Below are 54,906 nucleotides of genomic sequence, written 5' to 3'. Positions count from 1 at the left end.
AATGAACTTCTTTCTATAAATGACACAAATTTTTCGTTTTGGGGGCATTATAAAATTTAAACTTGATAGCGATGGGGTAGCACCACATCGCTATCAAGCTAACAAAATACACCTACCCCCAGAACGGAATTTTGTGCTAATTTGTAATAAAAAGCTCATTTTCTCGTTATGGGGTGGATTTGTTTTCTTAAGTTGGTGGGCATGCGGCAGAACCCCCAATAAATTTAATAGCGTATAATTTTCATGTTTTTTCGGCGAAACATATAATGTATTATTCGGTTCGTTGTAATATATTCTTTACTTTTTGTAAAAAAGATATTACTATTACGTTAATATAACTGTATAATAGAAGAGAGGAATGACATGCTTGAAAATAATATAGTAGTAGGAAGAGCTGAAAAAAGATGGACTCAACAACAATTAGCAGATGCAGTTGGTGTCAGTCGACAAACTATAGTAGCTTTAGAAAAAAATAAATATAACCCTTCTTTGATTTTAGCTTTCAAAATTTCTAATTCACTTGAGAAAGAGATAACCGATGTATTTAAATATAAGGAGGATGAATAATGGTTAATATTGCTACGATTGTAATTTGTGTGTTAGTAGTATTGGTGTTTATTGCAGAAATTTACAAAATTACATTTGAACGTCGGATGGAGTCACAAGATGAGAGAGGGCAAATGTTCATCTTTAAAATTAAGTCATTATCTTATACTGTTCTAACCGTTGGTATATTAATTGGAGTAGCATTAGTAGCAATATTTAAGTTAATAGATAAGGAATATTTTATTTATTATGTAATGCTTGTGTTTTTTATTCAAAGTATAGTATCATCCATTTATTTGGCTATTGTTCGGAAAGTATAAAACGGTTCACTAGATAGCGATGTGGTGCTACCTCTCATATATCATTACCCAATATTTTTCTTCTAGCTCACCTTCTTCAATAACTTTTTTCCAGCCCATATTCTCATAAAACTTTAATGCTTTTTGATTTTTAGAAACACACTTTAATCTTAATGGTATATTCATCTTTTCTATGGAAGCATGAAGTAACTGTCTTCCAACCCCCTTACCAAAGAACTCAGGATGTACAAATAAATTGTGTATAAAGTTTTCAGGTAAATATAAAGAAGCAAATCCGAGGATATGATTATCTTCCTCTGCTAGTAGTATATGTTCTCCTTCAGTATGTTTATCAAAATCTTCTACAGTCATTTCATTTCTATCTAGCCAATGAAAACTTTCACGCCGTGATTCTAAATATATCCTTCTTAAATTAGGGTAGTCTAATGCAGTTGCTACTCTAATATTCATTTTCTCACTCTCTCTTCCTTTTTTTAATTAAATAAATCTAACCGTTTCTAGAGTAAACGGTTAAATTTACGAGAGAAATTTATTCACTCGTATCTCTTTAAAACAATGGCTGCATTATGACCTCCGAAACCAAATGAGTTAGATAGACCTATATTTATTTTCACTTGGCGAGCAACAGATGGTACATAATCCAGATCACATAATGGATCAAGATTTTCTAAGTTAATTGTTGGAGGAACTGTCCCTTCCTTTAAGCTCATTGCTAGAGCAATTGCTTCAACTCCACCAGCTGCCCCTAACATATGACCAAGCATAGATTTATTAGCTGTTACCGGAATCTGATAAGCTTGTTTTCCAAACAGTTGCTTAATAGCCATCGTTTCAGAGATGTCCCCCACTTTTGTACTTGTTGCATGGGCACTAATAACATCAACTTCTTCAGGCGATATATTGGCATTTTTTAAAGCTGATCTCATTGCAAGATAAGCACCTTTACCTTCCGGATGTGTAGCTACGATATGGTATGCGTCTGAACTTGCACCATATCCAATGACTTCTGCATAAATCTTTGCCTCTCTATGTAAAGCATGAGATAAAGATTCTAAGATTAGAATTCCAGCTCCTTCTGACATGACAAATCCATCTCGATTTTCATCAAATGGACGACTAGCTTTAGTGGGATTATCGTTTCTTGTTGATAATGCTGTAGCGTTACCAAAACTGGCTATTGATAAGTCTGTTATAGCTGACTCTGTTCCACCCGCAAATATAACGTCAGCTTCCCCAGAACGAATTAGTCTAAAGGCTTCCCCGATAGATGTATTTCCAATTGCACAGGCAGAAACAGGTGACATAGAAGGTCCCATCGCATTCCACTTGATACTAATTTGTGCTGCAGCAGCATTAGACATTATGGCAGGTACTAGAGTTGGGCTGACTCTTCTTGGTCCCTTCTGCCTAAGTGCATCAACATTTTCAATCAAGGTTTCAATCCCTCCGATACCTGAACCTACGTATACGCCTAACCTTTCTACATCTATACGATCGAGGTCTAACTTAGAATCTGACCAAGCTTGTTCAGCTGCAGCCAAAGCAAATTGAGAGAAACGATCTAAACGTCTTGCTTCTTTCTTTCCTAAAACTTCATCTGCATCAAAATCTTGGACGATACCTGCAATTTTTGTTTTATGATTGGTAACATCAAAAGTATCGATATTGACTATACCAGATTCCCCTTTAATTAGATTGTTCCAAAATGTTTTGATGTCGTTTCCTATAGGAGAAACTACGCCCATACCAGTAATCACAACTCTTTCCACTTTGCAATCCCTCCAATCAATAATATACTTGTATTTTACAGTCAATTTATCCTATTACAAGGGGGGGATTTATCCTAGTATAACTACTACTAGGATAAATTGATAAGATAAGGAGTTTTAAAAATGAATAATAAAACAAGGCTTAAAGCTCTGTCGGCATTCTTAAAAGCTAAGCGTGCCCAAATTAGTCCAGAGTCTATTGGTTTGTCTGCCGGAAACCGGAGAAGAACACCAGGGTTACGAAGAGAAGAGGTTGCGCAGTTAGCAGGTGTAAGCACCACTTGGTATACATGGCTAGAGCAAGGAAGAGATATAAAGGTTTCTACAATCGTACTTGATTGTATTTCTAAAGCTTTGCAATTAAATAATGATGAAACAGACTACTTATATGACCTGGCATTCGAAACAAATTCAGAAAGTACAAGTCCAAAAAAGGATCAATCAAAGCTTAGCCCTTCTTTAATACGAATACTAGATGAATTAACATATTGTCCAACTATCATTACGGATCGACATTGCCATATTATGGGCTGGAATCCTGCAGCTGCTCATGTTTTTTTAGATTTTGAACAAATACCAAATAATCAAAGAAATTTGATTCGTTTAGTATTCACTAGAAAAGAGTTAAAAGCATTGGCCGTCAATTGGGAACATTTCGTGAAAGGTTTTCTTGCTATTTTCCGTACCTATTATGGACGCTATTTAGACGATGAATGGTACAGCCAGTTTATTGAAGAAATGAGTCGTTCCCATCCAGAATTCCAGAATTTATGGCAAGAAAGTCAAGTGAGTAAGGCTCCAGACATGATAATTGAATTCAGACATGCTAAAGCAGGCAAAATGTTGTTTAATTTAACTTCTTTTCAAGTTCAAGGTGATATGGATTTACGGTGTAGTATCTATACGCCAGTAGGGGAAACGGATACAGAAAATAAATTAAAGCGATTAATGAAGAGGGTATCCGTTGAAAATTAATAAAGTAAGTTCATTACATTAGCAAAATGATAATGATTACTGAACAAAGTCATTATTCCTTATGGGAAAAAGAGTTAACTTTACTTTTTCCTTTTTGTTCAATGGGTGGATGGCGTTAGTTGAAGGATCATAGAAATGAACAGACTTTTTTATAAAAGAATGAATCAATTAAATAAAGTAAGAGCGTGTTTCGAACAATTTCAGAACACATAGGTCATTTATCTCTTTGTTCTGTACCCATTAAAGATTTCCACAGTACTAGGTCAATCTATCTTGTTTCTCGTACAGAAAAGATAGGACGAGCTCTTTTTTAAACATTTATGACTTAGCCCCCATATCTATCACCCTAACAAAAAAGGTTACCCAAAAACTATAAAAATGAACTTCGGTGCTGTAAAAAACACAAAATTATCGTTTAGGGGCTTCTTTAAAGTCTTAGCTTGATAGCGATGGTGTACCGCCACATTGCTATCAAGCTAAGGCTAAGAAAGGGCAGTTTCAGAAGGGATTTTTTCTTATTCTAAAAACCAGTGCAAATCATTGGGGATTCTGCATATCAAATAAATCCTAACGGGTTTCATTTTTAAAATTAAGCGGCTTAATTATCAGACATGGTCCAATTGTAAACGACACCTAATATATTAAAGACTGTTTTCTCCCTGTATCGATGGGGATTTTCGTCCGTTTCGCTGTAAGAGTTTCAGCAGGCGAAGAAGAATATTTGAAAATCTAATATTTTTTAGAATCGTAACCTTTATAGGTGGAGTTGTATTAGTAAATTCATGATAGCTATAATAAAAATTTTTAAACAATACCAATTAATTTTGTATTTTAAAATTAATACTTGCAAATCTAATACACCTCTCGTTACATTTTGTATACGGATTGTATACAAAATGTAACGAGAGGTGAAAATGATGGCAGAAACATATCGTAAAGCTAAGGTATTAAAATTTCTAGACAAATTACGTGAAATGAAAGAGATGAATATAAAGTATTCACAAATGTATTTGATAAACTTAAAAGAATTAATTCCTCATATGGAGAATGATATATTTTTTCTGGAAAATGTAGAAGAAATAGAAGATATTTTAGAAAATCTACAGTTTAAGAAAGAGGAAGAAAATATTGTTTTATCAAGAGAGCAACTCATGTTTTTTAAGGAAGCAACTAATGCTATAACAACAATCAAAGATATCAATATTATTTTAGAAGAAGCTGGAGAGTTTTTTGAATTAGATATTCCTGAAAGAAAAGTGAAATCTGGAATGGTAAATTACAAAATTCAATCCATTGATCCAATGGATATGACTGGTATTAAAAAGCAATATTATATTATGTTAGGGGAAATTGGTGTATCATACCCTGATGGAACAGGCGATGAAGAATTTGTAGCGGCTGCAAATAAAGTATTTCTGGAGTATGTTACACATAATGATATTACAAAAGTAGATGATGGTTTTATTGTTTCGCTACCGGTATTTGCTTCTCATCAAGTGATAAAAGATTTAACGAATGCAGATTTAACAGTTCTTGCAATGATTCCTATAAAAGAAAAAGAATAAGAAGTCATAGAAAATAAGTAAATGGCTGAATTGAAAAAGCAAGTATTAGAGATTTTAGAGGAAATATGTGAAACCGATATAATAAAAGAAAGTCCATAAAAAGCTTTGAATTTCTTGAGCAAATAGTTATAATTCATCAAATACAGAAATAGACATACAAAAATACCATCCTTTCCTATGATTCTACAGAAAGAATAGCGTATTTTTTATTTTAGGGGGATTTTTGAAGAAGGAATTAATACAATATGTAAAAATACTCTGCTATCTAGTGAACCGTTTTATACTTTCCGAATAATAGTCAAATAAATGGATGATACTATACTTATATAATCATTATCAGGAGAATCTGCAGATTTGCAGATTCTTTTTTATTTTATCGAAAGTAAACTTTTAGCCAGCAGTTTATTTTCCTACTATTGATTTTTATACGTATTTGGTGAAAAATCAAGGAGCTGCAAAAAAATACTATACCGAAAGTTCGGTATAGTAATGTGCATATCAAAGATCCCACTTTGGTATATCTCCGAAAGAGTCATAAAAATCTATGTTTTTTTAATTCAGTTGCAAACTACAAAACTTTTTTTGAAAAAAATGTACATACAAATTATATTTTATTCCATAACTCTCTAACTTTTGTTCATGGTAGTCTGATATTGAAAAAATATAATATTTGGTACGACATCACTTTGTTTTTTTATAAAGTTTTGTAATTAAACTATAATATTGTATTTTTTTTGTATTATTGAAATTAGTAATAATAAAATGTATTATTGAAAAGCACAATTTATAATTCAAGTAATCAGGACTATGCGCCCATTATAATTTGAACATTCAGAAATTATAATATTGTCTAAAAATGAGGTGAGATTCATAGAAACAGTACATATTAAATGGTATGGAATGTATAGTATAAATGATTTTTATAATAGGGAAGAAGCTTCTAAGAAGGGGATATTTGCAATCTCTAGAGTATGTGCTAAGAGTGTAACATTGCTATATATAGGACAAACCAAAAGAAGCTTTATACAAAAGATAAGTGAACTTAATAAGGAGTGGCCTTTCGATGAGAGCGAATTAAAGATTACATTAGGAATAATAGAATTTCCTAGTGGTGAAATTTACTCTGAAAAGAAGGTAAAAGAGATAAAATCCCTTTTGATTTTACGACATACCCCATTAGAAAACGAAACATCTTTATTATACTATAGAGGGAAATTTAATTTAAAAATTATAAATAAGGGAAGAAGAGGTTTAATTGTTAAAAAGCTTTCTACAGGAGATCTAATATGGACATAATTGGAATCACCTTTGAATAAAATTGAAAGTTTCTTAAGTGCAGAAGCTTATCTATTTTTAATGTATTAAACTATTTTGAATAACATATGTCAGATACTTGAAAAAACACAAATTTTATTATGATATGAAATCCTGTATGGAAAGTGTAGTTTATTTCTATTGTTTAATAAAAATATTAAGAATTTTAGGGATAATACATAAAGAGTAGAGGAGAAAGTAAACACGGAGGTTTGAAGAATGGGACAAGTAAGCAGATTTCAAGAAAAACAACAGAATCGTCGTCAAAAGGCAATTTTTAATATTGCATTTACTTTGGTATTAGTGACAGTTGGTATAGTGACATACCAATTGTTTACCCCTTCTAATACATCAACGAAAGCAATTGCTCAAGAAAAGAAAGTAACAAAGATAGAAGAGAAGAAAACTGAAGATAAAGAAACAGCAAAGATAGAAGAGAAGAAAACTGAAGATAAAGAAACAGCAAAGATAGAAGAGAAGAAAGCTGAAGATAAAGAAGCAGCACAGCTAGAAGAGAAATCAAAAGCAGAAAAATCGGTAAAAACGAACGGAACTGAAAATAATGAGGAAGAAAAAACGGCATCTCAAGAAAAGGATTCTCAAACTAATCCTTCTTGGAAGCCAATTGGTACCGAGCAAGGAGCAAAACCTGAAATGAAATTTAAAGAAGGAACAGTAGATTGGAGTGAGATGAAAAAAGCAATTTCTTATGCTGTTGATGTTCCAGAGAGCCAATTGATTTTCGATTTTATTGGGAATAATGGTAATAATAAAGCCTACGGTAATGTACGAGATAAGCAAAATAATAAAAAATATAAGGTTAATATTGATTGGGTAGAAAATCAGGGGTGGAAACCAGTATCTGTACAAGTGGTAAGATAAATAATAGAAATGTAATGATGTAAATCAGCTGTCCATATGGACAGCTGATTATTTTTTTGCTTAGCGTATTTTTTTGAAAATGCTGGTGGTACCTCGTTGAGAAACATGAATTAAATCTATATTTTGTTTTATTTACCTCACTACTTTATCCATAACTTCTTTATATTTATAATAGTAATTAGTTTCAAATAAATAGTTGTACGGAAGAAAATGTTCCTTGTAAGTAGTAAGCATCCTTTACAATTTTAATTTATAATTATTTATAAAAAAGAAAAGACACCCTAAGGTGCCTTCCTTCGACTTGAACCATCTTAATTTTAATAATATATTGGACTCCCATCCAAATATTATTTTACCATGTTAAATTGTTTTATTCATTGAGAAATATAGTTTCATTTTATATTTAAAAGAATTCTATAGGCTAGAACCACCTATTAATTAGGGGGAACTGACATGTTAAGCTAATATTATAGTACTTCTAGAACGGAAATTTTTTTTAATATGTATACGAGCCACATACCAAAAAAAAGACACTCTCAAGAGTGCCTCTCCTTAGCAGCCGAATCCGCCGCCCCAACAGCTAGCGCCAACGATGATTAATAAGATGAAGAGCACAACAAGTAAGGCAAATCCGCCGCCGAAACCACAGCCTCCACCACAACTACCGCCATAGCCCATATTAACTCCTCCTTCCATAAAGACCATTTATTAATGGATTTAATTTAATTTATGTTTTTAAGGATGAATGGAGCAGGTCCTTAAAAAAATAAAAGGATTTTAGAAGTTAAAAAGAGTTGACGACCTTATTTTTGTCACCGGTATCCCGCCTTCTACATATTGTATTTTATTCTGTGTATTGGGGGAAGGAGGATCTTATGGCTAATTCTGAGATGATTTTACGTTTACTTACGGATTTAAAGATTGAACAACAATTGCTGAAAGAACAGTTAGAGAAAATGCAAACAGCTGTGACTATTCTTGAAGAAAAATCAGTGACGCTTAAAGAAAAACCAGCGACGCTTAAAGAAAAAACAATGACTCCTGAAGAAAAACCATCTGTTACAAAGCAAAGAGCTTTTTCTGGACGCCCAACATCTTTTCGTGATTGGAGAGCATCTAGTCAAAAAAATTAGGGAATGTTATGTGAAATGATAAATGAAAAAGTACAGTCTGCTGTAGAAAAGACTGTACTTTTTTATGTTAGTAGAGAATGTTAAGGGAGACGTATTTATTTTGCCTATTCCAATTCCACTTTTAATTGGAGCTCTTTATCTAACTTATCATTATTAAATTTTAAAGTTAATCCTCGCGTGTTTTTCGGTACATCGAATACAATGTTTCCGTCCGAATGTTCATCAGGGTTAACAATACCAAATTTAAATGTAGACGTATTTGCAGCTTTAAGTACGGATTGATATTCATTAGAAATGTGATATTCTCTTCCAAATCCATCAATTAATTTAAAGTTGTTAATATCTAGTGTAATGGGTTCTTCTTTACGATTATAAACTGCGATGTCTAATACTTTAAAGACACCTTGTGCTTTAACTTCTCCAGTCCCTATAACATCTAATGACTCGGCAGATCCCATTGACATGTATACATCAGAGGAATCTACATTGGTAGGAAGTTCTTTTTGCGAATCCTTGCTGCTAAGTTTGTCATTCTCTGTTTTTTTAGAAGTCGCCTGCTCATTTTTCGCAGGTGCATCATGTGAACCGCAAGCTGATACTCCAAACAAGAATGTGCTACATAATAATGGGGCTAATAACTTTTTGTTCATCGTTTCTTCCTTCCAAAATAGAAGCACTTTAATGAGTGCTATATATTTGTCTTTATATGTATTACATTTTATATCTTATTATATTAATTTTGGAAGGAAAAGGGAAAATATTGTGCATTTCTCTGATTCGAGTTATTTATCCGTCTAAAAGTTGAAATTAAAATGAGCCCCATAAATGATAAACCATTCCACTAACAAAAAATACTAATCCTAAAAATAAAACAATTAAAGCAAGTATTCCATTTTTATTATGTTCCATAAAATTATCTCCTTTTCATTTACTTATCTACAAAAAGCCTTTAGTCGTAATTATGTCTAAAGGCTGTGGTCATTATACTTTTGTGGTCAATATTACTTTATTTAGCTGTATCTGAGTAATATTCCTCAGCACGAAACTCTTTAATAAGTGATATTTCATTTGTATCTGGATTAAACTTAAATATTTTAATTTGATTTGATTCGTCTTTGTATGCAAATGTATTCTCACCAACTTGGGTCATATTGCTGGTGTTTAAGATAGGATCGCTACCGTGATCAGTAATTTCTACAGTTTTCTCCCGGTCCCAAAACGCAATGACAATAATCAAAATGATAAGACATACCTGTATAAAACGTAATTCTCTTGCAACAGGATGTTCCATCTGTTAGTCTCCTTTACTGTTTGATAGAGTCTGTTTATAAAAGAGATAATTCCTAGGAATATAAATAAAAAAGACACCGTAAAGTGTCTTTTTTATTTTAGTTATGCGCATTACTTAATAAGACGCTAGTTCCTCAGTCTGGCTATGAGTAACTATGTAGGGTAATTCCATTATAACATTTTAACCAGTAATGGGTCTATATGGAATTTTGTTGATTTTCTTTTTGATTATTCAGAATGACTTGCCAAGTATTTGGATGAGGAAAGCAGTGAGACAGAAGCGACTAAACATGTTTTAGAAGAGTGTCTTCTTTTTTGTATCATTGTGAGTAAAGTGTAGAGTTATATTTCCCTTTACACAAACATAACGGTATAATATAGTTAAGTTAAGTAAACTTAACTATTAAGTAAAACGAAATAAAAGCATGGAGGATGCTATGACTAGAACGTATAAAGAAGTAATTAATGAAATGAATCGAGCCTATACGGAACTCTATATTTTACTATTTCAAGATTTAAAGGATGAGTTCGGTCTTACTGGGCAGCAAGAGAGCATGTTATTTCATATTCATTTAAATGAAAACACGACAGCAAATAACATTGCGAGTACGTTTAATATAACGAAAAGTGCTGTGAGCCAAGTTTTATCGAAATTGGAAAAGCAACAGATGATTTCGAAACAAGTAAATCCTAACAATAAAAGGGAGTATTTCCTTACGATCGGTCCAAACGGTAGTAAATATATCGAAAGATTGTCTGAGTTAGATGATGTATTGATCGAGAAATATTTCTCGAAAATTGATATTGGAGCGTTGCAGCAAATGACTGATACGTTAAAGAAAATAAATAAAGTGATATTGGAAGAAAAGCAGAAGGATCTTGAGTCTAATGAGTAAGAATGAAGATGAAGCAATTAGTAGAAAGGAGGAGAAGCGTGTGATGAGTTACATACCAAATATGATTACGATAGCAAATTTTGTGTGTGGGCTTTTGGCTATTCACGCTGTTTTCGTTCACGATATGCATGGTGCAGTTATGTTCATTATTACAGGTATGGTATTTGATCTGTTTGATGGTATGGTCGCTCGGAAACTAGATGCTGCTTCGGAAATAGGCGGAGAGTTAGACTCATTTGCGGATTTAGTGACCTTCGGTGTGGCACCATCTATTCTTGCCTATAGTGCCGCTTTAAAAGATTTGCAGTTTATCGGGATGATATGTGCGCTCGCTTATAGTATTTGCGGAATGCTGCGGCTTGCTAGATTTAACACGCAACAAAGCAAACTCCCAACATTCATCGGAATGCCCATTCCATTTGCGGCAATGTGTCTCCTCATTTTATGCCTCCTAAATAACCCAGTTTCCGTGGCATTTGGCACATGCGTACTCGCTTATTTAATGGTGAGCAAAATCAAATTCCCTCATTTTAAAAAAGATATATCGGAAAGCTTGAAGTCCGAAAGATGGGATTAATAGGAAAGATAAGGAGCATAATATGATTCGTATGGCATTAAGATCATTCAACATACAAATATATTGTTTATTAGGCGTGATGTTATTGGGATGGTTGCTGACACCTTTTCCAGCCCAGTTTGTAGGGATAAGCATCGGCCTTTTAGTGAGTATGTACTGCGCCTGGATTTTAGGAAGGCGTATCGAAAAGTTCGGAAATAGCATCGTAAAAAAAGAAAAAGCACCAATGCTCGGCATGATGAATCGGTTTGCAGCCGCCATACTCGGTGCGATTATTATGTATGAAATTGAACACCGTGAGTACATGTGGACATTTGCAGCTGGAATTATGGGTGGGTATTTCCTGATTATTATTAATTTGGGCTATTACAGTATGAGGGATGAGAAGAAATAAAGTGCTGTGTAAATAACTAATTTGGATGATTTGAATGTAAAAGCCTCAAAACTTTCTTTTCTAGAGAGCTTTTTATTACAATGAAAAGACACCCATATAAGAGTGTCTTTTCCAATAGTTTTTTAGCAGAAGCAAGAAGCTCCAACAATGATTAATAAAATAAACAATACAACTAGTAAAGCAAAGCCGCCGCCACAACCACTACTACAACTACCACCAAATCCCATAATAGTTCCTCCTTTAATAAGAGGGGAAAACAAGGGGTCACTCATGTATTTTAATGGATTCAACTTACTTTATGTTTTTTACACAATAATTGAGCAGGTCCATTTGCAAATAAAGAAAAGACACCCTAAGGTGCCTTCCTCCGACTTGAACTATCTTAATTTTAATAATATTGGACTCCTGTCCGAATATTATTTTACCATGTTAAGTTGTTTTGTAAAATGTTCCATATCGATAATTGCAATAAACGTTTTAGTTTTGGAGTTATGTATCTGTCTAAACGTTGAAATTAATAAAAGTCCGATTTGTGAGGGCTGATTAAAGTTTCACTTTATCAAATTTGGAACTGAAAATGTACTAGCTTGATAATGAAGCCTGGCTATTAGAATTGAAAAATTTTAGTTTTATTATAATTAATAGAAATGAGAGTAGTGTGAATATAAAGCCGCTCCAAATAAGCTGGTGAATACCTAAGTTTGAAATGAACCAGCCTCCAATAGTGGTTCCTAAAGTAATTCCGAGATTTGAGAACGAAACGAATAGACTGTTACCAAATTCAGGTGCTTCTTTAGCTTCACTTATTAACCATGTTTGACCAACAATTAATCCACCAGCATGTACGATTCCCCAAATGAATACTATAAAAATCATTGGAACAAGGTAGGAACCTAAATAATAAACCAATATGTAAACAATAGAATATAGAATAGGGAATGATATTACAGTGTTTATTATGCTTTTTTGCAGGAGACCACCAAATAAATGATTACCTAAAATCATAACTATACCAAATATGAATAGCATGATACTGATGAGAGATCCATTCATGGAAGTTACTTTTGCAAGGTACTCGGCGAAGTAGCTGTATACGGAAAACATGGCTGCAAAAAGGAATGTGACGGTTAAAATATTTAACCATAATCCTGGTTTGCCGAGTATACGAATTTGTTTGCCGAAAGACATTTTTTCTTTAACAGGCATAGAAGGAAGTAGGAGTAGTATTCCAATGAATGCAAGAGTGTTAACGAATGCTCCGAATAAGAAAGCCATTTCGAGTGAAAATTGGTCTGCAAGGTAAGAGGTTAGTGGTATACCTAAAGCGAAACCAACAGTAATTCCCATGAAAACTTTTGTAACTGCTTGACCGCTCTTTTCTGGAGGGACAAGTTTAGCAGCTGTTACAAGAGCGATTGAAAAGAAGAGTGGATGAAGCGCTGCCGGTAAAATACGAAAAACAAGCATGACTTCAAATTGTGTTGTATAAGCGTAGATTAAATTTGAAATAACAAATGTGAAAATTGCTGTTAATAAAATTATTTTGCGATTAATACTAGAGACGAGCAGAATTAAAAACGGACCAGAAATAGCAACAACTAGTGCAAATATACTTACTAAAAATCCAGCTTGTGTAGTTGAAATTCCGAACTTTTCAGTGATTTGTGGTAATACGCCGACAATACCCATCTCGGTAGTAATAATTCCGAACACACCTATTGCGAGTGTCAGAATAAGTAAAGGATTTACTTTTTTCATTTATAAAACTCTCCATTCGTATCAGTATTTTGAAAGTAAATTCATTAACAAAGAAGCATTATTATAAGCATGATTGGATGCCAATATTATCAGGAGTATGTAATCTGAAATACAATAACAGATATCTAAATAACTAGATATGATATATTAAAAAAAATTCTCCTTTCGATGTTTCTTGCTTTTACAGGCAGTGCAATTTATAAGAAGTCATTGGATACCTGTAAAAAAGCAGAATGTGTGAAAGCTAATAATCAATTAGTATGCTGATTGATTATTAGCTTTCATTTTATAATTCGTTTTGGACGTATTCAGAAAACTCTCGTATTGTTTTTTCATTTCGACGATAGTAGGTCCATTTTCCAATTCGGTCAGACTCTAGTAAGCCTGCTTTTTTCATAGTTAATAAATAACTAGAAATAACCGATTGAGCTAAGCCAGTTTTAAGCTGGATATCTCCTACACATACTCCAACTTGAAAGTTAAGGTCTTGTTCTAGGTAAGGTTTTTCGTCGAAATGGTTTTCTGGATTTTTTAACCATGATAAAATTTGACATCTTGTTTCATTTGACAATGCTTTATAAATTAATAAAGGTTCCATAAGGATATTATATCTACTTTTATAGATTTGTAAATGGGTTTTAGTGATTTTAAGGGAAGAAGGTATAGTTGATCCCCTTGAATAGGAATAAGATGCTCTTGATTTGTACCCTTTGTAAAGGACATTATAAAAAAAATCGGTAACCTAAAAAAGATGATTTCTGTATGCAAACAGGAGTCATCTTCTGTACATTCTATTGATAGCAAGAGTGATTATAGTACGTCATATATTTCTTAATTTCATGTTTTAACTGAACAAACGATTCACATGATTTTATATATGCTTCATCGGTTAAAGTATTACGAGGATTACGTGCAAAAATGATAATATTGTTAAGTGTAAGCATACTGTTGCCTAGCTATCAATGGTGGATTCCTAAGAAGAGTAATAATAAAACCCAACTGAAGATTTAAGAAAAATTTTATGTTTACCCCACTTTTTATTTTAAAAGTTTCTCCTATCCTATAAACAACAAAGTCATAGATGAAATTGTAAAGTTAGGGGATTCTACATGGATACAGGAGTTTTGATGAGTTATTTGTATACTTATTTTTTTACTATTATGTTTTGTATTGTGTTTCAAATTGGATTTTATTTTAAAGCGAAAAGAACTATATCTATTCTGCATTTTTTGTGGGTATATGTTTTTCTATTCTACCTTTCGCTAGTGTATAGGGTGACGCAGATCGCGACTGTATGGGATATAAGTAGATATGAAACGTGGATTCGTGTAAGTCAAATCAACTTGACTCTATTTGATACGGCAGGTAGTACGACGTATCTTTTGAACATTGTACTGTTTATGCCATTAGGTTTTTTATTACCGACTATTTGGTCGCAGTTTAGAAAAATGAAAAACACCGTATGTGCGGGATTCTTTTTTTCATTGGCAATTGAGTTAAACCAATTATTAAATAATAGAATTACAGATATTGATGATGTATTTACGAATACCCTTGGGGCAATTGTGGGGTATGTAATATATAGAGTTTTATTTAAAATGTTTAAAATGATATGTAAAAGAGAGGAAAAAAGGCTTGATACGAACTCTTCTTTAGTTATAAAATACGAGGCTGTTTTTTGTTTAGTTTTTTCATTTGTAGGTGCGATGTTCATTTATTATCCTGGAGACATGTAAGCCGGCGATCTATTCTAGTTCTTCTCGCTTATACACGGTAAAATATGAATTGTTCATCCTTTTTTCTAACTTAATAGATACAGTTTATGTATGACATGATAGGCAGGTGTAAATGTGTTAAATGTTCAATTATCTCAATACTTACTAAAAGAGTCTAAACCAGCTCTTCATACAGATGAAAAACGAGTGTATATGTTAAAAGATGAAGGGCAATCACCGTATCCTATTTATTTAAATCACCCTATTATGATAGGAGTGGGAACGAATTTGAATCAGCATACAGGATTTGAAGAAATCATTAAAGGATTTATAGGCGCACATAACAAATTTCCTATGTATATGTTATTTGAAACTTATTTATGTAGAGACTTTATTGAAGGGTTTTTAGAAGAGAATAAACTTCATTTTGAGCTAGTTTTTACTAATAAGAAAAAGGATACGAACTTTTTTAAAGTGTGCATTACCAATAGTGATGATATAACCACACTTATGAAGTATTTCTTCCAATCAGCACAAGATTCTCTCTATACGCTATTAAGCTATTCAGCAGACTGTAAGATTATCAGTAATCGTACTGGTGGGATTGAAATAAAAGCGGACAGTTTCTATCCAAGCTTTTCATTTATGTATGATGCGCAAGAATTATTTATTATTGGTGGAGAAGAAAAATGGTCTGATATCCATTATATAAAAAGATTTTTCCATCTTGAGCAGATTACAGATGAGCTAATTATTGATTTAAGAAAATGAGAGACGAGAGAGAATAAATGAAAAAACCCTCAAGTATAGAACGACATACTTGAGGGTTTTTATGTATGAAGAAGGGCCTTGTATCATATATTTTATTCGTCGTTGCATGTAAGTCATTCGGTTTATAAAAACAATGTGCTAAAGAGAGTAAAGAAGGCTTTTCTATTTTTCCCGAGAATGAAAAGAAATATATAATCTAATTTTCGTGAATGTATTAAGGAGGCAGTAAAATTTGAACAGGAAAATTTGGTTTGTAGTTACTTGTTTTGCATTTTTAGTAGCTAGTTATATTGTTGTCCAATATTTTATTATGGATGGATTTCAAACAGGGCTTGTAAAAGTGAAGCTTATGTTTGGATCTAAATTAAGTGCGTTCTGGTATATGATGCTATTTATACATATTACAACTAGTATAGTAGCATTAGTAATTGGTCCTTTTACATTATCCACTAGATTTAGAGAAAGGAATATCAACTGTCATCGAATAGCTGGGAGAATCTATATGGTTGGTATATTATTAGGCGGCGTTTCTGGATTATATCTATCCTTTTATGCTACGGGAGGATTGGTAGCGAAGCTAGGTTTCGGTTTGTTATCTGTATTTTGGCTAACATCAGCATATCAAGCGTTACATGGAGTTAAGAATAAAAAAATTAAAGAGCATCGGAATTGGATGATTAGAAATTATTCTTTAACCTTTGGAGCAGTTACATTAAGAATTTGGCTACCGTTGTTTATCGTTCTATTTGGAATAGAGCGTTTTGAACTTAGTTACGCTATTATTGCTTGGTTAGCGTGGGTACCCAATTTAATTGTTGCAGAATTATTCATAAGAAAAAGACTTAATAAAGGAAAATACAAAGGAAATGAGGATTTACATTTTTAATGTAAATTTGCTGTAATATTGAGGGCAGAATTCTTCAGTAATTGAATCATTTAATAGCTGGATTTCGTTTGTAGATTCAAAAATTCGCTAATTTTATTGAATAAATAGAAAATACTTTCTTTTTTCGTCTGTTTAATTTAATATCAATAAGGGCACCAAAAAAAATAGATAGAGGTGCTAGAATGTACGGTATTATTAATTATGAAGTGTTTTTACTAACAGGAATTTTATTGAATTTAATTCCTGGTGCAGACACCATGTACATTGTGGGGAGAAGTATTTCACAAGGTAGAAAAGCAGGTGTGTATTCTGTGTTTGGTATTATTACTGGTTCTTTAGTTCATACGTTGTTGGTTGCTTTTGGTTTATCTATTATACTTACAAAATCCATTGTGCTATTTAACACTATTAAGGTTATAGGTGTTATCTATCTTGTATATTTAGGGATTAAAATGATACTTGATAAGACGAATGTAGCTTTCCAGGCCTCGTCCAATAAATTGAACATTAGAAAAATATATATACAAGGGCTTTTAACAAGTCTTACGAATCCAAAAGTCTCTTTATTCTTTATTGCGTTTCTTCCGCAATTTATAGATACAAAGGCTTCAGGTCCTATGCCTTTTATCATTTTAGGACTTACTTTTACAGTAACTGGACTATTATGGTGTTTATTTGTTGCTTATTTCTCTTCATATGTTACAAAAAAATTAAGAGGAAACCAAAAGGTAGGAATGATTCTAAATAAGATAACAGGACTGATTTTTATTGGTATGGGGTTAAAGTTGCTTCAAACAAAAGCTCCTCAATAAACCTGAATAACATAAAAATGCCCCCTTTCAAGAGAGGTAATCTTAGGTTTAGGCTAATTTCTACATACTAAAAAGTCCCTTTAACTTTGAAGGGACTTTTTGCTTGTTATTTTGAGTTATCTAAAAGTTTATTTCAAGGTGAGGATCGGTCTGCCCGTAAAAGCCCGATTGGTGAGGGCTGATTAAAGTTTCACTTTATTTGTATTACCAACTAGCAGTTTCCGTACTTTCTTTCAACCACTTCACCCAATCAGAATCCTCCACCTTAAGCAAACTGAGCGAAACACCTTTCATATCTAGAGAAGTTAGCAGCGTACCAACTTTTACAAATGTAATCTGTAATCCTTCCAGCTCACATAAACGGCGAATATCATTTGCGAAAATGTATTGTTCCATTAATGGAGTTGCGCCTAATCCGTTAATGAGAATGGCGAAGTTGTCGCCTTTTCTCCAGCGATAAATGCTTTTTAATTTGTTCATTAGTTCGATCGTTAATATTTCAGAAGAGGATAGTGCTTCTTTACGGTAACCTTTTTCTCCGTGAATGCCGACGCCATAAAAAACTTCATCTTCGTTTAATGTGAATGAAGCTTTTCCTTTCACTGGATCGTTTGCAGGTGAAAGTGCGACCCCTAATGTGTGTAAGTTTTTGATGACAGCTTGCCCAAGTGTTGTTAGTTCTTCTAAAGAGTGACCTGCAAGAGCGGCCGCACCAAGTATTTTTTGAACGAAAACAGTACCAGCGACGCCGCGTCTTCTTTTATTAAACGAAGCATCATCTTCAATTGAAACGTCATCATTTACGATGATGTGGTCAATTTGTCTTCCTTCTTCTTTGGCGATTTGTTCTGCAGCTAGAAAGTTTGCTACGTCATCTTTAAAGTTTTTAATGATGAATAAAATACTCTTATCTTTTGGCATGAGGCGAGTTGCCGCGACAATTTGTTCCACTGTAGGCGGAGTGAAAATACTTCCGTTTACTGCCGCCGTAAGCATACCTTTTCCTACATACCCAATGTCAGCAGGCTCATGTCCGCTACCACCGCCACTTATGATAACAACGTTTTGCTTCAGTTTCTCGATATCTTTTACATAAATGATGTTATTTGTTTCGTCGTAATTCACTTTGTCGTTATGTTCAAAATAAAAGCCATGCATCATATCTTGAACGATATGTTGTACATCATTCATAATCTTTTTCATTGCCTTTGCCACCCTTTAATTACTTTGCTGATTGCTCCAGTAATAGTAGTAATTGATTGTTTATCATATTTTTCATGAGAGAAGACATAATGGATGGATCTACTTCGCACTTGCTTTCAATCCAATCTTTTATCGTGCCAACGAAGCCGTGACTATAAAAGGAGGCAATCGTATTTTTTGTCTCATCAGAAAGGCTGAATCCACAGCTCACAGATAATTCATCAATAATCTTCATATATAAGTTTTTCGTATGCTCAAATAAATAGTGATTAAACGAGTTTTGTTCAATGACTTTGAAAGCATTTCGGTAAAATTTTTGATTTTCATAAAAGTAATCAAATAATAAATCGAAAATATTTTCCCACGTTTCATAGTCAAGAAAGTCGATAATGTTTTCTTTCGTTTCTTCTCTATAAATCCAGCTTAATAGTTCAAATTTATCTTTAAAATGATAATAAAAAGTTTGCCTACGCATTTGACAGTGTAACATAATATCGCTCACTGATATTTTATGAAACGACTCTGTTTCCATTAAATACTTCAATGAATTCGCGATTATCTTTTTAGAAATTATAGAAGAGGTCATCTGAATCATCCCTAGAATGTTAGTAATATGAAAATCCTACCTACAAATGAGAGCGGTGTCTTTAGACAGATTGTCCATTTTGTCCGTTTACTATAAAACGCTTTCATTTTAACATGGATAGTAAGAAGAAGATTTCAAATATATCACAATATATTAAAGGAATTGAGGGAGAATCACAATGAAAAAGATTATAAACAAACCAGAAACATTAGTAATGGAAATGTGCAACGGAATGGTTATGGCTCACCCAGAGCTTGAGCTTTTGAGAAAATATAAAGTCATCAAGAAGAAAGAAATGAACGAAAATAAAGTAACGTTAATTAGTGGCGGCGGTAGTGGCCATGAGCCGGCACATGCAGGATTAGTCGGAAAAGGAATGTTAGATGCGGCGGTGTGCGGAGATGTTTTTGCTTCTCCTTCACAAATTCAGGTATATCAAGCAATTAAAGAAACAGCTAGTAAAAAAGGTACGTTATTAATTATTAAAAATTATAGCGGCGATATTATGAATTTCAAAAACGGTGCGCATTTAGCGACGGAAGATGGAATTGAAGTCGACTACGTCAAAGTGGACGATGATATTGCGGTAGAAGATAGTCTGTATACAGTAGGACGCCGCGGCGTTGCAGGAGTTATTTTAGTTCATAAAATTGCCGGCGCAGCAGCGGAAGCAGGTATGGATTTAGGAGCGGTGAAAGCTGTCGCAGAAAAAGCAGCGGCTAACGTGCGCACAATTGGTTTAGCGTTAACGTCTTGTACAGTTCCAGCGAGCGGATCACCTACTTTCACACTTGCGGAAGATGAAATGGAATACGGCGTAGGTATTCACGGCGAGCCAGGAATTAAGCGTGAAAAAATGTTGTCAGCAGATGAACTAGCGAACCGTATGACAAATGACCTTGTAAAAGATTTAGGAGTAAAAGATGGCGAGGAAATCGCACTTCTAGTTAACGGTTTTGGCGGAACACCACTGCAGGAACTTTACTTATTTAACAATGCAGTGACGCGAGAATTAGCTGCTAGAAACATTAAAATTAATAGAGTATTCGTCGGCAACTATATGACGAGTATCGATATGGCTGGTATGTCTTTAACTGTAATGAAGTTAGATGATGAGTTAAAAACATTACTATCGAAAGAATGTAACACACCAGCGTTTAAAGTAGATGGACCAGTTGAAAGTGTAGAGTATGTAAATGTACTTGAAGAAACAGAAGAGAAGGAAGTTTCATTTGAACTAGAAACGGCGGAAGAACACGCTGTTATTAAAGATAATGTCATTACATTAAACAACATGATTTATCTCGTTGATAAAATGAGCGATATTATCATTAAAAATGAAGTACCGTTCTGTGAGCTAGATACGCATGCAGGTGATGGTGACTTCGGAATGAGTGTTGCAAAAGGATTTAAACAATTAAAACGTGAGTGGCATTCTATTGTAGAACAAGAAAATGTAACGATCGGATCATTCCTTGACGGTTGTTCTATGATTATTATGGAACATTGCGGCGGCGCTTCTGGTCCAATTTGGGGCGGTGCATTCCGCGCTGCTAGTAAAGCAGCAGGCGAGAAGCGCGAGTTAACAGTAAAAGAATTCGCTGAAATACTGCAAGCAGCACTGCAAGGCATCCAATCTATCGGTGAAAGATCATTCGGCAGAGGAGCAGTAGTTGGTGATAAAACACTTGTTGACGCACTTGCTCCATGTGTAGACTCTTGGTTAGATAGCGCCTCAAACGAAGTAGACGTAAAAACTGCCTTTGAAAAAGGTGCAGAAGCAGCGGTTAAAGGAGCAGAGTACACGAAAGAAATCGTAGCTCGCATGGGCCGCGCTGGTACAGTTGGCGAAAGAAGTTTAGGATACCCTGATGCAGGTGCACATGCGCTTGGAGTTATCTTTACGGAGATTGCGGGTAGTTTGAAATAGGAATGAGAAAGTCCCTCTGTCTTAAGACGGAGGGACTTTTATATAGTTGATATGTAGAAGACTTCTTTCGTTACTTTTTGCTTATTTGAGAGATTTCTTCAATCAAATTGTATTTTACACTTAGTTTGTTTGTGATTGCAGCTTATCAATTTTCCAGTATGTTTCTAGAGGGTCTAAAGAGCTTTCAATATAAAACATATATTCATCTGCGGTACGTGGTACTTCAAAAGCTATTTTCAATTCTACCGTTTCATTTGGTTTAACTTGTATATCAGAAGGGTTTTGATCAAGCACCTTTCCTTTATAGATCTTTCCGTCTTTTTCATCTTTTAAGTTATATTTTAATTCTGATAATCCAATCGTTTGACCTCGTACATTTTTTACAGAGACATTAACAATGACGGAATCGTTGCTAGCATCTAAATATGCACTTTGAACAGCGGTCAAGTAATAGCCTCCCTTAACACTCTCACCAACTAATAAAATACCTTGTTCCAAGCGGCTTATCTCTTCTTTTTCTTCAAAATTTATTAATTCTTCATTTTCATTTTTTGCGGTTGGTTCTTCTATTGGACCATTTTCAACGGCACTATCTGTTTTATCTTGTGTGCAAGCAGCCGTAATACTGACTAATACTAGAATGAAAGTAAGTAATATAGATAATTTTCTCATAAAATTTATCTGTCTCCTTCAGTTTCTCAATTTTGTGCAGCTATACATATAAGATTAACATAATGTCTCATTATTGGCTCAAAATAGGGGATCTTTTAGACATCTTATTCTTTTTACTTTTAATATACATTCGATTGGTTCTCGCGATATTTGTTAATCTTTTAAAACATTGGCTTAGTAATACCGAGGGTTATTATAAATATATTAATTACATAATTTGTCCATATCAAAATCAACGTTTTTTGCATTTAATATATTGTAAATATATTTTATTTTGGAAGGATCTGATTATATGGCCCATAAATCTACTGGAGTGTTTCGAGTTCCAGTCTCTGAAAATGGGATTATTCCAACTGCTCTCAACATTATGTTAAACAATGATTCACGTTGCCATACTAGTAATGTAACGGTAACTGTTAAGAGAAGTCGAAACACTTTTTTCCCAACTCAAAATGAATTAGTTGAAATCTCTCGTACTTTTGTTTCTTTAGAACCAAACAGAACAACTAAGATTGTGTTATTTACTCCAGAATTTCAAGTAGAAGATTTCCTTGATGTCATCATTAGTGGAAATAAAGAGGATGTTAAGGATGTTCTTGTATATTCTTTCTTAGCAGATTCAGTAGGTCATAATCTGCCATCTACTGTTTTCAGAAATGCAGAATACACTTTTGCTTGCTGACACTGTGATGATGTATTCTTTACTGTCGTATATCTGAATTGAAATGTTACAAGTAGCACTTCACGGCATACAATCTATTGGTGAAAGATCGTTCGGCAGAGGAGTGGTAGTTGGTGAAAGAAGTTTAGGATATGCAGATACACATGCGCTTAGGGTACCTTTACGGAAATTTCGGGTAGTTTGAAATAGAAATTAGAAGATCCCTTCTACCTTAAGGTGGAGGGGTTTTCTTAATATTATTTTTTGATATATATTGCTAAGTATGTTCCCATAATTCATTCTATTGTATAGAGAATAATGTCATCTACATCAAAAAAACGGCTTATAAAAGGAACTAGTATTTGAGGTGGGTTTATTAACGAATTTTATATATAGCATGAATGAAAACGAGATAAATAAAACAATATTCCCTATTATGTTTTTTAAAATTAATTGAGCAGGTCCTTGTAAAAATAAAGAAAAGACACCTAAAGGTGCCTTCCGCCGGCTTAAATTATTTTAATATTATCGATCTAAGTTTAAAAGCTATAAGGATTTTTTCTGTAGGATTTGTAAGTAGTTTTTATGAAATTATGAGTGTTTTTTATTTTGTAATTCAATAAGTTCATCTGGTATCACTTTTGTATAATATTCTTTTTCTGTTAGTTCAAATATAAATAATGCTTTTTTCCAGTTATAAATAACATCTTCTACATTATGTTGTTTCATTTTTAATAAACACTGACCTTTTAAATAGAATAGTTCACCTAGTAGGTATAAAGTATGTAGATTAATTGCTAATTTGATACCCTTATCAATGTACTTTATTGCCTCTTCATATTGGTATGTGAAGTCGAAACATTTTGCTAAATTTAACATGAGTTTTAATTTAATTTCTTTATCTTTAGGAAAATCTAACTTATTAAAATTAGTTAAACATCTTTTGAATATATTAATACTTTTTTCATATTCTTTATTTTCTGCATAAAATATAGCCATTGTTTGCATAATATCTATTTCTCTTTCTGATAAAAAATCAGAATTAGTTAAAGTCAGTTTTAATGCATTATTTAAAAAATCTAAAGCAGTTTTTATTGATTTATCCACCATAAATACAGCAATTGCTTCATGCCATATTAGAAATTGTTTCTCATCTTTTGTTTGAAAATTATTTAAGTTTTTCTCTTTTTTTACTATTTCATAAAGTTCTTTATATTGTTTTTGCTTTAAGCAATCTTTTATTACGTATTTTACATTTTCTACATATTTTAATCTTTTGTTTTGAGTTAGTGCAAATATGTTATTCGGATCAATACCAAGTCTTTCTGATAATTGATATAACAATATACTAGATGGATAAATCATACCTTTTTCAATCTTGCTAATTTGACTTTGTGAACATATTCCATGACATAATTCGGATTGTGATATATTTTTTTTGATTCTAAGTTCTTTAATGGTAATACCCAAATCGTTAAATTCCATTTTTCCACCTACTATTTAGCACTTTATTAAAATAAGAACATTCTCTAACCTTAATGTAATGTAAAATTAATATAGTTGCAATTATTGTTTTAAAGGGCTTATCGTTTCTATAAGATGGTGAGATTTTTTTATGTACAAAAAAGACACCCTAAGGTGCCTTCTTGCGATTTGCTCCATTGTAATATGGTATTGGATGCCAGTCCAATTATTATTTTACCATGTTAAATAGTTTCGGTTATTGAGAAAAAAGACAACTCATTATTTGAATGCAAAAAGTCCTAGGGGGACTAGGACTTTTTACTAGAATGAATATGATTTAAAAAAGGACTTATATAACGTAACATATGAATGTTTCGTAAATGTATCAAAAAAGTGAACAAAAGCGTTAATTTAAATAAAAAAAGCTCCGCGATAAAAGCTGCGGAGCTTCATAAGGTCGAGTTATGTCGTACTCACAAGGGATTTTAACATGAATGTTGTGGTGAAAATACTGGTAAATTTATCCCGTAAAACCCCCACTGATTAGAGTTTCACTTCATTCGAAGGAATTCATGTTTTATAAATTAGATTATGAGAGTTGATATTCTCCATATTGACCAGAAAAGAACTAAAAATTCTAGTGAAATTCCAAGTGTTCGTTTCCTAGTTTTTTGAAATTCTTTTATTAAATAGCCAACAGCACTAATTGCTATAAGAATGAAAAGAATAAGTTCGAGTGTAACTGGCATTTTATCTACTCCTAATACTGTAGTTTATTATATAAAGATTATAAGATATTTTTGTGGCTAGTGGTGAAAAATTCAATAGAATTATTTCTAAATGGAGTAAATCTTTCAACGGACCAATCAAAGGTCAATACAAAAAGTGTTATACAATATACGCATGGAGAGTCGTGGGGCTAAAGAAATATTGGAGTATAAAGAGTTGTTAGATCAAAGGATTATTACCGAAGAAGAGTTCGAAGTGTAGAAAAAAGTAATTATTAGGTATATAGATGAAACGCTCAGATGAGAGTTTTTTTATTTATATATTCGCAAGTAAAATAACATAATATCACTATGAATCCTTATAACAATATGAATTTTTGCATATTTTAAAATTTAATATATCCCTTAAAAAGTTTTAATTGTATAATATATTTTGTCATATTTTTAGATTTTTCGACATAAACCAACAAAAATAGAGAGCGTATTGGGAGAAGACATTATGTATACAAAACTATTAAAATCAATTACATCATTATCACTTATTGGTGGTGCGTTGTTATATACAAATGGCAGCGATGTAAAAGCTGCTGAAGTGGGTGTTTTTTCTGATGTGCCGACATCACATTGGTCATATCCTGCGATTAAAGATTTAGCGAGTAAAAATATTATTTCCGGTTATGGAAATGGGATATTTGGTTTTGGAGATGTTGCGACAAGGGAGCAAGTTGCGGCTTTAATTTATCGAGTGTTAGTACCAAATAAACAAGGCGGCTCGTTTAGTAATGATGGAACTCGTTACGTATTAAAGGATGGGTCTACGTTTAAAAATCCTTACGGTGATATTAATCAAAGTTCTACAATGTTCCCAGAAGAGGTATTAACTTTAACAAATTTAGGAGTTTTTAAAGGTGATGAAAATGGCCAATTTAGACCGAAAGCTTCTGTGAATCGTGCAGAAATGGCACAAATTCTTACGAATGCTTTCCATCTTGCGGCAAAACAAAAACATACCTTTAAGGATGTTCCAAATCCATTTTGGGCAGAAAATGCAATTAGTGCGGTGCAGTCAAATGGAATCGCAGATGGCACAGGGAACGGGAATTTTGAACCGTATGGCACAGTAACACGTGAACAGTATGCGCAGTTTTTATATAAAACTTTGAAGTATAAAAATGCTGATGTGAAAGATACAGGAGATGCGGCATTATTAACAGCGTTTAAAGAGGAAGTACAAAAGCGTATTAATACATACGAGACAAATATTACACTGCCATATAAAACGAAAAATAATAATACAGACGAAGTGATGAATACACTTTTTAACGCATATAAAGAAGTGGCAAGTAAAAATGAGTATACAAATAATAATAGATCGAATGTTTCATATGGACTTTCTGGATCACCTGGAAATTATACGTTTACGCTTAAGATTACATATCGTGAAACGAAAGAACAGACGGAATATGTCATGAAACAAGCGAAAGCAATCGTTTCTTCTATCACTCAAGTTGGAATGGATGATCACGAAAAAGTGAAGGCGATTCATGATTACGTAGTAAAGCATGTTTCTTATGATACGTCTTATAAAGCTTACACAGCATATGAAGCACTTGTAAATCGTTCTGCGGTTTGCCAAGGTTACGCACTATTAACTTATCAATTATTAAAAGAAGCAGGAATTGAAAATCATTTCGTGACAGGAACTGGGGACGGACAACCTCATGCTTGGAATTTAGTGAAAATCGAAAACAAATGGTATCACCTTGATACAACATTCGATGATCCGGTTCCAGATGAGCAGGGCCGCGTAACGTATTCGTATTTCAATTTATCAGATGAACAAATCGCAAGAAATCATGAGTGGAACCGTGGAGACTATCCGCAAGCTACAACAAATTATTATAGTACACTGACAAATAAAATTGCGGCAGGTAGTACGAAAACGTCTGCATATCAGCAAATATTAAAAGATACAAAGTTAAACTATCTAGGAAATGAATATATTGCAAATAACTATACTGAATTAAAAAATAAAATGCAGCAGCGTTATAGTGCAAAGCCAGAAAAGATAGAAGTACTTTATAAGCAATCAATGAACGGTGCGCTGCAAGATGTGAAAAATGCAATTGGGGAAATCGGTTATCCGCAAGGGTCCAACCGTGTTTCTTATAAAGCGGAGTCGTATAATGCGAAAGAAGGGTATTCTTTAGTGACGATTACGTTTACGTATTAAGAATGAGAAAAAGCATCTGTTTCAGATGCTTTTTTTATTATATTGATTCGACAAAATATGACAGGTGAAAGCGAATTGGTCTGTTATGATAATTTTTGGAATTTTACATTTTAGAGGATTAATCATGAATAAAAAGAAGATTTTCGCTGTGTTAATAGGAATTGTAGCCTTATTTGTAATTATTAATGTAGTTGTTACGAAAGAGAAAACGACATCAACCAGTGAAAAAATGTACTCTGAGAAAGAATATAATAAATTAGTAGATGAACATTTTGAAGAAACGCAAAAGTTGAAAAGTGATATGAGTGTGTTAGAAACTGAAAAAAAATCTCTTGAAGAGCAAATGAAGGCGAAGAATAAGCAAGGGTAAAACAAAAACGCTATCTTTTAAAAAGATAGAGTTTTTGTTTTGGGTTATAAAGTTATTCCTACATTTGACATATACAGTCTGACTGTATAAAATTAAACTATACAGTTTAACTATATAGTTTAGCTATATAGTTATCGTTACATTGGAGGTCTTTATGAATAGAGATAAAAATTTACCATTAACGGAAACAACGTATTACGTTCTTTTAGCTTTATTAGAGCCAGCTCATGGATATTTAATTATGCAAAAGGTGGAGGAACTGAGTAATCATCAAGTGAAAATCGCAGCGGGTACATTGTATGGTGCGGTGGAAAATTTATTAAAACAAGGGTTAATAGAATCGGTAAAAAGTGAAGATAAAAGAAGAAAAGTGTATGTCATTACGGAACGCGGGAAAGAAGTATTGCATTTAGATTTTATGAGAATGCAGCACATTATTGCGGTTACAAAAAGTTTATTACACGTATAGTTAGGAGGAAACGATGATGTGGAGATTAAAATTCTTTTTAGACTTTGAGAAAGAGGAAAAATGGTTAGAAGAGATGGCTTGGAAAGGCTATCAACTAGAAAGCAATACATTTGGTTATACATTTAGATATACAGAACCGGAAGATGCGACGATTAAAATAGACCATAGAGTATTTAGTAGAAAAAGTGATTTTATTAATTACTGCACATTATTTGAAGATAGTGGTTGGGAGCATATAGCTGGTAATCGGTGGTCAGGTACGCAATATTTTAAAAAGGTAGATGAAGAAAGTGAAGATGACATTTTTTCAGATCCAATGTCACGAGCAGGGAAGTATAAGCGTCTATCTAAAACATTTTTAGAATTAGCGATTTGTTATTTGCCGATATTATTTTTATTTATGTATAGTAATACAATGAATTTAGGAGCCTTTGTAAATCCGAAAGAACTATACTTGACGCCAGGATTATGGGATAAGCAAGGTGTATCATTTCTATGGTCATTCTTATTTGAAACGCCATTTGCATTAATGAGAGGACTTTTTTTGACATTTATCCCCGTTGCGACATGTATGTTTTTCGTTTGCTCGTATAAAGCAAATCGATTGTATGAAGAGAGAAGATGATAGGAGAAATCCCCTTAAAGTAGATGCTTTGAGGGTTTTTTTGAATTTGTAAATGACTCTTCTTAAAATAGATATGAGCTTAGAGAAGGACAATGATGTATTGGAGGTCACCATATCAAAAAAAGAAAATTGTACGTTTAGACGCATTTTAAATACAAAATAACCGATTCCTTATACGTTAAGAAATCGGTTATTTATTTCCCCACTTTTTTAGAGATCTTTTTCTTGTAATGGTTTTAAATGATTGATTTAAGGTTATAAACTTAAATCATAAATAAAAGATAAAATAAAAACTATATAAGAAATAAATGTAACGAAAACAAGGAAACATATAAACTGAGAATTAGATACATATTGTTCTATTCTTTTTTTCATGTTAATTCGTATTATTTTTCAAATGTGAAGTATCAATTGGAATTTGAGCTTTCCAAGATCCAATTATTTTTCCAATTCTAGTTATATTTACATCTAAAGTAAGAGGCTGTTTAAAAACGTCTTTTTCTTCAGTAGTTATAACAAATGTAGCAACACCTTCAGGTCTATCATTATCACGAATGCCTATTTTATCTAACTTTTTACCTGCTGCCATAAGTTCAAAAGGAAGATAATCATCTGAATCATGGATAAATGATAGTCTCCCGTCATTTTTAATCTCAGGGTTTTCCTCTTGTTGCCCATCAATTTTACCATCACTCTCAAGATCTAATCCTGATGTATCAAATTCAAATGGTACTAAACTTCCGTCCGCTTTTTCCATTCTATAATGAACTGATATACGTGAATCTGCGATAAATACTTCTTTGAGATGTACAGTAATACCTTGATCTGTAATTTTTTCATCAATAGGAATATATTTACCATTCTTCATCATATCTTGTGTGATACCATTTTCATCTTTTATTCCTTCATTTACAACTTTATCATTTGTAATTGCATTAGAAAAATAGGAAGCAACATTTGTAGCCGCCACTTGTACTTGTGGAATCATTGCTGTTGTGAAAAGTGCTGCTGCAGCTACTGCTGTATAAATAAAACGTTTTGATTTTTTACTCATGTTTGTAAAGAGTCCCTTCTTTTGTTGTTTTTTGTGATTTATATTAGAAACATTGTCTAACTTGGAACGACTTTCAAATGTTTTCCATGCTTGTTCTATATCAATTTTGATTTCTTGTGGTGAATTTGCAGATTCTTCATCTAGCATTACGTTTTCCCATTGATTTAATTTACTAATTTCTATTAATAAATCTTGGCATGCTTCACATGTATCTAGGTGTTTTGTGAATTCCTTTCTTATATCATGAGAAAGTTCTCCATCAATATATGTTTGAATAAACCCGATATCATAACATTTCATTTGTTATGCCTCCTCCATTTGTTTATAAATCTTGCGAAATTTCATTTTGGCTCGGACCAATAATGTTCCAATAGAAGATATTTCAATTTGAAGTACTTCTGCAATTTCTTTATATTGAAAACCAGAGAATTTCATTAGTAAAAGGGTTCGTTCTCGATCATTCATTTTATTTAGTATCGTTTGGACCTTTGTAATTTCTTCTTTTCTTATCCAATCATCGTCTAATGATGAAACATTTTGTACTTCATGGTATTGTATTTCTTTATCAATCTTCGCTTGCTGCCTTTTTTCAGATCGAAAATGGTTATAGGCTACATAAGTAGAAGATTTAATCAACCATCCAGGTATGTTTTCAATCCCTTTCCAATCACTACGATATAATTGTAAAAATACTTCTTGTGCTAACTCTTCAGCGATAGATTGATCTTTAACGATCCAGATGATTTGTTTCACAGCGTAAGCATAGTACTGCTTAAATAAATCTTCAAAGGTCATATCAGAAGCATGACTTTCTTCATTTTCTATGGTTAACATGTTCGTTTAAACCTCACTTTCAATTTGATACCTGTATTATAGAGAAACCAGAAAAACGGATTTTGTGACAGTTTTTCTGGATATTTTTTATTATGTACTAAAAAAAGCATTCGTCTAATTAAAAGAGAAATGCAAAAAGGAAATGAAAACATAAAAACTATAACTCTTGCAGTAGTTGTCTATTAATGCACAAGAAAACAGTTAGTTTGTTGCCAAACTGTATCTAAACGTACAATTTCACTTCTTCTATTTTCATGAATATGTATAATTACATAAAATTTCAAAGAAAAAGAGAGTATACTTTCATATTGTGTAATAAAGATAAAGCCCGCCTACGGAAATAGGCGGGCTTTTTTTACTTATAAAGAAAAGACAACCTTTAAGGTGTCTTCCTTTTGAAATCTAGGTTGTCCAGTTTGTTTTACTTTGGTGCAATAGCAATATTGTTTGGAATAAAGTTTCACCATATTGCTATTAAACTAAAATATTAAGATTGCACTTAAACGAAATTTATAGCATCGAAGTTCATTTTGGAGGGGGAATGTAATACTACATTTTTAAAGTATTCGTTACACTTGAACCTCTGCACATTGCGTAGAGCTTTTTTCATGAAGAAAGGACACTCACGTGAGTGTCCTTTCGATAGTTTTTAGCAGAAGCAAGCAGCTCCAACGATGATTAATAAAATAAACAATACAACTAATAAAGCAAATCCTCCAGCGAAGCCACAGCCGCCACAACTACCACCAAAGCCCATAACAGTTCCTCCTTTAAATAGGAGGAGAAAAACAAAGGTTCACTCATGTGTTTTAACGGATTCCATTTACTTTATGCTTTTTACGAATAAATGGAGCAGGTCCTTTTCAAAATAGATTTATTCTTAGCAGGAGTTCAAAGGAAAAACAGGGGAATCCATATTATTCTTTAAGAGCGAATAGATAGAAATCCGCTTTTATACCTTTCATTAAAATAATACTAGCATTATATATTATAAGGAATACTTGTCCTTAATTGTAAATGAAAGGGGGGAATTGATATGAGCTATGGCTATGGTCATCCTCCTGGAAGATGTCATAAACATCACAATGAAACTTTGTCAACGGGTGTATTACGTAGACATTCCGCTACGTTATTTCTTACTGTTGAAGCTATGAATGTTGATCCAGATGATACTCGTAGAGTAACAGTTGAAATGTTTGATTGGTCATCTGGTTCTCCGGTATTGTTACCATTAATAGACCCTTCAACACAAACATTGCCACCTAATCGATATGTTACTTTTCGTTCAGCAGCTCTTCCTCCAGCACTTTTTGCTTATGAAGTAAGAATCATTCGTCCGAAAGATAGAGATGTTGTTACGAATGTTTTTGGTCTTAGTGCAATCGTATTTAACCCACAAGAAGGAAACAATGTTTTACAACATGATTTAGCAAAATTAGACCTTAAATAGATTTTATAAAGGTCTATTTATTGAGCATGATTAAAAAAAGAGTAGGATGTAATCCTACTTTTTTTTAACGTTAATTAGAATTTTAAAAGAAATCCTTCATTATTTTAGTATCTTTAATATTCACTATCACACCTTCTACCTTATCTTTCTTCTCATCTTTAGCAATCGAAATTTGCTCCTTATTATCAGCCCACACAAGAAATTCTTCTTTTGAGTCATCTTTATATGTAACAGTAATAGTAGAATGTGCAGATTCTCTCTTTTTTTGATCTAGTGTGATTTGTTTAGGAGTGCCTTTTTGGACTGCTGAAACGATAGATTGTATCATTTTTTCGTTGTCTGTTTGAGATTTGGAAGTAGTATGATTTGTTGTTTTCAGTATTTCAATGTCTGTAATATTAGCAGAATTTAATTGAAAGGTATTTTGTTTATGTTCTTGCTTAACTTGTGAAGCTTTATCTGTAGCCGAGGTACTTGTACAACCTATTAAAGTGAAAGATAAAGCGGTTAGAGCGCATATAGATATGATTTTTTTCATAGTATCCCTCCTCAAGTTTAATTATACTAATTTTCTGTTAATTTAGGTAGTTATTGTAAGGAGAAGATGTTTTAAAGTGGTAAATGATGATGTTCATTCTCTATTAAAATCAAAATTCACATAACTTTTTTCATATTTTATGTTTAACATTTCGAAAATGGGTGTACTACATATAATATAACAAATAATTCATTTTAAAGGAGGAAGTTAAAGATGGAAACGAAGTATAGTAAACCTTTTGTATATGAATTTATTACGGAGAAAGAGGTCATGAATGCGGCGAATGATCTCGTGAAAAAAGGAATAGACCAAAAAGATATTTACGTATTAACGCATGAGAAAGATAGGACAGATAGAATTGCGGACAATGCAGACGTGAATACAATTGGGATAAAAGAGGAGGGACTTGGGACAAGCATTATTAACGTCTTTCAAAAAACAGGAGATCAGTTAAGAAATAAAATGCAAGAGTTAGGGCTTAATGAGGAAGAAGCGAACTTTTATGAAGAAAAACTGGATGAAGGGAAAATCTTGTTATTCGTTAAGGATTTAGAAAGAGTCGGTGAATGGTTACAAGAAAGAAGATGCATGTATTCTATTTAAATTTGTATCCTTTAAATCTATAAATCTATTACGAAAAGGAGATTGTAAATATGAGTGAGAACGGACTAAAAGAACAAGTTAAAGGTAAAGTTGAAAAGAAAAAAGGACAAGTAAAAGAAGGAATTGGTGAAGTTACAGAAGATAGAGAGTTGAAAAATGAAGGTAAGTGGGAAAAAACGAAGGGAACGATAAAAGAAAAAGTCGGAAAAGTGAAACAAAAGATAAGTGATGAATTGGATAATAAAGAATAATATATGTTCATCAAGCTTTAGTTACATACTAAAGCTTGATGAATTCAATATAAAACGAATATAGGAGGTTTAATTGTGGGACTTATTATTACGTGTATTGTAGGTGGACTTATTGGTGCGTTAGCTGGAATGATTACAGGAAAAGACTTTCCGTTAGGTATAGTTGGTAACGTGATTGCCGGATTAATCGGATCTTGGGTAGGTAGTGCGTTATTTGGTCATTGGGGTCCTGAATGGGGAGGCATTTCTGTTCTTCCAGCGTTATTAGGTGCAATCGTCTTTATTTTAATCGTTACATTCTTCTCTAGAATGCTGCGGAAAGCGTAAGTATGATAATAAATAGTAATCTTAAGTTTATTATATATAGTTATAAAGTTAATGAACTGATAAAAATACATAAAAAAGCATCCAAATTAGTTTAATTGGATGCTTTTTTATGTATTTTACATAGGAATGAGTGGAGGATGAAGAACCCCCCACTCATTAACATTACACTTTCTATTATGTATTAAGCCATCGTTACCTTTTTACAATTATTTATTCTTACGACTTGCCTTGGTTCTATATGAGATAAGTCCTCGCTATTACTTATATCAACTACAATTGTATTCGTTAGTATGTTAATAATGGAACCAACTAATTTTGTAGCATGATCGTGTCGATAAGAAAATTGAACGAAATCTCCCTTTTTAAAGTTGTGCTCTTCCATAGATAGATCCCCCTAAAAATAATGTTTATACATTATACATACACAAAATTATAAGTTTTAAACATTTATTAGTACGATTTAAGTGTTAAGCCGAGAAAGGTGTAGAAAATTTATTTATAATGAAAATAAAAAAATATGTTTAAAACTAATTTTTATGGGTAATTAAATAGTAAAAGTTCGAGATAAGGGGGCGGAAATGATGAATTTGGCAATAAATATTTTGCAAAATGATGTAGGTTATACGGTACAACTTAATGGTGAGATTGATGCGTATACGGCATCAGATTTAAAAAATAAGGTAATGCCTATTACAAGCGAAAAAGAGGTTCATATTGTAGTAGATTTTCATAACGTAGATTATATGGATAGTACTGGTTTAGGCGTTTTTATAGCTTTATTAAAAGCAGTTAAGAAAAATGATGGAAAACTAGAGTTTATCGGTGTATCTAAAAGGTTAAAAAGATTATTTGATATTACAGGATTAACAGAAATATTAAATTTGAATTCCGATTTTGAAAAAGTAGAAAGAAGGTGACTAGGGATGATGGAGAGATTTGAAAAGATAGAAATGAAAATTCCTGCAAAAGCAGAATATGTGGCTATTATTCGTTTAACAATGGCTGGTGTTGCGAATCGAATGGGCTTTGCTTATGACGATATAGAAGATATGAAAATTGCTATTAGTGAAGCTTGTACAAACATTGTACAACATGCATATAAAGAAGACGTTGGAGAAATTACAATTGTCTTTGGCTTATATGAAGATCGATTAGAAATTATGGCTGCGGATAATGGAGTTAGCTTTGATTTTAATAGCTTAAAAAGTAAAGTTGGTCCGTATGATATTAATAAACCAGTAGAACATTTGCCAGAAAATGGTTTAGGTTTATATTTAATCAATACGTTAATGGATGATATACAAATTATGCATGATGAGGGCATGACAGTTTTAATGACAAAATATATACAAAGAGAGCAGGTGGAGAATGATGGAAATCCAATCTCAACCTACAAATCTTACTAAAGAAGACGTTATTAAACTAATTGCAGACTTCCAACAAAACCAATGTGATGAAGCACAGGAAAGATTGGTTAATCACTATAAAAATCTTGTATACTCCATTGCATATCGCTATTCAAAAGGCGGGCCTATGCATGAAGATATTATACAAGTAGGAATGTTAGGGCTCTTAGGTGCAATAAGAAGGTATGATTATTCGATAGGGAATGCTTTTGAGCCGTTTGCAATACCTACAATAGTAGGCGAAATAAAGAAATATTTACGTGATAAAACTTGGGGTATTCACGTTCCAAGGCGAATTAAAGATTTAGGCGGGAAGATTAAACTTGCGATAGAGGAGCTAACAGATCGTTTCCAGCGTTCACCGAAGATTATAGAGATTGCAGATCATTTAGGACTATCCGAAGAGGAAGTGCTAGAAATTATGGATGCGAAAAATAATTATCGCGTATCTTCCTTAGATGATGTAGTTGAAAATTCATCTGATGGCAGTTCGGTAGCGAGGATTGAATCTGTAGGTGAAGTAGAGCAAGGATATGAAGAGACAGAAAGGCGTCTCGTTTTAAAGGATATTTTCAACGTATTAAATGACACAGAAAAGAGTGTTATTCATTATATATTTGGAGAAAATTTAAATCAAAAAGATACAGGGGAACGGTTAGGTATTTCACAAATGCACGTTTCTCGTATTAAAAGACAAGCGATAAGTAAATTGAAGCAAGCAGCATTTTTAGATACATAAAAATTTAAAATCATTATGTTTAAAACATGAGAAAAGGGGTAGTTATTAAATATAGGAGGAGATATAAAAATGTCACACGATGTGAAAGAACTAATCGAAGGATTGAATGAAGATTTAGCAGGAGAATACTCAGCAATTATTATGTATAACCATAATGCAGCTACAGTTTCTGGTATATATAGACAAGTGTTAAAACCTTTCTTTGAATCTGAAATTAGTGATGAACAAGGACATGCCCTATATTTAGCGGAGAAAATTAAGACGTTAGGTGGTACACCTACTACAATCCCTTTACGAGTGAAACAAGTAGAAGATGTTAGAGAAATGTTAGAGTCGGCTAGACAATCAGAATATGAGACAATTAAGCGTTATGAAACGAGAAAAGAACAGGCAGCGAAATTAAATATGACAGAGTTAGTTGTAAAGTTAGAAGATATGATTGCAGATGAAACAAATCATATGGAAGAATTAGATCGTCTTTTAAATGACAAAGCAATGGTGTTAAATTAATAGTGGAAATTTATAGAATGAAAGAACAAACTCTCATTTCTGGGGGTTTGTTCTTTTGCTGTATAAAAATTATGTTAGAGTAGGAAATTTTCATTTTGTAACTGAGTATGCAATACTAGAAAAATAGAAAATGATAATAGATTTACATTTTAAATAAGAAAAGGGGAAATAACTTGTGTCCATTTTAATTGTCGATGATAATCCGGTTAACATCTTTGTAATTGAAAAAATTTTAAAACAAGCCGGATATCAGGATCTTGTATCGCTGAATTCTGCACAAGAGCTTTTCGAATACATTCAATTTGGAGAAGATTCTTCCAGGTATAATGAAATTGATTTAATCTTATTAGATATTATGATGCCTGAAATTGATGGACTTGAAGTTTGTAGGCGATTACAAAAAGAGGAGAAGTTTAAAGATATTCCTATTATTTTTGTTACAGCTTTAGAGGATGCCAATAAATTGGCCGAAGCTCTTGATATGGGGGCAATGGATTATATTACGAAACCTATAAATAAAGTTGAACTATTAGCACGTATGCGTGTAGCGTTACGCTTGAAATCGGAATTAAATTGGCATAAAGAACAAGAAGAAAATCTTCGGAATGAATTAGATTTAGCTACGCAAGTACAAAGAAACTTATTAAGTAGCCCATTAAGAGAAGATTATATAAAAATTGAAGCAAGTTACTTACCTTCATTTAAATTAGCTGGAGATATGTATTATTGGTATAAAATCGATGAAAACCGCTACGGTATTATATTATTAGACGTGATGGGACATGGTATATCTGCTTCATTAGTTTGTATGTTTATTTCGTCTGTATTACGTGAAACGATTAAATCTTTAATCGATCCAGAACTTGTCATTAAAGACTTAAATAAATATATGACTCTTTTACATAATGAGAATGACGATATTCCATATTATTTTACAGCGATATATTTAGTAGTAGATACAGAAAAGAGAACGATTGAATATGTAAATGCAGGGCATCCTTCTGGATACGTTTTAGTTGATGAAACAAATATGGTTGAACTAAATCGCGGGAGTTGTGCGGTAGGATTTTTTGATGAAATAAAAGTTAAAAAGACAGTTATACCTTTTGAGAAGAACGCTCAAATCGTATTGTTTACAGATGGTGTTCTTGAAGCAATTGCAAATGATGAATTTGAGGCTGAAGAGAAATTACGTACTTTTACAGAAAGAAAATGGGGAGATTTAGAAGGCGAGATAGAAGGGTTTTACAAGGAAGAACAAAAGAAAGCGCAATCAGATGATATGTGTCTAATTATGATACAAACGAATGCGAAATAAAAAGCGTATGAAATCCAAACAGAGGATTTCATACGCTTTTTATTGTATTTTTTGATAAATTTGTTCGCTAGGATTAAATTGGGTATAATGCGGCATTATATTTGAAAAACGAAGAGTTTCTTTATTTCCTAAACATAGAAAACCATTGTGACCTAGGCTTTCATAAAATAGTTGCTGCACTTGATTTTGAAGTTTACTTGTAAAGTAAATTAAAACGTTACGACAAAGTATAATATGAAACTCGTTAAAAGATTGATCGGTTACTAAATTATGCTGTGCAAAAATAATGTTTTGTAAAAGTGATGGATTAAAATAAGCAAAACGATTATCTGTTGAATAATAGTTAGAAAATGCTTGTGTACCGCCAGCTTGTAAATAATTTTTCGTATAAGTTTGCATTTTATTTAACGGGAGGATAGCTTGTTTTGCTTTTTCTAACACATTTGTATTCATATCTGTTGCGTAAATAACCGACTTTTCACTTAATCCTTCTTCGTGAAGTAAGATGGACATTGATAATACTTCTTCACCAGTTGCGCATCCAGCATGCCAAATTCTAATTTCAGGTTGCTTTTTTAATTCAGGAATAACATGCTCTCTAAGCGCTTTAAAAAAGGCAGGGTTACGGAACATCTCAGTTACATTAATCGAGAAATCATTTAATAACTGTTCTAAAACCCCTTCCTCGTGAATTACTTTTTCAATTAATTTTGAAATGGTAGGGATATTAGAGAGCTGCATTCTATTACAAATTCTTCTATAAATAGATGTGCGAGCATATTGGCGAAAATCAAATCCTGATAGTTTAAATACCGCTTCCAATAGTAATTCAATTTCTAAGTTCGTGCGCTCATCCGTATCTACTGATGGATCAAAATTATAATACTTATTTTCCACTCCAACTAAACCTCACTTATTTTATTAACCATACACTCATTACCGAATAGAGTTGATGTAGATTTAATGGTTTACTTATATAATCTGAAGCGCCAGCAGATAAACATTTTTCCTTATCATTTGGCATTGCTTTAGCAGTTAATGCGATAATAGGTATTTCATTTAACCCTAAGTTCATTCGGATATTTTCCATCGTTTCATAACCGTCCATATTAGGCATCATAATATCCATTAAAATAAGGTCAATATTTGTATTACTTTTTAGTATTTCTAAACACTCTAAGCCGTTTTGGGCAGTAATAATGTTGGCATTTTGTTTTTTTAATGCGTTTTGTAACGCAAATATATTTCGATGATCATCATCGACAATTAAAATGGTTTTCTCTTGGAAGACGTTATTTGTTTCGGGAGTAACGATAGTTTCTTCAACAACTTCAGCAGGAATAACATCTTCTATCGTTGCTGCGACTTCTAAATTGGATAACTGTATATCTGGTAATCCATTTGGAAGGTTAGGAATATATACCGTGAAAGTACTACCTTCTCCTACATTACTCTCTAACGTAATCCAACCACCTAACAATCTAGCAAACTCTTTACAAATAGATAAACCTAATCCTGTACCACCATACTTCCGAATCGTTGCGCCATCTGCCTGTTGAAAGGCTTCGAAAATAAGTTGATGCTGTTCTTTAGCGATACCAATACCAGTATCTTTTACTGAAATTGTAATCCAATCTTTACTTATAGACTGCATATCATGACTTAAATTACTTGTTTCTATCGAATCGAAATGTAAAGAAACGGATCCTTTTTCTGTAAATTTAAATGCATTGGATAATAAGTTTTTAATAATTTGCTCAATCCGTTTTGCATCTGTATAAAACAGATTAGGAATCGTATCACTGTCTTCAATAGTAAATTCGACATTTTTTTGTGCAGCTATATGTAAAAAGTTTTGATGCATATTGGCCGCCATGTCACTTATGTTCGTTGCTTCAAAAATGATGTCTAGTTTGCCTGCTTCTACTTTAGATAAATCGAGTATGTCATTAATTAAAGTAAGTAAGTCTTTCCCTGATGAATGAATGACAGTTGCTAATTCAATCTCATCGTCGGATAAATTGTTATCATGATTTTCTCTTAACATTTCAGATAATAGTAAAATACTATTTAACGGTGTGCGTAATTCATGTGACATATTTGCTAGGAACTCAGATTTGTATTTTGAGCTGCGTAACAACTCGCTTGCTTTTTCTTCTAATTCTGATTTAGTAATTTGTAAGTCAGCTGTCTTCTGCTCAGCCTCTTCAGTTCTAGACTCTAATTGTTCATTCGTTGTTCGTAATTCTTCTGCTTGCATTTGTAGTTCTTCCGCTTGCGTTTGCAATTCTTCTGATTGAACTTGTAACTCTTCTGTCATTGCTTGTGATTCATGTAAAAGAGTTTGAATTCGCATACGTCCCATAATGCTATGGATTGTTAAACCTAGATTATCAACGGTTTGTTGAATTAAATCTTGATGTAAATCTGAAATCTCAGTTACACTTACTAACTCCATTACTGCGATTACTTCATCCTCAAATAAGATAGGGATGATTAATAGATTTTTAGGACGTATTTCTAATACTCCGCTAGTGACATAACGAAACTCTTCGGGTATATCCCTGAGAATAAAACTTTTCTTTTCTAAGGCAGACTGTCCAATGAAACCTTCACCCATTTGAATGGATTGTTTCCCAATATCAGCACCTTGATCGGCGAAAGAAGCTTTTTTCACATAGTAGACAGTTTCTTCATATTCTTCACGTACATAAAATGCACCGCAAGAAGTTTGCGTTTTTTGTATAATTCCACTAAGAATTTTTTTACCTAACATCTCAATAGAAGATACACCTTGATACATTAAAATTAATTCTGCAAGCTCCGTTTGTAACCACTCTCTTTTCGATATTTCGTCTAGTAGGTGATTCGTTGTATGAGCAAGATCTTTTATTTCATCACGTGTGTTTACATGAATTCTTTCCGTGATTTTTTCTTTAGAAGAAATGGATTTAATAGCTTGAATTACATTTTTAATCGTTTTTGTAATGGAATTCGAAATATAGAGTGAAATGATAATAGAAATACAAGAAAGTAAGAACAATAAACTGTATAACCAAATTTCTAATTTATTATTTTCAGTATCTAATTGTGCTGCTCTTTTTTTTGTTAATTGCTCCTCAGTGCTACGGAAGTTAGTTACCTGTGACTGTAATGACTGAATTTGAGTCGTGTCGATTGTTTGTACATTATTACTATTATGATTTGCAATTAACGGGTGAATCTCTTTATTTATCCAACTAATAATATTTTCGTTAATCTGTTTTAATTTTTCTTGCTGAGATGGGTTATCCTCTAATAATGAGAAAAGATCTTGATAATGCTTTTCGTAATCCTTTTCCGCAGAATTAAGAGATTGTACGTAATTTGGATTATTAGAAATGATAAACCCTTTCGCTTTATTTTCAATTGTTAGTAAATCCTTCTCCACTTGATTTGTTAAATTGAGAACTTTAAAATCGTGATCAATAATAAAATTACGAGATTTTTGTAAATTAGAAATCTCATTGTTCAACATAATGAAAGAAACAAGTAAGAACAAAATGATAACTAAATAACCAGCCATAATTTTGTAGCGAATACTAAATTTTGCTTTCGAGTTCATTAAAAATTCCTACCTTCAAGGTTATTAAAACTTTTCTATTTTAAAGAATGAAAAACGTAATATATATTATATCAGTTTTCATAAGGCTAAACTAGAAATCCCCCTATTGTATTAGGGGGTTCTTTTTTAATAGAGGAAATCATTTTGAAATATAAAACTATATATGAAAGGTAGTAAACGAGGGAATAGAGGATAACAAATATTCTAAGAAGGGAAGAGTGTTCTTAAAGCTCTTTTTGCATCTATTCCTTCAAAAATAAATAATACAAGATCTCTCTTTTTTACAGTAAGGAAAAAGGATACTAGAGTGCTTAAGTTTTTAATAGAAGTAAGTGTTCCGTGTTTACTTATAAATACATTCGTTTGAAATGTTGTCATTAAAGCATAAAAATGATGAATCTGCGTTATTGTAGGTGTTTCATTATAAGAAATAGTAGTAGAGTGAATGGCGTTCATCGTAATATTCCTTTCCATATAGTAAGCATAACAATATAAACATACCCGTTTAAAAAAATGTTAAACATATAAATAAGAAAAAATATAATTATAGTTTTTTACGTTTAGAAAAGGTTAGGAAGGGTATACATATACTACAAAGAGATTAACTGAAGATGAATTGTAAGATGTCTATGTTTAGTAGATTAGTCTATCAAAATATACTTTTACTTTAAATAAAAAGGAGCCTGGTATACATGAATGAAATGATGATTAATATTACATTTGATTTAATTTACTTGTTAAGTAGTTCACTTGTAGTGCTTTTACTATTTGCTTTTTTCGTAAATGGTTATGTTAATAAGAAGATTAGTGTATACAGAAATGAAGAAAAATAAAGATACATTATATAAAACTTTAGGAGGTTAATAGTTATGAATGTAGATAGAAAAATAGTAGGTGTTTTTAGAACAATTGATGATGCGGCACTCGTTATTAATGAATTAAATGAAAAAGGATACTCAGCAGATAACATTTCAGCTATTGCGAAAGATCAAAAGGAAATTGAACATCTGGAAGAAAAATCGGGTGAAAAAGTGAATAGCGAAACTGCACATAAAGCAGATATCTTTTCAGCGACAGGGCTTGTAGCTGGAGGAGTAGCAGGCGGACTCGGTGGTTTATTAACAGGTCTTGGTATACTTGCCGTTTCTGGAATGGGTCCAATTGTAGCAGCAGGACCAATCGCAGCAGCTATTGGAGGAGCTGGTATTGGCGGAGGAGCCGGAAGTTTAATAGGAGCATTTATCGGCTTAGGAATCCCTGAAGACCATGCTAAAAAGTATGAAGAATATATTTACGATGGAAATATATTAATTTTAGTAGATGCAAAATTAGATGATAAGTTAGAAATCTATAAAATATTTGATAAGCATAATGCCTATAACTCTGATTTCTTTAAATAAAATGTAAACAAAGTGAATATCGTTTTTGATCTTACAACTTTGGCGCGGCCGAGGAGTCGTATGACTATAAGAGAGGAAGGGCTTATAGTAAAAGATCAAGTCCTATTATGATATTGAGAAGGGAAGAGGTGTCTATTCGTGATTGTAAAAATATTAAAGGATAGTAGTAATAGTTTCCTTTGCACAGTTCAAAGTAAAAATGGAGATCAGTATGTGAAAAAATGGTTTAGTAAACATGAAAATAATAAAGAATTAGGGCGACCAACTTTTAAAGAAGTAGAAAAGGATTGGAAAGAAAATAGAGACTCGTTTATGTATCCCAATATTAAAGCGCTTTATTAAAATGAAACATAAAGCGCGTTTTATTATTACAAAATTGTCACACTCCTGTAAGGTAATTCAATAGATTAGTTACTTTTTCCATGTCATAATAAAGACATAAGAAAGCTAATCAAAAATTATAATTTATAGGAGAGTGTCAGTCATGATTGTAACAACAACGTCTGGAATTCAAGGTAAAGAAATTATTGAGTATATCGATATTGTAAATGGTGAAGCTATTATGGGTGCAAATATTGTCCGCGATTTATTCGCTTCTGTTCGTGATGTTGTCGGTGGTCGTGCTGGTTCTTATGAAAGTAAGCTAAAAGAAGCTCGTGATATTGCGATGGACGAAATGAAAGAACTTGCAAAACAAAAAGGTGCGAACGCTATCGTTGGTGTTGACGTAGATTACGAAGTTGTTCGTGATGGAATGTTAATGGTTGCTGTAAGTGGTACAGCTGTACGTATATAAGTAAATAAAAAACAGGCTCACCCCTTGAAGTTTATGCTTTGAGGGGGTTTTTTGTTTTTAAGTTGTAGAAGTAAACTCCAGTTGCAAGGGTAAAATGAAAAAGAGACAGTGATGCTACATATATGTAGTGTGAGTGCAAACTTTATAATAAATAATAAAGTTGTTATTTGAGATAATGGAAGAATTAGTGGTATAAATAACTTTATAGATAATAATCAAAATAGAGAAGACAGAATGTTCATGGATGGAATGGTTAAGGGGATTTTCCAATCTGTAATAAAAAACGGAGGTACTGAGAACGGTTTACAGATGTCTACTACATAAAATTTATAATGGATTGGGGGCAATTTTTATGTTTTGGTTAGGATGTTTTTTAGGATACATTGTAGGTTCTGTTATTACATGTGCGCTACTTTACTTTGGATATAGATCCAATGAAAATAAAAAAGCGGATATGCAAAAAGGGGAGGAGAGAAAAATCAATAAAAGAGGTGTATAGTAGGCGAAAGGTAAGGTGATAACATTGATGCAAAAATAAAGGACAGTTACATATTTTATATGATTACTATGTACTGTCCCGCTTATTCCTTTTGGATTAGGAAAAATTGTTTCCTGTCTTGCTATAAATTTCATAGGCGAAAAAACCAAATAAATAGCCTATTCCGGATCCTAAACTAATTGAAAGTAGTGAGAAATATGGGGAAAACATGCCGAAAATCAAACCAATTATACAGCCGACAAGCATTCCTATAGGTATGAAAATGTCTAATAAGTTTTGAGCTTCTTTTAATTTTTTCTTTCCTAATGTTTCTTCTTTATATTGACGTTCCATTCTCTTCATTACAAATACTACAATTCCACCAACTATTACAATAGGTGCGAGTGCCGAAATGAACCACATGTTAGAAGCTCCGTCGTTTTTTAATTAAATTATACCATATATTAACATTTTAAATTTAAGCGGAGAGAAGGTCTTCTGCATTTCTTCTCCTTTTATTCATGACTAAAGTTAATAGGAGTAAAATTAAGCTTAAAAGTGCCATTATAATAAAAACTTGCGTATAACTATCAAAATAGTCACGAGCTATCCCAGCTAGGACAGGAATGAATCCGCCCATAATATATCCTCCTGATTGCATCATAGCAGTCCATGCACTTGCATCTTCTGAAGTTTTTGTTTCATATAGCGGCAGCATAAGAGCGAGTGGAAATACGCCGCCGAGCCCGATACCTAGTAAAATAGAAGGGATCCATGGTGTAGTTAGTGGGTAAATCATAAGCGATAAACCTACGATTACAAAGCATATACTCCCTAATAACCAAAGTGCTCTGTTTTTATAAATATCCGCTAATGTCGGAATTAAAAAGCTACATATCATTTGGATCACGGTAAAAACAGTTATAAGAGTACCTGCTTGCTCACTACTCACACCCATACTTTGATTTGCCGGCGCAAGCCAAGTCGTAATGGAATAAAAGATTCCTGATTGTAGCCCGAAAAGGATTGTAAATAACCATGCTTTTTTATTTCTTAAAGGCAATTTATTATTCTTTTTATTTTGTGTGCTCGTCTTCTTTTTTCGTTTCATAACAGGATACCAAAACATAATAGCGATAATAGTTAGTGCACCCCAAAAAGCGAGTGCCATATTCCAAGATCCTTTTAATACATGTTGTAAAGGGATTGTTAAACCTGCACTTAAAGAAGCGCCAGTTCCCATACCTACTGAATATATGCCAATCATTAAGCCAATTTTTGTAGGGAATTTTTCTTTAATAAAACCTGATAGTAAAGGACCTGCCAGTGCAATTCCAATACCGATAAATAAAGAACTCGCGAATAATGTGGAAATGGAAAAGGTAAAAGCTCTCATACATGTTGCCAAGCCGATTAAAATAAGACAAGTCATAATTGATTTTTCTGCCCCGTATTTTTTAATTACCTTCCCAGTCAGTAAGGCGAATGTCCCCATACAAAAAACAGGAATAGCTGTTAAAAAACTAACGGAAAAATTGCTTATATTTAAGTCTTGTCGGATTGTTTCTAATAAAGGTGAAACAGATGTAATTCCGATACGTAAATTAATGGAAACAAAAAATAGTGCTAGTATATACAAATAAGTTCGTTCTTGCTGTTTCAATTTCATTTTCTCCTTTCTTAAACATCAGATGTTATTGAGTATATCATCTGATGTTTTTGTGTAATAGATAAGGAGCTTATTTCAGCTCCAAATTTTGAACAGCGTATGTTCGCGCCTCTTCGGTATTTTGCTTTAAAATAGCTTGGAATAACTTTTCATGAATGCCAGAGTTGTCTTCATAGTTCGCTGTATGTAATATTAATTGACTTAAAATATGGCGAAGGGCAGGTACGAAAGATTGATACAAATCAAATAGAACTTCGTTTTTACTCGCCTTTGCAATGGCTAGATGAAACTGAATGTCTGCATCTATGTATGCTACATAATTTCCTTCTTGAAGGGCATTTTTTCTTTTATTCAAATGTCCTTTTAAATATAAAAGATCCTCTTCGCTTCGGCGTTGTGCCGCTAACATTGCTACTTCTTTATCTAACATATTTCGTGCTTCATACACATGATTTATATTAGCTGCTTGCAGTCTTTTTTCAAATGAATCTTGCGTTGTATTTAATGAGACAATACGAGTGCCTTGTCCTTGTCGAACTTCTAATACGCCAGCATGTACTAATATCTTTATACTCTCTCGCAGCGTTGAACGTCCTACCCCTAGCTCTTCCATTAATTGCGGCTCTGTAGGGAGGCGATCACCAACTTCATACTCGCCAGAAAAGATTTTCTCTTGTAGACGTTCCAATACTTCATCGACTAATTTTCGCCGAGAAACTTTTGAAAAGGATTTCTTTTCGTTCATATTCATCTGCTCATCTCCTGTTATATTCGTTTTTATGATAACCAATTTAAGTTGTGTTGACAATGTTATTTTTTAGGTAGTTGAAGCCGAGATACTAAAAGAGATTCTTTTATGGCATTCAATAACTCGTCAAAAACACTTTTCCTTTCGTTTTCTCAGCAGACTGTACAACATCAACGGCCGCTTTCACATCCGCTAATTCATACGTAGAATGGACTTTCATAAAACGTAATTGCTCATTTTCTACTAAGCGAATTAAGTGACGAAACGTTTCTTGCCATTTATATGGTGATACCTCTTTATTCCAATGTCGTAAATGAAATATGTTTGCGTGCACTTTTGCTTTCGTGACAATCTCGGCCCAGTTCACTTGTATTCCTGATAGAAGACCGATCGTTAAAAAATGCCCGTTTGGACGTAAGGAAAAAGCTAATTCATTTCCATCCGGTCCTCCGATAGAATCAATCGCAGCATCCGCACCAATCCCGTTTGTTAATTCCATAACAGTTTCATAAAGCGGGGCAGTGGAAGTATCAATTACATATGCAGCACCAAGGCGCAGTAATTCTTCTGTATGCTTATTATTTCTTGTAACGGCAATTAATCGGAAATTTAAAATTTGGGATAACTGCGCAAATAGATGTCCAATAGCGGACCCACAAGCATTCACTAATAAAACGTCATTACGCTGTAAGTTTAACGTTTCTGTACAAGTAACCCACGCCGTAAGGGGATTAATATACATTTGTGCCGCTGTGAAATCATCAATGGAATCAGGAATAGGGACTACAAAATCAGCTGATGTCTTCACATATTCTTGCCAAGTACCTTCCCCGCGTAAAGGTAACACTCGTTTACCGATAAGCTCTCGAGAAACAAAAGCGCCAACATTTTCTACAATACCAACACCTTCATAGCCAGGTATGTTAGGTAAAGGAATTCTATGAGCGTACGCTCCTGTGATGGGAATTAAGTCAGATGGATTAATCGGTCTAACTAGCATACGGACGAAAACTTCATTATCTTTCAGTGGTTCTATATTTTTATATTCAACTTGTAATACGTCTTTTGGATTGCCAAACTTATGAAATTGAATGCATGTTCCAATCAAAGTAATTTGCCCCCTTAGTTTGATTGGGTTTATTATAGCATTTTTAGTTTGGGTGGTTACTTTGTTAGTGATAAATAGGGTTTTTAATTTACGTATTTATCAGAATTTTATAAAATGTGTATATAACTATAAAATGGGGGGATTTCTTCATGTGTACTAGTTTGACGTTACAAACTAAAAATTTCCAACATCTTTTTGCGAGAACAATGGATTTCACATTAGATATGAATCAGGAAGTAATAATCATTCCTCGGCGTTATCAGTGGAACAATATAACTGGTGAAACTATCCGAGCGAAAAAGGCTGTTGTCGGAATGGGAATTAATCATGAAGGAAGGGTCATTATGGCGGACGGAGTAAATGAAGCTGGTATGACGTGTGCCACTCTCTATTTCCCGGGATTCGCTACTTATAGTAACAGTATAGATAACCATAAAACGAATTTAGCGCCATTTGATTTTGTGGCTTGGAGCCTCACGCAATTTAATTCTGTTGAAGAGTTAAAAAAATCTGTTGATAACATTTCCCTTATAGATATACCATTACCAGTTTTAGGAATTACCCCACCGCTACATTGGATTTTAGCAGATAAATGGGGAGAGTGTATTGTACTTGAGCCGACAACTGATGGACTAAAAATGTATGACAATCCATTAGGAGTGATGACTAATAGTCCGGAGTTTAATTGGCATTTACAAAATTTAAGACAATATATTGGACTTAAATCGCAGCCATTTGCGCCAACGGAGTGGGGAGATGTACCATTAAGTGCTTTTGGCCAAGGTTCAGGAACGATGGGACTTCCTGGAGATTTTACCCCGCCATCAAGATTTGTGCGGGCAGCATATGGAAAACAAAACATTCAAGGTATAGAGAACGAAGAAGAGGGGATATCTGCTATTTTTCATATCTTATCAAATTGTGAGGTTCCTAAAGGGTCAGTAATAACAGAAGACGGAACATTAGATAATACCATCTATACGAGTGCAATGTGTATGGAATCTGGAACATATTATTACCATACTTACGATTGTAGACAAATTATAGCTATTCATTTATTCAATGAAAATTTAGATACAGCTGAGATTAAAACTTATCCGTTTCAGCGGAAACAAAAAATATTTTATGAAAACTGAAGCGCCCCTGAAAAAGTGAAACTAATAAAAACACCTCCATTTAATTTGCATACTTAGTATGCGAATTTAGGAGGTGTTTTTTATTATATGCCACTATTCGGATTCGTTTTATTTTTTACTTTTCTATTAAGCCGAAGCTCTCTTCATTCTCTCCAGTAAACTAGACAACACATGCGTACGATACGATTCTAGTTTTTTACCTTCATAAGTACGGATACCTAATTTTTTAAGTTCTTTTACATACCAACCTTTGCTTCCGAAATACATGTGATCGCTCCCCTTCAACTTTGTTTTATTTATTCTGATTGCATATGGAGGTACAGGTAATATAATGAAGGAAATGAATTTCGCGCGAAAATGGTTAACTTTGTTGCAAAAGACATATATACTAAAGATAGTATACAACGAGGTGGACAAGACGTGATTATAGAGAAGCACGAAATTCAAATTGACCAAATTACTAGCGGTAAAGTGAATATCTTTACTTTCTATCGAAATAGAAAGCAAATTGATGATCATTTTTTACGATTGCAAGAACCATCGCTTACAGCAAACTACTTCTTCCATTTTCATTTTGATGCAGAGAGCTTGCATCTACTGCAGAAAGAGTTTCCGAGCGTATATCCGTACGACGGTAGTGAAACGATTCACGACTGGACGGAAAAGATGAAAGCAGAATTGCAACATCAGATCCAAACAGGTAAATGGAATAAACGCGTACGTATCGGTAATCGTATTCTAGATGTGGTGTTTACGTGGTGTGACGAAGATATAGTAGAGTGAAAAAGAAGCGGATGACGCTTCTTTTTTTAGCGCTGGAATAAAACGAGCTTACCTGCAGTAGATGTACAGCGATGTGTTTTTTCATACAATCCTTTTTCTTGTAAGATAGATTCACCTTTTGCTTTCGCTTCTTTTTCAGTTGCCGCCTCGAATGATTCGTCTAATGCTTTTGAACCATCTTTTTCAAAGACTGTTAGAACGTATACTCCCATGAAAATTCCCTCCAATATTTAAAATCAGAATCTTATAATTATTTTGACATAAAACGCTACAATATGCAAAGAAATATATGACATTGCGTGGTAAAATAGAATGAAACTTTAATCATCGAGAATATTTTTATTCTCGATGATTATTAGTTTTCAGCGATTTAAATTTTGATAAAATGAAACTTTTGAAAGATAGAAAGGATCGTTATTTGTGAAACAAGTAAAGTTTATACATGCGGCTGATTTGCATTTGGATAGTCCGTTTAAAGGGATGGAGATGAATGTTACGCAGCCTGTGTGGGAGAGAATGAAGCAAAGTACGTTTGAATCATTTGAGCGTATTGTTGATAAAGCGATTCAAGAGCGCGTTGATTTCGTATTACTAGCTGGGGATTTGTATGATGCGGAGACGAGAAGTTTGAGGGCGCAAGTGTTTGTGCGTGAGCAAATGAAGAGACTGTCGCAGTACGATGTCCCTGTTTTTATTATTCACGGTAACCACGATCATTTAGGGGGAAGCTGGGCAGCAATTGAGTTTCCAGAAAATGTTCATGTATTTACGGAGCCTTATGTAGAAGAGAAATCATTTTATAAAAATGGTGAATTGTTAGCTTCTATTTACGGGTTTAGTTATTTGCAGCAAGCGGTAATGGATAATATGACAGCGCAGTATACGAAAATGAGTGATGCGCCTTTTCATATTGGTATGCTTCACGGTAGTGTGGAAGGAGATGCAGAGCATAATCGCTATGCACCGTTTCAAATTCGTGAGTTGAAAGAAAAACAGTTTGATTATTGGGCTCTTGGCCATATACATAAACGTGAAATTTTATCAGAAGAACCATACATTATTTATCCAGGGAACATACAAGGTCGTCATCGTAAGGAAACAGGCGAGAAGGGTGCGTACCTTATTGAACTTACGAAACAAGGAACACAGTGTTCATTTTTCCATACGGCAGATGTTGTATGGGATGAAATCGAAGTTTATATTGATGGACTTGAAACTGTTGATGAACTTATGACAAGCATATCTACTGCGATGAATGAATGCCGAAGAGAAGAGGAAGGTACGCTATTAACTGTCGTATTTACAGGACAAGGCCCACTTTCACCTTATTTGCGCGACGAAAAGCGTGTGGAAGAGATTTTTCACATTTTAGCATCTGGAGAAGAGCGAAAAGATTTCGTATATGCAATGAAGTGGAAAAATGAGACGGTTTCTTTTGCGGAAATCGAACGTTTGAAAGCGGAAAATCATTTCGTCGGTAGTGTGCTAAAGGAGTTAGAAGCTTTCACTAATATGGACGGAGTATTGCGCACTATTTGGACATCTCCTGTAGCGCGTAATAGTATTGAATCTTTTACAGAAGAAGAGAAGAAAGAGATTCAAAAGGAAGCAGAAAATATTATTTTAGAACAATTATTCCAGCAAGAGAGGGATAAAAAATGAGAATTGAAAAACTCCATATTTATGGGTACGGAAAATTAGAAAATGTGGAAATGGATCTTTCCTTGCTGACAGTGTTATACGGTGAAAATGAAGCGGGGAAATCGACAATTCGCTCATTTATGAAAAGTATTTTATTCGGTTTTCCGACGAGAGGACAGCGCCGTTATGAGCCGAAAGAAGGCGGGAAGTATGGCGGTGCGATGACTGTGGAAACAGAGAAGTACGGCCGTTTGAAAATTGAACGGTTGCCAAAGACGGCAGCTGGCGAGGTGACCGTTTATTTTGAAGACGGGAAAACGGGCGGAGAAGAAATTTTAAACGATATATTAAGCGGGATGAATGAAAGTTTATTTGAATCTGTCTTTTCATTTGATATGCATGGCCTTCAAAACATTCATCAGCTTGGCGAAGCAGATATTGGCAATTATTTATTTTCGGCAAGTGCAGTCGGAAGTGATGCGCTATTGCAGTTAGATAAAAAGCTAGAAAAAGAAATGGACCAGCGCTTTAAGCCGAGTGGTCGTAAACCAGAAATTAACGTGTCACTGCAAGAGATGAAGAAACTTGAAGAGAAGATGAAAGAGTGGCAAGGGAAAATTGGCACGTATGAAAAACAGGTCGAGCAGTTAAAAGAAAGCGAAGAGAATCTTGCTTCTGTTCGCGGGGAAAAAGAGAGTGCAGAAAAACGAAAGCAAGATTATGAAATATTAGCAGCGCTTGAGCCACTCGTTATTGAAAAGCGTGCGCATGAGAAAGTATTAGAGAACGAGAGCGGGCAGTTTCCTGTAAACGGAATGGCGCGTTATGAAGCAATTAAGGCGAAGATGGAGCCGCTTCAATTACAAGTTGATTCGCTCCACAAGAAAATTGAGACAGTGCAATCGGAAATTGCCTCTATTCAAATAGATGAAGAGTTTTTACAAAAAGAAAGTTATGTAGAAGAACTTCGTATGCAGCATATGTCTTACGAAAATGCACGCCAAGAAATGCGTGATATGACAGGAAGTATTACGAATATAAAAGAAGAAATCGCAGAACTAGAACAACAAATTGGTGCTACTTTTGAAAAGGAAACAGTTCTTTCATTTGATATGAGTTTGGCAACGAAAGAGTTAATTACGCAAACAGTGCAAAAGGCGCGCGAATTAGAAACGCAAAAAGCACAGCTTGATGATCGTTTTAAAGTAGCGCAGGAGCAGTTAGAAGAACAAGAAGAAAACATAAGGCAGATTAAGCAACAAATGTTAGTGGATGAAGAGAGAAATGTGTTAGTTGAGAAAGAGAAATCGTTCCAAGATGCGGCGTTTATCGGTATGGGCGCAGAGAGAATGAAGCGCAAGTATGAGGAAAAAGCAGGAGCAGCTAAGCAAAAGAAAAAGCAGTGGCAAAGAGTTTGTCTTCTGTTACTCCTTATTAACACAGGCATTTTATTCACAAGCTTATTTATAGACAATCGACCGCTCTTATTTATTAGTGTCATTGTTTTTGTAGGGATTGTTCTCGCCCTTGTTTTATATAAAGATCCATCAAGTGGATTACAAGAAGAGCTCCTTACACTTCAGCAAAGTGCTGGCGGGAGACAAAGTGAAGAAGCGATGTCTGTTCGTTATCAGTTAGAAAAAGATGAAGAGATTCGGAAGTTATTTGAGCGCGAGTCTTATAAGTTACAGCAGTTGGAACGAGCGTATGATAAAGTCGTTTCATCGTATGAGGAATGGGAGAGAGAAACGTTCCAGGCGGGAGAACAAGTCGATGCATATAAAACGCGCTATATGTTTCCTGAATTTTATACGTATGCACACATATTGCCGGCGTTTGAGCGTATTGAAAAAATGCAGCAATTATATCGGGAGTTAGAGAAGCAAGGTACGCGAAAATCTTCATTATATGAAATGATTTCGCAATTTGAACATAAACTAGAAACTGTTATCGGTAGTGCGGAGTATAGTAAGCTACACGAGGCACAAAGCCGTATGCAAAATGAGAAAGAGAAGCGCCAAACTTGTAAGCAGTTAAAAGAAAAACTGGCGGAATGGCAAGAAGAATATGAGTTTATGCAAGAACAATTAAAGCAATTACTAATAGAACGAGATGGTTTATGGCATATTGCAGAGTCTACAGATGAAGAGATGTTTTTAGAAGCAGGTAAACTGGCGGAAAAACGTGAGGATGCAGAGAAACAAGTGGGGCGTTTATTACCGCAAATTGATCTGTTGGAACAGCGTTTAACGAGTTTATCATTAGCTGAACATTATGAAGCTGACGGGTATGAAGGAAAATTAAAGCAAGAAATTACAACTGTCCAAAACTGTCTTACGAAAGAGAAAGAACTGACAGAGCGTATTGCGAAACATCGTATGGAAATTGCGAATTTAGAAGAAGGTAGTACGTACGGCGATTTAATGCATGAATGGGAAATGAAAAAAGCGCAAGTGCGTGAACAAGTGAAGAAGTGGGCTGCTTATGCGGCCGCAAAGACAGTGTTAACGAAAACGAAGCACTATTATCATGAAGTTCATCTTCCTCGTATTTTACAAAAATCAGAAGAGTATTTCGTCTATTTAACAGGCGGACGCTATAGTAAAATCTTTTCACCGTCAGAGGCAGAACCGTTTATCGTTGAACGTAACGATGGTATGCGTTTTTACAGTCATGAACTAAGCCAAGCGACAGCGGAGCAGTTATATTTATCGCTGAGATTTGCACTCGCGAAAACATTCGAACATGATTATCCATTTATTATTGATGATAGTTTCGTGCATTTTGATGCGGTAAGGACGAATCGTACGATTGAACTTATAAAGGAAATTGCAAAGGATAGACAAGTCATATTCTTTACATGTCATGCGCATTTACTTGCGTATTTTCCAGAAAAACAGATTATAAAATTAACACATATGCGTAAAGAAAATGAGTTGTAGTGTGCTATACTAAAAGTAACTGATTTGGTGGAGGAATTCGAATGAAAAAGAAAATTGCAGAGTATGAAGTTGGTGAACAAGTCGATATTTTCTTGTTAATTAAAACAGCGACAAAAGGTATCGCAAGCAATGGAAAGCCATTTTTAACAGTAATCTTACAAGATCCAAGTGGAGATATTGAAGCGAAATTGTGGGACGTATCACCAGAAGTTGAGAAACAATATGTAGCGGAAACAATCGTGAAAGTAGCTGGTGATATTTTAAACTACAAAGGACGTATTCAATTACGTGTGAAACAAATTCGTGTTGCGAATGAAAATGAAGTAACAGACATCTCAGACTTCGTAGAAAAAGCACCAGTGAAAAAAGAAGATATGGTTGAGAAAATTACGCAATACATATTTGAAATGAGAAACCCGAACATTCAGCGTCTAACAAGACATTTATTAAATAAGCATCAAAACGAATTTTTAGACTATCCAGCAGCGACAAAGAACCATCACGAGTTCGTATCTGGACTAGCTTATCACGTCGTATCAATGCTTGATTTAGCGAAAGCTATTTCAAATCTATACCCATCTTTAGATAAAGACTTACTATATGCAGGCGTTATTTTACATGACCTTGGTAAAGTAATCGAACTATCTGGCCCAATTTCTACAACGTATACGTTAGAAGGAAATTTACTAGGTCACATTTCTATTATGGTGAACGAAATTGGTAAAGCAGCAGACGAATTGCAAATCGATGCAGAAGAAGTATTAATTCTTCAACACATCGTCCTTTCGCACCACGGAAAAGCGGAATGGGGTAGCCCAAAACCACCATTAGTAAAAGAAGCAGAAATTCTGCACTACATCGATAACTTAGATGCAAAAATGAACATGATGGACCGCGCATTAGGACGCACAAAACCAGGCGAATACACAGAGCGTGTCTTCGCACTTGATAATCGTTCGTTCTATAAACCTAAGTTTGAAACCTATCGTGACAAGTGACTTTAGCGTATTGTTAAAGTTACTTGCCC

General features: G+C 33.5%; 64 protein-coding genes and 3 pseudogenes. 40 read left to right on the top strand and 27 right to left on the bottom strand.

Annotation, left to right across the window (positions count from 1 at the left end; genetic code table 11):
• Positions 1-363: 363 nt before the first annotated feature.
• Both AB6801_RS29805 and AB6801_RS29800 read left to right on the top strand, forming a co-directional pair.
• Positions 364-567 carry a helix-turn-helix transcriptional regulator gene (locus tag AB6801_RS29805; protein ID WP_000892395.1) on the top strand — a complete coding sequence of 68 codons (204 nt, stop codon included), beginning with the start codon at positions 364-366 and terminating at the stop codon, positions 565-567.
• Positions 567-866 (top strand): hypothetical protein, encoded by a 300-nt coding sequence (locus AB6801_RS29800; protein ID WP_000247165.1) that lies wholly within the window; start codon positions 567-569, stop codon positions 864-866. The genes AB6801_RS29805 and AB6801_RS29800 overlap by 1 nt, the downstream gene beginning before the upstream one ends.
• Positions 867-893: 27 nt before the next feature.
• On the opposite strand, the gene AB6801_RS29795 is transcribed toward AB6801_RS29800, so the two are convergent.
• Positions 894-1,316, bottom strand: a complete 423-nt coding sequence (locus AB6801_RS29795; protein ID WP_001026485.1) for a GNAT family N-acetyltransferase — start codon at positions 1,314-1,316, stop codon at positions 894-896.
• A gap of 83 nt (positions 1,317-1,399) precedes the next feature.
• Positions 1,400-2,635: a beta-ketoacyl-ACP synthase II gene (gene fabF, locus AB6801_RS29790; RefSeq protein ID WP_000442906.1), complete on the bottom strand. Its 1,236-nt coding sequence runs from the start codon at positions 2,633-2,635 to the stop codon at positions 1,400-1,402.
• A gap of 123 nt (positions 2,636-2,758) precedes the next feature.
• Between fabF and AB6801_RS29785 the strand changes: the two genes are divergently transcribed.
• The 4 genes from AB6801_RS29785 (at position 2,759) to AB6801_RS29770 (ending at position 7,371) form a co-directional block, all read left to right on the top strand.
• A complete protein-coding gene (locus tag AB6801_RS29785) occupies positions 2,759-3,610 on the top strand; it encodes a helix-turn-helix transcriptional regulator (protein WP_001060884.1) in 852 nt (283 codons plus the stop codon).
• 914 nt (positions 3,611-4,524) lie between these two features.
• Positions 4,525-5,175 carry a hypothetical protein gene (locus AB6801_RS29780; protein WP_097999700.1) on the top strand — a complete coding sequence of 217 codons (651 nt, stop codon included), beginning with the start codon at positions 4,525-4,527 and terminating at the stop codon, positions 5,173-5,175.
• Positions 5,176-6,036: 861 nt separating this feature from the next.
• Entirely contained in the window at positions 6,037-6,471 is a 435-nt protein-coding gene (locus tag AB6801_RS29775) for a sodium:proton symporter (RefSeq protein WP_141530639.1), read from the top strand.
• Between the two features lie 237 nt (positions 6,472-6,708).
• On the top strand, positions 6,709-7,371 hold the full coding sequence (locus AB6801_RS29770; protein WP_370941346.1) for a YrrS family protein: 663 nt from the start codon (positions 6,709-6,711) through the stop codon (positions 7,369-7,371).
• Between the two features lie 552 nt (positions 7,372-7,923).
• Here AB6801_RS29770 and AB6801_RS29765 read toward each other — a convergent pair.
• Positions 7,924-8,049: a YjcZ family sporulation protein gene (locus AB6801_RS29765; RefSeq protein ID WP_000540377.1), complete on the bottom strand. Its 126-nt coding sequence runs from the start codon at positions 8,047-8,049 to the stop codon at positions 7,924-7,926.
• Between the two features lie 197 nt (positions 8,050-8,246).
• Between AB6801_RS29765 and AB6801_RS29760 the strand changes: the two genes are divergently transcribed.
• Positions 8,247-8,504: a hypothetical protein gene (locus tag AB6801_RS29760; protein WP_000013694.1), complete on the top strand. Its 258-nt coding sequence runs from the start codon at positions 8,247-8,249 to the stop codon at positions 8,502-8,504.
• 104 nt (positions 8,505-8,608) lie between these two features.
• Here AB6801_RS29760 and AB6801_RS29755 read toward each other — a convergent pair whose 3' ends face one another.
• Positions 8,609-9,154 (bottom strand): DUF4352 domain-containing protein, encoded by a 546-nt coding sequence (locus AB6801_RS29755; RefSeq protein ID WP_061655465.1) that lies wholly within the window; start codon positions 9,152-9,154, stop codon positions 8,609-8,611.
• Positions 9,155-9,510: 356 nt separating this feature from the next.
• Entirely contained in the window at positions 9,511-9,795 is a 285-nt protein-coding gene (locus AB6801_RS29750) for a YmzC family protein (RefSeq protein WP_370941345.1), read from the bottom strand.
• A gap of 436 nt (positions 9,796-10,231) precedes the next feature.
• Between AB6801_RS29750 and AB6801_RS29745 the strand changes: the two genes are divergently transcribed.
• The 3 genes from AB6801_RS29745 to AB6801_RS29735 are packed head-to-tail and all read left to right on the top strand — an operon-like array spanning position 10,232 to position 11,661.
• Positions 10,232-10,690: a MarR family winged helix-turn-helix transcriptional regulator gene (locus AB6801_RS29745; RefSeq protein ID WP_097999518.1), complete on the top strand. Its 459-nt coding sequence runs from the start codon at positions 10,232-10,234 to the stop codon at positions 10,688-10,690.
• A complete protein-coding gene (gene pssA, locus AB6801_RS29740) occupies positions 10,683-11,267 on the top strand; it encodes a CDP-diacylglycerol--serine O-phosphatidyltransferase (protein WP_141530638.1) in 585 nt (194 codons plus the stop codon). Before AB6801_RS29745 ends, pssA begins: the two co-directional genes overlap by 8 nt.
• Positions 11,268-11,289: 22 nt before the next feature.
• Positions 11,290-11,661: an ATP synthase subunit I gene (locus AB6801_RS29735; protein WP_000620582.1), complete on the top strand. Its 372-nt coding sequence runs from the start codon at positions 11,290-11,292 to the stop codon at positions 11,659-11,661.
• Between the two features lie 122 nt (positions 11,662-11,783).
• Here AB6801_RS29735 and AB6801_RS29730 read toward each other — a convergent pair whose 3' ends face one another.
• From AB6801_RS29730 to AB6801_RS29715, 4 genes and pseudogenes are all read right to left on the bottom strand, one after another.
• Complete coding sequence (locus AB6801_RS29730) at positions 11,784-11,888, bottom strand: YjcZ family sporulation protein (RefSeq protein ID WP_000505689.1); 105 nt, start codon at positions 11,886-11,888, stop codon at positions 11,784-11,786.
• Between the two features lie 355 nt (positions 11,889-12,243).
• The gene (locus tag AB6801_RS29725) at positions 12,244-13,419 is read right to left on the bottom strand and encodes an MFS transporter (protein WP_000757550.1); all 1,176 of its coding nucleotides are present in this window, start codon (positions 13,417-13,419) and stop codon (positions 12,244-12,246) included.
• A gap of 286 nt (positions 13,420-13,705) precedes the next feature.
• Positions 13,706-14,017 carry an ArsR/SmtB family transcription factor gene (locus AB6801_RS29720; RefSeq protein ID WP_000433539.1) on the bottom strand — a complete coding sequence of 104 codons (312 nt, stop codon included), beginning with the start codon at positions 14,015-14,017 and terminating at the stop codon, positions 13,706-13,708.
• Positions 14,018-14,210: 193 nt separating this feature from the next.
• Positions 14,211-14,312 (bottom strand): annotated as a pseudogene (locus tag AB6801_RS29715) (TetR family transcriptional regulator); the annotation flags it as partial.
• Positions 14,313-14,528: 216 nt separating this feature from the next.
• Between AB6801_RS29715 and AB6801_RS29710 the strand changes: the two are divergent.
• The 4 genes from AB6801_RS29710 (at position 14,529) to AB6801_RS29695 (ending at position 17,603) form a co-directional block, all read left to right on the top strand.
• Entirely contained in the window at positions 14,529-15,155 is a 627-nt protein-coding gene (locus AB6801_RS29710; protein ID WP_000379423.1) for a VanZ family protein, read from the top strand.
• Between the two features lie 114 nt (positions 15,156-15,269).
• On the top strand, positions 15,270-15,905 hold the full coding sequence (locus AB6801_RS29705; protein WP_000935784.1) for a hypothetical protein: 636 nt from the start codon (positions 15,270-15,272) through the stop codon (positions 15,903-15,905).
• Between the two features lie 232 nt (positions 15,906-16,137).
• The gene (locus tag AB6801_RS29700; protein ID WP_097999516.1) at positions 16,138-16,791 is read left to right on the top strand and encodes a DUF2306 domain-containing protein; all 654 of its coding nucleotides are present in this window, start codon (positions 16,138-16,140) and stop codon (positions 16,789-16,791) included.
• Positions 16,792-16,973: 182 nt separating this feature from the next.
• A complete protein-coding gene (locus AB6801_RS29695) occupies positions 16,974-17,603 on the top strand; it encodes a LysE family translocator (RefSeq protein WP_000274247.1) in 630 nt (209 codons plus the stop codon).
• A 204-nt stretch (positions 17,604-17,807) separates the two neighbouring features.
• Here the strand turns inward: AB6801_RS29695 and dhaQ are convergent, their stop codons facing one another.
• Together dhaQ and dhaS are read right to left on the bottom strand one after the other, a co-directional pair.
• Positions 17,808-18,806: a DhaKLM operon coactivator DhaQ gene (gene dhaQ / locus AB6801_RS29690; protein ID WP_370941344.1), complete on the bottom strand. Its 999-nt coding sequence runs from the start codon at positions 18,804-18,806 to the stop codon at positions 17,808-17,810.
• Positions 18,807-18,825: 19 nt separating this feature from the next.
• On the bottom strand, positions 18,826-19,392 hold the full coding sequence (dhaS, locus tag AB6801_RS29685) for a dihydroxyacetone kinase transcriptional activator DhaS (protein ID WP_000204220.1): 567 nt from the start codon (positions 19,390-19,392) through the stop codon (positions 18,826-18,828).
• Between the two features lie 178 nt (positions 19,393-19,570).
• On the opposite strand from dhaS, the gene dhaK reads away from it, so the two are divergent.
• Positions 19,571-21,322 carry a dihydroxyacetone kinase subunit DhaK gene (gene dhaK / locus AB6801_RS29680; RefSeq protein ID WP_082682323.1) on the top strand — a complete coding sequence of 584 codons (1,752 nt, stop codon included), beginning with the start codon at positions 19,571-19,573 and terminating at the stop codon, positions 21,320-21,322.
• Positions 21,323-21,442: 120 nt separating this feature from the next.
• Here the strand turns inward: dhaK and AB6801_RS29675 are convergent, their stop codons facing one another.
• On the bottom strand, positions 21,443-21,994 hold the full coding sequence (locus AB6801_RS29675) for a DUF4352 domain-containing protein (RefSeq protein WP_098330528.1): 552 nt from the start codon (positions 21,992-21,994) through the stop codon (positions 21,443-21,445).
• Between the two features lie 292 nt (positions 21,995-22,286).
• Here AB6801_RS29675 and AB6801_RS29670 point away from each other — a divergent pair, with 292 nt between their 5' ends.
• Positions 22,287-22,676: a hypothetical protein gene (locus tag AB6801_RS29670; protein WP_000940662.1), complete on the top strand. Its 390-nt coding sequence runs from the start codon at positions 22,287-22,289 to the stop codon at positions 22,674-22,676.
• A 40-nt stretch (positions 22,677-22,716) separates the two neighbouring features.
• Positions 22,717-22,803: pseudogene (locus AB6801_RS29665) on the top strand (dihydroxyacetone kinase, ATP-dependent); the annotation flags it as partial.
• A 443-nt stretch (positions 22,804-23,246) separates the two neighbouring features.
• Here the strand turns inward: AB6801_RS29665 and AB6801_RS29660 are convergent.
• Positions 23,247-24,140 (bottom strand): helix-turn-helix domain-containing protein, encoded by an 894-nt coding sequence (locus AB6801_RS29660; RefSeq protein ID WP_097999512.1) that lies wholly within the window; start codon positions 24,138-24,140, stop codon positions 23,247-23,249.
• Positions 24,141-25,346: 1,206 nt separating this feature from the next.
• On the opposite strand from AB6801_RS29660, the gene AB6801_RS29655 reads away from it, so the two are divergent.
• From AB6801_RS29655 to AB6801_RS29640, 4 genes and pseudogenes are all read left to right on the top strand, one after another.
• On the top strand, positions 25,347-27,080 hold the full coding sequence (locus AB6801_RS29655; RefSeq protein ID WP_058839203.1) for an S-layer homology domain-containing protein: 1,734 nt from the start codon (positions 25,347-25,349) through the stop codon (positions 27,078-27,080).
• A 124-nt stretch (positions 27,081-27,204) separates the two neighbouring features.
• Positions 27,205-27,429, top strand: a pseudogene (locus AB6801_RS29650) (hypothetical protein); the annotation flags it as partial.
• A 175-nt stretch (positions 27,430-27,604) separates the two neighbouring features.
• Positions 27,605-27,919 (top strand): PadR family transcriptional regulator, encoded by a 315-nt coding sequence (locus AB6801_RS29645; protein WP_001078063.1) that lies wholly within the window; start codon positions 27,605-27,607, stop codon positions 27,917-27,919.
• Between the two features lie 13 nt (positions 27,920-27,932).
• Positions 27,933-28,544 carry a DUF2812 domain-containing protein gene (locus AB6801_RS29640; RefSeq protein ID WP_002100804.1) on the top strand — a complete coding sequence of 204 codons (612 nt, stop codon included), beginning with the start codon at positions 27,933-27,935 and terminating at the stop codon, positions 28,542-28,544.
• Positions 28,545-28,920: 376 nt separating this feature from the next.
• On the opposite strand, the gene AB6801_RS29635 is transcribed toward AB6801_RS29640, so the two are convergent.
• The 3 genes from AB6801_RS29635 to AB6801_RS29625 form a co-directional block, all read right to left on the bottom strand.
• Positions 28,921-29,898: a DUF4179 domain-containing protein gene (locus AB6801_RS29635; RefSeq protein ID WP_097999511.1), complete on the bottom strand. Its 978-nt coding sequence runs from the start codon at positions 29,896-29,898 to the stop codon at positions 28,921-28,923.
• Positions 29,899-29,901: 3 nt separating this feature from the next.
• Positions 29,902-30,432, bottom strand: coding sequence for an RNA polymerase sigma factor SigX (locus AB6801_RS29630; RefSeq protein WP_000955505.1), 531 nt, complete (start codon positions 30,430-30,432; stop codon positions 29,902-29,904).
• Between the two features lie 649 nt (positions 30,433-31,081).
• Positions 31,082-31,189, bottom strand: coding sequence for a YjcZ family sporulation protein (locus AB6801_RS29625; protein WP_000505670.1), 108 nt, complete (start codon positions 31,187-31,189; stop codon positions 31,082-31,084).
• Between the two features lie 279 nt (positions 31,190-31,468).
• On the opposite strand from AB6801_RS29625, the gene AB6801_RS29620 reads away from it, so the two are divergent.
• Positions 31,469-31,882, top strand: a complete 414-nt coding sequence (locus AB6801_RS29620) for a hypothetical protein (RefSeq protein WP_000120204.1) — start codon at positions 31,469-31,471, stop codon at positions 31,880-31,882.
• An 82-nt stretch (positions 31,883-31,964) separates the two neighbouring features.
• Here AB6801_RS29620 and AB6801_RS29615 read toward each other — a convergent pair whose 3' ends face one another.
• Positions 31,965-32,420 carry a hypothetical protein gene (locus AB6801_RS29615; protein WP_097999510.1) on the bottom strand — a complete coding sequence of 152 codons (456 nt, stop codon included), beginning with the start codon at positions 32,418-32,420 and terminating at the stop codon, positions 31,965-31,967.
• 213 nt (positions 32,421-32,633) lie between these two features.
• On the opposite strand from AB6801_RS29615, the gene AB6801_RS29610 reads away from it, so the two are divergent.
• The 3 genes from AB6801_RS29610 to AB6801_RS29600 all read left to right on the top strand — a co-directional run bounded on the left by AB6801_RS29610 (position 32,634) and on the right by AB6801_RS29600 (position 33,601).
• The gene (locus AB6801_RS29610) at positions 32,634-33,023 is read left to right on the top strand and encodes a YflT domain-containing protein (protein WP_000448802.1); all 390 of its coding nucleotides are present in this window, start codon (positions 32,634-32,636) and stop codon (positions 33,021-33,023) included.
• 50 nt (positions 33,024-33,073) lie between these two features.
• Positions 33,074-33,274, top strand: coding sequence for a CsbD family protein (locus tag AB6801_RS29605; RefSeq protein WP_001293468.1), 201 nt, complete (start codon positions 33,074-33,076; stop codon positions 33,272-33,274).
• Between the two features lie 75 nt (positions 33,275-33,349).
• On the top strand, positions 33,350-33,601 hold the full coding sequence (locus AB6801_RS29600) for a GlsB/YeaQ/YmgE family stress response membrane protein (protein ID WP_097999509.1): 252 nt from the start codon (positions 33,350-33,352) through the stop codon (positions 33,599-33,601).
• 181 nt (positions 33,602-33,782) lie between these two features.
• On the opposite strand, the gene AB6801_RS29595 is transcribed toward AB6801_RS29600, so the two are convergent.
• Positions 33,783-33,983, bottom strand: coding sequence for a hypothetical protein (locus AB6801_RS29595; RefSeq protein ID WP_000391011.1), 201 nt, complete (start codon positions 33,981-33,983; stop codon positions 33,783-33,785).
• Positions 33,984-34,179: 196 nt separating this feature from the next.
• Between AB6801_RS29595 and rsbV the strand changes: the two genes are divergently transcribed.
• The 5 genes from rsbV (at position 34,180) to AB6801_RS29570 (ending at position 37,574) form a co-directional block, all read left to right on the top strand.
• Positions 34,180-34,518, top strand: a complete 339-nt coding sequence (gene rsbV / locus AB6801_RS29590) for an anti sigma b factor antagonist RsbV (protein WP_048656404.1) — start codon at positions 34,180-34,182, stop codon at positions 34,516-34,518.
• Positions 34,519-34,524: 6 nt separating this feature from the next.
• Entirely contained in the window at positions 34,525-35,007 is a 483-nt protein-coding gene (rsbW, locus tag AB6801_RS29585; protein ID WP_000970580.1) for an anti-sigma B factor RsbW, read from the top strand.
• Positions 34,970-35,746, top strand: coding sequence for an RNA polymerase sigma factor SigB (sigB, locus tag AB6801_RS29580; protein WP_002093898.1), 777 nt, complete (start codon positions 34,970-34,972; stop codon positions 35,744-35,746). The genes rsbW and sigB overlap by 38 nt, the downstream gene beginning before the upstream one ends.
• A gap of 69 nt (positions 35,747-35,815) precedes the next feature.
• Entirely contained in the window at positions 35,816-36,256 is a 441-nt protein-coding gene (locus AB6801_RS29575) for a ferritin-like domain-containing protein (RefSeq protein ID WP_097999508.1), read from the top strand.
• 175 nt (positions 36,257-36,431) lie between these two features.
• The gene (locus AB6801_RS29570; RefSeq protein WP_000025538.1) at positions 36,432-37,574 is read left to right on the top strand and encodes a fused response regulator/phosphatase; all 1,143 of its coding nucleotides are present in this window, start codon (positions 36,432-36,434) and stop codon (positions 37,572-37,574) included.
• Between the two features lie 39 nt (positions 37,575-37,613).
• Here AB6801_RS29570 and AB6801_RS29565 read toward each other — a convergent pair whose 3' ends face one another.
• From AB6801_RS29565 to AB6801_RS29555, 3 genes are all read right to left on the bottom strand, one after another.
• Positions 37,614-38,471: a CheR family methyltransferase gene (locus AB6801_RS29565; RefSeq protein WP_000429042.1), complete on the bottom strand. Its 858-nt coding sequence runs from the start codon at positions 38,469-38,471 to the stop codon at positions 37,614-37,616.
• A gap of 16 nt (positions 38,472-38,487) precedes the next feature.
• Positions 38,488-41,178 (bottom strand): ATP-binding protein, encoded by a 2,691-nt coding sequence (locus tag AB6801_RS29560; RefSeq protein ID WP_097999507.1) that lies wholly within the window; start codon positions 41,176-41,178, stop codon positions 38,488-38,490.
• A 204-nt stretch (positions 41,179-41,382) separates the two neighbouring features.
• Positions 41,383-41,634 (bottom strand): hypothetical protein, encoded by a 252-nt coding sequence (locus tag AB6801_RS29555; protein WP_000991357.1) that lies wholly within the window; start codon positions 41,632-41,634, stop codon positions 41,383-41,385.
• Between the two features lie 236 nt (positions 41,635-41,870).
• On the opposite strand from AB6801_RS29555, the gene AB6801_RS29550 reads away from it, so the two are divergent.
• The 5 genes from AB6801_RS29550 to AB6801_RS29530 all read left to right on the top strand — a co-directional run bounded on the left by AB6801_RS29550 (position 41,871) and on the right by AB6801_RS29530 (position 43,873).
• On the top strand, positions 41,871-42,011 hold the full coding sequence (locus AB6801_RS29550) for a hypothetical protein (RefSeq protein ID WP_001004571.1): 141 nt from the start codon (positions 41,871-41,873) through the stop codon (positions 42,009-42,011).
• 36 nt (positions 42,012-42,047) lie between these two features.
• A complete protein-coding gene (locus AB6801_RS29545; protein WP_001100100.1) occupies positions 42,048-42,578 on the top strand; it encodes a general stress protein in 531 nt (176 codons plus the stop codon).
• Between the two features lie 138 nt (positions 42,579-42,716).
• Positions 42,717-42,920, top strand: coding sequence for a DUF4028 family protein (locus AB6801_RS29540; protein ID WP_000635860.1), 204 nt, complete (start codon positions 42,717-42,719; stop codon positions 42,918-42,920).
• 142 nt (positions 42,921-43,062) lie between these two features.
• Positions 43,063-43,374, top strand: coding sequence for a YbjQ family protein (locus AB6801_RS29535; RefSeq protein WP_000637511.1), 312 nt, complete (start codon positions 43,063-43,065; stop codon positions 43,372-43,374).
• Between the two features lie 352 nt (positions 43,375-43,726).
• Positions 43,727-43,873, top strand: coding sequence for a hypothetical protein (locus AB6801_RS29530; RefSeq protein WP_000498632.1), 147 nt, complete (start codon positions 43,727-43,729; stop codon positions 43,871-43,873).
• A 96-nt stretch (positions 43,874-43,969) separates the two neighbouring features.
• On the opposite strand, the gene AB6801_RS29525 is transcribed toward AB6801_RS29530, so the two are convergent.
• The 4 genes from AB6801_RS29525 to AB6801_RS29510 all read right to left on the bottom strand — a co-directional run bounded on the left by AB6801_RS29525 (position 43,970) and on the right by AB6801_RS29510 (position 47,377).
• Positions 43,970-44,275, bottom strand: a complete 306-nt coding sequence (locus AB6801_RS29525; protein WP_098330527.1) for a hypothetical protein — start codon at positions 44,273-44,275, stop codon at positions 43,970-43,972.
• 55 nt (positions 44,276-44,330) lie between these two features.
• A complete protein-coding gene (locus tag AB6801_RS29520; RefSeq protein ID WP_097814078.1) occupies positions 44,331-45,521 on the bottom strand; it encodes an MFS transporter in 1,191 nt (396 codons plus the stop codon).
• Between the two features lie 70 nt (positions 45,522-45,591).
• Positions 45,592-46,272: a FadR/GntR family transcriptional regulator gene (locus AB6801_RS29515; protein ID WP_001056899.1), complete on the bottom strand. Its 681-nt coding sequence runs from the start codon at positions 46,270-46,272 to the stop codon at positions 45,592-45,594.
• A gap of 112 nt (positions 46,273-46,384) precedes the next feature.
• Positions 46,385-47,377 carry a zinc-dependent alcohol dehydrogenase family protein gene (locus AB6801_RS29510; RefSeq protein WP_097999505.1) on the bottom strand — a complete coding sequence of 331 codons (993 nt, stop codon included), beginning with the start codon at positions 47,375-47,377 and terminating at the stop codon, positions 46,385-46,387.
• A 149-nt stretch (positions 47,378-47,526) separates the two neighbouring features.
• Between AB6801_RS29510 and bsh the strand changes: the two genes are divergently transcribed.
• Entirely contained in the window at positions 47,527-48,513 is a 987-nt protein-coding gene (bsh, locus tag AB6801_RS29505; protein ID WP_053513532.1) for a choloylglycine hydrolase, read from the top strand.
• Positions 48,514-48,639: 126 nt separating this feature from the next.
• Here bsh and AB6801_RS29500 read toward each other — a convergent pair whose 3' ends face one another.
• A complete protein-coding gene (locus tag AB6801_RS29500) occupies positions 48,640-48,780 on the bottom strand; it encodes a YflJ family protein (protein ID WP_000273537.1) in 141 nt (46 codons plus the stop codon).
• 153 nt (positions 48,781-48,933) lie between these two features.
• Here AB6801_RS29500 and AB6801_RS29495 point away from each other — a divergent pair, with 153 nt between their 5' ends.
• Positions 48,934-49,296 carry a hypothetical protein gene (locus AB6801_RS29495; protein WP_000582785.1) on the top strand — a complete coding sequence of 121 codons (363 nt, stop codon included), beginning with the start codon at positions 48,934-48,936 and terminating at the stop codon, positions 49,294-49,296.
• 26 nt (positions 49,297-49,322) lie between these two features.
• On the opposite strand, the gene AB6801_RS29490 is transcribed toward AB6801_RS29495, so the two are convergent.
• Positions 49,323-49,508, bottom strand: a complete 186-nt coding sequence (locus tag AB6801_RS29490) for a YhzD family protein (RefSeq protein WP_000539552.1) — start codon at positions 49,506-49,508, stop codon at positions 49,323-49,325.
• 208 nt (positions 49,509-49,716) lie between these two features.
• Here AB6801_RS29490 and AB6801_RS29485 point away from each other — a divergent pair, with 208 nt between their 5' ends.
• The 3 genes from AB6801_RS29485 to yhaM are packed head-to-tail and all read left to right on the top strand — an operon-like array spanning position 49,717 to position 54,877.
• Positions 49,717-50,958 (top strand): metallophosphoesterase family protein, encoded by a 1,242-nt coding sequence (locus tag AB6801_RS29485; protein ID WP_097999504.1) that lies wholly within the window; start codon positions 49,717-49,719, stop codon positions 50,956-50,958.
• A complete protein-coding gene (locus AB6801_RS29480) occupies positions 50,955-53,879 on the top strand; it encodes an ATP-binding protein (RefSeq protein WP_097999503.1) in 2,925 nt (974 codons plus the stop codon). Before AB6801_RS29485 ends, AB6801_RS29480 begins: the two co-directional genes overlap by 4 nt.
• 41 nt (positions 53,880-53,920) lie before the next feature.
• Entirely contained in the window at positions 53,921-54,877 is a 957-nt protein-coding gene (yhaM, locus tag AB6801_RS29475; RefSeq protein WP_000726636.1) for a 3'-5' exoribonuclease YhaM, read from the top strand.
• The last annotated feature ends 29 nt before the right edge of the window (positions 54,878-54,906 follow it).

The organism is Bacillus sp. RCC_6_1 (assembly GCF_041360755.1).
Classification (GTDB): domain Bacteria; phylum Bacillota; class Bacilli; order Bacillales; family Bacillaceae_G; genus Bacillus_A; species Bacillus_A cereus.
Note: the sequence above shows the minus strand (reverse complement) of the source record. Positions and strands in the feature narration are given on the sequence as shown.

What these genes read in the sequence shown, in the direction of transcription:
- AB6801_RS29805 (WP_000892395.1), top strand. Translation starts at nt 364, where the DNA reads ATGCTTGAAAATAATATAGTAGTAGGAAGAGCTGAAAAAAGATGGACT.
- AB6801_RS29800 (WP_000247165.1), top strand. Translation starts at nt 567, where the DNA reads ATGGTTAATATTGCTACGATTGTAATTTGTGTGTTAGTAGTATTGGTG.
- AB6801_RS29795 (WP_001026485.1), bottom strand. Translation starts at nt 1,316, where the DNA reads ATGAATATTAGAGTAGCAACTGCATTAGACTACCCTAATTTAAGAAGG.
- AB6801_RS29785 (WP_001060884.1), top strand. Translation starts at nt 2,759, where the DNA reads ATGAATAATAAAACAAGGCTTAAAGCTCTGTCGGCATTCTTAAAAGCT.
- AB6801_RS29780 (WP_097999700.1), top strand. Translation starts at nt 4,525, where the DNA reads ATGATGGCAGAAACATATCGTAAAGCTAAGGTATTAAAATTTCTAGAC.
- AB6801_RS29770 (WP_370941346.1), top strand. Translation starts at nt 6,709, where the DNA reads ATGGGACAAGTAAGCAGATTTCAAGAAAAACAACAGAATCGTCGTCAA.
- AB6801_RS29765 (WP_000540377.1), bottom strand. Translation starts at nt 8,049, where the DNA reads ATGGGCTATGGCGGTAGTTGTGGTGGAGGCTGTGGTTTCGGCGGCGGA.
- AB6801_RS29760 (WP_000013694.1), top strand. Translation starts at nt 8,247, where the DNA reads ATGGCTAATTCTGAGATGATTTTACGTTTACTTACGGATTTAAAGATT.
- AB6801_RS29755 (WP_061655465.1), bottom strand. Translation starts at nt 9,154, where the DNA reads ATGAACAAAAAGTTATTAGCCCCATTATTATGTAGCACATTCTTGTTT.
- AB6801_RS29750 (WP_370941345.1), bottom strand. Translation starts at nt 9,795, where the DNA reads ATGGAACATCCTGTTGCAAGAGAATTACGTTTTATACAGGTATGTCTT.
- AB6801_RS29745 (WP_097999518.1), top strand. Translation starts at nt 10,232, where the DNA reads ATGACTAGAACGTATAAAGAAGTAATTAATGAAATGAATCGAGCCTAT.
- pssA (WP_141530638.1), top strand. Translation starts at nt 10,683, where the DNA reads ATGAGTAAGAATGAAGATGAAGCAATTAGTAGAAAGGAGGAGAAGCGT.
- AB6801_RS29735 (WP_000620582.1), top strand. Translation starts at nt 11,290, where the DNA reads ATGATTCGTATGGCATTAAGATCATTCAACATACAAATATATTGTTTA.
- AB6801_RS29730 (WP_000505689.1), bottom strand. Translation starts at nt 11,888, where the DNA reads ATGGGATTTGGTGGTAGTTGTAGTAGTGGTTGTGGCGGCGGCTTTGCT.
- AB6801_RS29725 (WP_000757550.1), bottom strand. Translation starts at nt 13,419, where the DNA reads ATGAAAAAAGTAAATCCTTTACTTATTCTGACACTCGCAATAGGTGTG.
- AB6801_RS29720 (WP_000433539.1), bottom strand. Translation starts at nt 14,017, where the DNA reads ATGGAACCTTTATTAATTTATAAAGCATTGTCAAATGAAACAAGATGT.
- AB6801_RS29710 (WP_000379423.1), top strand. Translation starts at nt 14,529, where the DNA reads ATGGATACAGGAGTTTTGATGAGTTATTTGTATACTTATTTTTTTACT.
- AB6801_RS29695 (WP_000274247.1), top strand. Translation starts at nt 16,974, where the DNA reads ATGTACGGTATTATTAATTATGAAGTGTTTTTACTAACAGGAATTTTA.
- dhaQ (WP_370941344.1), bottom strand. Translation starts at nt 18,806, where the DNA reads ATGAAAAAGATTATGAATGATGTACAACATATCGTTCAAGATATGATG.
- dhaS (WP_000204220.1), bottom strand. Translation starts at nt 19,392, where the DNA reads ATGACCTCTTCTATAATTTCTAAAAAGATAATCGCGAATTCATTGAAG.
- dhaK (WP_082682323.1), top strand. Translation starts at nt 19,571, where the DNA reads ATGAAAAAGATTATAAACAAACCAGAAACATTAGTAATGGAAATGTGC.
- AB6801_RS29675 (WP_098330528.1), bottom strand. Translation starts at nt 21,994, where the DNA reads ATGAGAAAATTATCTATATTACTTACTTTCATTCTAGTATTAGTCAGT.
- AB6801_RS29670 (WP_000940662.1), top strand. Translation starts at nt 22,287, where the DNA reads ATGGCCCATAAATCTACTGGAGTGTTTCGAGTTCCAGTCTCTGAAAAT.
- AB6801_RS29660 (WP_097999512.1), bottom strand. Translation starts at nt 24,140, where the DNA reads ATGGAATTTAACGATTTGGGTATTACCATTAAAGAACTTAGAATCAAA.
- AB6801_RS29655 (WP_058839203.1), top strand. Translation starts at nt 25,347, where the DNA reads ATGTATACAAAACTATTAAAATCAATTACATCATTATCACTTATTGGT.
- AB6801_RS29645 (WP_001078063.1), top strand. Translation starts at nt 27,605, where the DNA reads ATGAATAGAGATAAAAATTTACCATTAACGGAAACAACGTATTACGTT.
- AB6801_RS29640 (WP_002100804.1), top strand. Translation starts at nt 27,933, where the DNA reads ATGATGTGGAGATTAAAATTCTTTTTAGACTTTGAGAAAGAGGAAAAA.
- AB6801_RS29635 (WP_097999511.1), bottom strand. Translation starts at nt 29,898, where the DNA reads ATGAAATGTTATGATATCGGGTTTATTCAAACATATATTGATGGAGAA.
- AB6801_RS29630 (WP_000955505.1), bottom strand. Translation starts at nt 30,432, where the DNA reads ATGTTAACCATAGAAAATGAAGAAAGTCATGCTTCTGATATGACCTTT.
- AB6801_RS29625 (WP_000505670.1), bottom strand. Translation starts at nt 31,189, where the DNA reads ATGGGCTTTGGTGGTAGTTGTGGCGGCTGTGGCTTCGCTGGAGGATTT.
- AB6801_RS29620 (WP_000120204.1), top strand. Translation starts at nt 31,469, where the DNA reads ATGAGCTATGGCTATGGTCATCCTCCTGGAAGATGTCATAAACATCAC.
- AB6801_RS29615 (WP_097999510.1), bottom strand. Translation starts at nt 32,420, where the DNA reads ATGAAAAAAATCATATCTATATGCGCTCTAACCGCTTTATCTTTCACT.
- AB6801_RS29610 (WP_000448802.1), top strand. Translation starts at nt 32,634, where the DNA reads ATGGAAACGAAGTATAGTAAACCTTTTGTATATGAATTTATTACGGAG.
- AB6801_RS29605 (WP_001293468.1), top strand. Translation starts at nt 33,074, where the DNA reads ATGAGTGAGAACGGACTAAAAGAACAAGTTAAAGGTAAAGTTGAAAAG.
- AB6801_RS29595 (WP_000391011.1), bottom strand. Translation starts at nt 33,983, where the DNA reads ATGGAAGAGCACAACTTTAAAAAGGGAGATTTCGTTCAATTTTCTTAT.
- rsbV (WP_048656404.1), top strand. Translation starts at nt 34,180, where the DNA reads ATGATGAATTTGGCAATAAATATTTTGCAAAATGATGTAGGTTATACG.
- rsbW (WP_000970580.1), top strand. Translation starts at nt 34,525, where the DNA reads ATGATGGAGAGATTTGAAAAGATAGAAATGAAAATTCCTGCAAAAGCA.
- sigB (WP_002093898.1), top strand. Translation starts at nt 34,970, where the DNA reads ATGATGGAAATCCAATCTCAACCTACAAATCTTACTAAAGAAGACGTT.
- AB6801_RS29575 (WP_097999508.1), top strand. Translation starts at nt 35,816, where the DNA reads ATGTCACACGATGTGAAAGAACTAATCGAAGGATTGAATGAAGATTTA.
- AB6801_RS29560 (WP_097999507.1), bottom strand. Translation starts at nt 41,178, where the DNA reads ATGAACTCGAAAGCAAAATTTAGTATTCGCTACAAAATTATGGCTGGT.
- AB6801_RS29555 (WP_000991357.1), bottom strand. Translation starts at nt 41,634, where the DNA reads ATGAACGCCATTCACTCTACTACTATTTCTTATAATGAAACACCTACA.
- AB6801_RS29550 (WP_001004571.1), top strand. Translation starts at nt 41,871, where the DNA reads ATGAATGAAATGATGATTAATATTACATTTGATTTAATTTACTTGTTA.
- AB6801_RS29545 (WP_001100100.1), top strand. Translation starts at nt 42,048, where the DNA reads ATGAATGTAGATAGAAAAATAGTAGGTGTTTTTAGAACAATTGATGAT.
- AB6801_RS29535 (WP_000637511.1), top strand. Translation starts at nt 43,063, where the DNA reads ATGATTGTAACAACAACGTCTGGAATTCAAGGTAAAGAAATTATTGAG.
- AB6801_RS29530 (WP_000498632.1), top strand. Translation starts at nt 43,727, where the DNA reads ATGTTTTGGTTAGGATGTTTTTTAGGATACATTGTAGGTTCTGTTATT.
- AB6801_RS29525 (WP_098330527.1), bottom strand. Translation starts at nt 44,275, where the DNA reads ATGTGGTTCATTTCGGCACTCGCACCTATTGTAATAGTTGGTGGAATT.
- AB6801_RS29520 (WP_097814078.1), bottom strand. Translation starts at nt 45,521, where the DNA reads ATGAAATTGAAACAGCAAGAACGAACTTATTTGTATATACTAGCACTA.
- AB6801_RS29515 (WP_001056899.1), bottom strand. Translation starts at nt 46,272, where the DNA reads ATGAATATGAACGAAAAGAAATCCTTTTCAAAAGTTTCTCGGCGAAAA.
- bsh (WP_053513532.1), top strand. Translation starts at nt 47,527, where the DNA reads ATGTGTACTAGTTTGACGTTACAAACTAAAAATTTCCAACATCTTTTT.
- AB6801_RS29500 (WP_000273537.1), bottom strand. Translation starts at nt 48,780, where the DNA reads ATGTATTTCGGAAGCAAAGGTTGGTATGTAAAAGAACTTAAAAAATTA.
- AB6801_RS29490 (WP_000539552.1), bottom strand. Translation starts at nt 49,508, where the DNA reads ATGGGAGTATACGTTCTAACAGTCTTTGAAAAAGATGGTTCAAAAGCA.
- AB6801_RS29480 (WP_097999503.1), top strand. Translation starts at nt 50,955, where the DNA reads ATGAGAATTGAAAAACTCCATATTTATGGGTACGGAAAATTAGAAAAT.
- yhaM (WP_000726636.1), top strand. Translation starts at nt 53,921, where the DNA reads ATGAAAAAGAAAATTGCAGAGTATGAAGTTGGTGAACAAGTCGATATT.